At 59.8% G+C, this 45,410-nt stretch carries 44 protein-coding genes and 2 pseudogenes; 28 read left to right on the top strand and 18 right to left on the bottom strand.

Annotation, left to right across the window (positions count from 1 at the left end; genetic code table 11):
- The 4 genes from NKH89_RS33445 to NKH89_RS33430 all read left to right on the top strand — a co-directional run.
- A partial coding sequence (locus NKH89_RS33445) for a sugar phosphate isomerase/epimerase family protein (protein WP_352911538.1) occupies positions 1-725 on the top strand: 725 nt, incomplete at its 5' end.
- An 11-nt stretch (positions 726-736) separates the two neighbouring features.
- Positions 737-1,045, top strand: a complete 309-nt coding sequence (locus NKH89_RS33440; RefSeq protein WP_352790324.1) for a MocE family 2Fe-2S type ferredoxin — start codon at positions 737-739, stop codon at positions 1,043-1,045.
- Positions 1,046-1,051: 6 nt separating this feature from the next.
- Complete coding sequence (locus NKH89_RS33435; protein ID WP_352790327.1) at positions 1,052-1,831, top strand: TIM barrel protein; 780 nt, start codon at positions 1,052-1,054, stop codon at positions 1,829-1,831.
- 139 nt (positions 1,832-1,970) lie between these two features.
- A complete protein-coding gene (locus NKH89_RS33430; protein WP_352790330.1) occupies positions 1,971-2,795 on the top strand; it encodes a 3-methyl-2-oxobutanoate hydroxymethyltransferase in 825 nt (274 codons plus the stop codon).
- An 896-nt stretch (positions 2,796-3,691) separates the two neighbouring features.
- Here the strand turns inward: NKH89_RS33430 and NKH89_RS33425 are convergent.
- Positions 3,692-3,922: a helix-turn-helix domain-containing protein gene (locus NKH89_RS33425; protein ID WP_095521422.1), complete on the bottom strand. Its 231-nt coding sequence runs from the start codon at positions 3,920-3,922 to the stop codon at positions 3,692-3,694.
- A 554-nt stretch (positions 3,923-4,476) separates the two neighbouring features.
- On the opposite strand from NKH89_RS33425, the gene NKH89_RS33420 reads away from it, so the two are divergent.
- Positions 4,477-4,923 (top strand): helix-turn-helix domain-containing protein, encoded by a 447-nt coding sequence (locus NKH89_RS33420; RefSeq protein WP_352496483.1) that lies wholly within the window; start codon positions 4,477-4,479, stop codon positions 4,921-4,923.
- Entirely contained in the window at positions 4,889-5,494 is a 606-nt protein-coding gene (locus NKH89_RS33415) for a PIN domain-containing protein (protein WP_352516125.1), read from the top strand. The genes NKH89_RS33420 and NKH89_RS33415 overlap by 35 nt, the downstream gene beginning before the upstream one ends.
- A gap of 24 nt (positions 5,495-5,518) precedes the next feature.
- On the opposite strand, the gene NKH89_RS33410 is transcribed toward NKH89_RS33415, so the two are convergent.
- Positions 5,519-6,331 (bottom strand): thermonuclease family protein, encoded by an 813-nt coding sequence (locus NKH89_RS33410; RefSeq protein ID WP_352590882.1) that lies wholly within the window; start codon positions 6,329-6,331, stop codon positions 5,519-5,521.
- Positions 6,332-6,478: 147 nt separating this feature from the next.
- Here NKH89_RS33410 and NKH89_RS33405 point away from each other — a divergent pair, with 147 nt between their 5' ends.
- The 3 genes from NKH89_RS33405 (at position 6,479) to NKH89_RS33395 (ending at position 8,857) form a co-directional block, all read left to right on the top strand.
- Entirely contained in the window at positions 6,479-6,724 is a 246-nt protein-coding gene (locus tag NKH89_RS33405; protein ID WP_352496485.1) for a KTSC domain-containing protein, read from the top strand.
- A 61-nt stretch (positions 6,725-6,785) separates the two neighbouring features.
- On the top strand, positions 6,786-7,679 hold the full coding sequence (locus tag NKH89_RS33400; RefSeq protein ID WP_352790333.1) for an ATP-dependent DNA ligase: 894 nt from the start codon (positions 6,786-6,788) through the stop codon (positions 7,677-7,679).
- A gap of 539 nt (positions 7,680-8,218) precedes the next feature.
- Positions 8,219-8,857, top strand: coding sequence for a glutathione S-transferase family protein (locus NKH89_RS33395; RefSeq protein WP_352911531.1), 639 nt, complete (start codon positions 8,219-8,221; stop codon positions 8,855-8,857).
- A 156-nt stretch (positions 8,858-9,013) separates the two neighbouring features.
- On the opposite strand, the gene NKH89_RS33390 is transcribed toward NKH89_RS33395, so the two are convergent.
- The gene (locus NKH89_RS33390) at positions 9,014-9,256 is read right to left on the bottom strand and encodes a hypothetical protein (protein WP_352590887.1); all 243 of its coding nucleotides are present in this window, start codon (positions 9,254-9,256) and stop codon (positions 9,014-9,016) included.
- A gap of 9 nt (positions 9,257-9,265) precedes the next feature.
- On the bottom strand, positions 9,266-9,448 hold the full coding sequence (locus tag NKH89_RS33385; RefSeq protein WP_352496489.1) for a hypothetical protein: 183 nt from the start codon (positions 9,446-9,448) through the stop codon (positions 9,266-9,268).
- Positions 9,449-9,529: 81 nt separating this feature from the next.
- On the opposite strand from NKH89_RS33385, the gene NKH89_RS33380 reads away from it, so the two are divergent.
- Entirely contained in the window at positions 9,530-9,823 is a 294-nt protein-coding gene (locus NKH89_RS33380) for a hypothetical protein (protein WP_352496490.1), read from the top strand.
- Between the two features lie 64 nt (positions 9,824-9,887).
- Here the strand turns inward: NKH89_RS33380 and NKH89_RS33375 are convergent, their stop codons facing one another.
- Entirely contained in the window at positions 9,888-10,034 is a 147-nt protein-coding gene (locus NKH89_RS33375; protein WP_352496491.1) for a hypothetical protein, read from the bottom strand.
- Positions 10,035-10,089: 55 nt separating this feature from the next.
- Here NKH89_RS33375 and NKH89_RS33370 point away from each other — a divergent pair, with 55 nt between their 5' ends.
- Entirely contained in the window at positions 10,090-10,959 is an 870-nt protein-coding gene (locus tag NKH89_RS33370; RefSeq protein WP_352790336.1) for a S1 family serine peptidase, read from the top strand.
- Positions 10,960-11,470: 511 nt separating this feature from the next.
- Here NKH89_RS33370 and NKH89_RS33365 read toward each other — a convergent pair.
- Complete coding sequence (locus NKH89_RS33365) at positions 11,471-12,550, bottom strand: FAD-binding oxidoreductase (protein WP_352790339.1); 1,080 nt, start codon at positions 12,548-12,550, stop codon at positions 11,471-11,473.
- Between the two features lie 88 nt (positions 12,551-12,638).
- Positions 12,639-13,496, bottom strand: a complete 858-nt coding sequence (locus NKH89_RS33360; RefSeq protein ID WP_352496494.1) for a LysR family transcriptional regulator — start codon at positions 13,494-13,496, stop codon at positions 12,639-12,641.
- 134 nt (positions 13,497-13,630) lie between these two features.
- Here NKH89_RS33360 and NKH89_RS33355 point away from each other — a divergent pair, with 134 nt between their 5' ends.
- From NKH89_RS33355 to NKH89_RS33330, 6 genes are all read left to right on the top strand, one after another.
- Complete coding sequence (locus tag NKH89_RS33355; RefSeq protein WP_352496495.1) at positions 13,631-14,713, top strand: amidohydrolase family protein; 1,083 nt, start codon at positions 13,631-13,633, stop codon at positions 14,711-14,713.
- Between the two features lie 11 nt (positions 14,714-14,724).
- Positions 14,725-15,078 carry a Rieske (2Fe-2S) protein gene (locus NKH89_RS33350; RefSeq protein WP_292653661.1) on the top strand — a complete coding sequence of 118 codons (354 nt, stop codon included), beginning with the start codon at positions 14,725-14,727 and terminating at the stop codon, positions 15,076-15,078.
- A gap of 99 nt (positions 15,079-15,177) precedes the next feature.
- On the top strand, positions 15,178-16,785 hold the full coding sequence (locus tag NKH89_RS33345) for an ABC transporter substrate-binding protein (protein ID WP_352590893.1): 1,608 nt from the start codon (positions 15,178-15,180) through the stop codon (positions 16,783-16,785).
- A 100-nt stretch (positions 16,786-16,885) separates the two neighbouring features.
- A complete protein-coding gene (locus tag NKH89_RS33340) occupies positions 16,886-17,932 on the top strand; it encodes an ABC transporter permease (protein ID WP_352790341.1) in 1,047 nt (348 codons plus the stop codon).
- A gap of 14 nt (positions 17,933-17,946) precedes the next feature.
- Positions 17,947-18,813 (top strand): ABC transporter permease, encoded by an 867-nt coding sequence (locus tag NKH89_RS33335; RefSeq protein ID WP_502896978.1) that lies wholly within the window; start codon positions 17,947-17,949, stop codon positions 18,811-18,813.
- Positions 18,803-20,434: an ABC transporter ATP-binding protein gene (locus NKH89_RS33330; protein WP_352496498.1), complete on the top strand. Its 1,632-nt coding sequence runs from the start codon at positions 18,803-18,805 to the stop codon at positions 20,432-20,434. Before NKH89_RS33335 ends, NKH89_RS33330 begins: the two co-directional genes overlap by 11 nt.
- Before the next feature lie 342 nt (positions 20,435-20,776).
- Here NKH89_RS33330 and NKH89_RS33325 read toward each other — a convergent pair whose 3' ends face one another.
- The gene (locus NKH89_RS33325) at positions 20,777-21,649 is read right to left on the bottom strand and encodes a ferritin-like domain-containing protein (RefSeq protein WP_352496499.1); all 873 of its coding nucleotides are present in this window, start codon (positions 21,647-21,649) and stop codon (positions 20,777-20,779) included.
- Between the two features lie 520 nt (positions 21,650-22,169).
- Here NKH89_RS33325 and NKH89_RS33320 point away from each other — a divergent pair.
- From NKH89_RS33320 to NKH89_RS33295, 6 genes and pseudogenes are all read left to right on the top strand, one after another.
- Complete coding sequence (locus NKH89_RS33320) at positions 22,170-22,382, top strand: cold-shock protein (protein ID WP_031194806.1); 213 nt, start codon at positions 22,170-22,172, stop codon at positions 22,380-22,382.
- Positions 22,383-22,861: 479 nt separating this feature from the next.
- Positions 22,862-23,113, top strand: coding sequence for a BrnA antitoxin family protein (locus NKH89_RS33315; protein WP_352590899.1), 252 nt, complete (start codon positions 22,862-22,864; stop codon positions 23,111-23,113).
- A gap of 168 nt (positions 23,114-23,281) precedes the next feature.
- Positions 23,282-24,421, top strand: a complete 1,140-nt coding sequence (locus NKH89_RS33310; RefSeq protein WP_352911521.1) for a metallophosphoesterase family protein — start codon at positions 23,282-23,284, stop codon at positions 24,419-24,421.
- The gene (locus NKH89_RS33305) at positions 24,418-26,505 is read left to right on the top strand and encodes an AAA family ATPase (protein WP_352911518.1); all 2,088 of its coding nucleotides are present in this window, start codon (positions 24,418-24,420) and stop codon (positions 26,503-26,505) included. The genes NKH89_RS33310 and NKH89_RS33305 overlap by 4 nt, the downstream gene beginning before the upstream one ends.
- Positions 26,506-26,507: 2 nt before the next feature.
- Positions 26,508-26,788 (top strand): annotated as a pseudogene (locus NKH89_RS33300) (MarR family winged helix-turn-helix transcriptional regulator); the annotation flags it as partial.
- A gap of 275 nt (positions 26,789-27,063) precedes the next feature.
- The gene (locus NKH89_RS33295; protein ID WP_352484281.1) at positions 27,064-28,179 is read left to right on the top strand and encodes a Fic family protein; all 1,116 of its coding nucleotides are present in this window, start codon (positions 27,064-27,066) and stop codon (positions 28,177-28,179) included.
- A gap of 277 nt (positions 28,180-28,456) precedes the next feature.
- On the opposite strand, the pseudogene NKH89_RS33290 reads toward NKH89_RS33295, so the two are convergent.
- A pseudogene (locus NKH89_RS33290) lies at positions 28,457-29,445 on the bottom strand (Tim44 domain-containing protein).
- A 352-nt stretch (positions 29,446-29,797) separates the two neighbouring features.
- On the opposite strand from NKH89_RS33290, the gene NKH89_RS33285 reads away from it, so the two are divergent.
- From NKH89_RS33285 to NKH89_RS33265, 5 genes are all read left to right on the top strand, one after another.
- Entirely contained in the window at positions 29,798-30,517 is a 720-nt protein-coding gene (locus NKH89_RS33285; protein WP_352484283.1) for a FadR/GntR family transcriptional regulator, read from the top strand.
- Positions 30,518-30,532: 15 nt separating this feature from the next.
- The gene (locus NKH89_RS33280; protein ID WP_352911515.1) at positions 30,533-31,738 is read left to right on the top strand and encodes a mandelate racemase/muconate lactonizing enzyme family protein; all 1,206 of its coding nucleotides are present in this window, start codon (positions 30,533-30,535) and stop codon (positions 31,736-31,738) included.
- A 39-nt stretch (positions 31,739-31,777) separates the two neighbouring features.
- Complete coding sequence (locus tag NKH89_RS33275; RefSeq protein ID WP_352848460.1) at positions 31,778-32,761, top strand: sugar ABC transporter substrate-binding protein; 984 nt, start codon at positions 31,778-31,780, stop codon at positions 32,759-32,761.
- Between the two features lie 204 nt (positions 32,762-32,965).
- Positions 32,966-33,946: an ABC transporter permease gene (locus tag NKH89_RS33270; RefSeq protein WP_031194994.1), complete on the top strand. Its 981-nt coding sequence runs from the start codon at positions 32,966-32,968 to the stop codon at positions 33,944-33,946.
- Positions 33,947-33,948: 2 nt separating this feature from the next.
- On the top strand, positions 33,949-34,680 hold the full coding sequence (locus NKH89_RS33265) for an ATP-binding cassette domain-containing protein (protein ID WP_352911512.1): 732 nt from the start codon (positions 33,949-33,951) through the stop codon (positions 34,678-34,680).
- 52 nt (positions 34,681-34,732) lie between these two features.
- On the opposite strand, the gene NKH89_RS33260 is transcribed toward NKH89_RS33265, so the two are convergent.
- From NKH89_RS33260 to NKH89_RS33220, 9 genes are all read right to left on the bottom strand, one after another.
- Positions 34,733-35,731: a sugar-binding transcriptional regulator gene (locus NKH89_RS33260; RefSeq protein WP_352911509.1), complete on the bottom strand. Its 999-nt coding sequence runs from the start codon at positions 35,729-35,731 to the stop codon at positions 34,733-34,735.
- A gap of 96 nt (positions 35,732-35,827) precedes the next feature.
- Positions 35,828-36,883 (bottom strand): hypothetical protein, encoded by a 1,056-nt coding sequence (locus tag NKH89_RS33255; RefSeq protein WP_352911506.1) that lies wholly within the window; start codon positions 36,881-36,883, stop codon positions 35,828-35,830.
- Positions 36,884-37,966, bottom strand: a complete 1,083-nt coding sequence (locus NKH89_RS33250) for an ABC transporter ATP-binding protein (protein WP_352911503.1) — start codon at positions 37,964-37,966, stop codon at positions 36,884-36,886.
- Positions 37,967-38,046: 80 nt separating this feature from the next.
- Complete coding sequence (locus NKH89_RS33245) at positions 38,047-39,372, bottom strand: iron-containing alcohol dehydrogenase (protein WP_352484289.1); 1,326 nt, start codon at positions 39,370-39,372, stop codon at positions 38,047-38,049.
- Positions 39,365-40,894, bottom strand: coding sequence for a xylulokinase (locus NKH89_RS33240; RefSeq protein WP_352548607.1), 1,530 nt, complete (start codon positions 40,892-40,894; stop codon positions 39,365-39,367). Before NKH89_RS33240 ends, NKH89_RS33245 begins: the two co-directional genes overlap by 8 nt.
- A 65-nt stretch (positions 40,895-40,959) precedes the next feature.
- Complete coding sequence (locus tag NKH89_RS33235) at positions 40,960-42,489, bottom strand: ABC transporter substrate-binding protein (protein ID WP_352548605.1); 1,530 nt, start codon at positions 42,487-42,489, stop codon at positions 40,960-40,962.
- 47 nt (positions 42,490-42,536) lie between these two features.
- Positions 42,537-43,436, bottom strand: coding sequence for a carbohydrate ABC transporter permease (locus NKH89_RS33230; RefSeq protein WP_352548604.1), 900 nt, complete (start codon positions 43,434-43,436; stop codon positions 42,537-42,539).
- The gene (locus NKH89_RS33225; protein WP_352590931.1) at positions 43,436-44,347 is read right to left on the bottom strand and encodes a carbohydrate ABC transporter permease; all 912 of its coding nucleotides are present in this window, start codon (positions 44,345-44,347) and stop codon (positions 43,436-43,438) included. The genes NKH89_RS33230 and NKH89_RS33225 overlap by 1 nt, the downstream gene beginning before the upstream one ends.
- 785 nt (positions 44,348-45,132) lie before the next feature.
- Positions 45,133-45,410: ABC transporter permease family protein (locus tag NKH89_RS33220; protein ID WP_502896977.1), on the bottom strand; the 278-nt coding region annotated here is incomplete at its 5' end.

Here is a 45,410-nt window from a genome sequence, read left to right as displayed (position 1 = left end):
TGCACCCGACCGATCCGGCCCAAGGCCAAGGATTGAAAGACACGATCCGCGTCGCCGGAGAGATGGGCATTCGCACCGTCTGCACCATGAGCGGTCTGCCGGCAGGCAGCGCTGGCGACAGCATGCCGAACTGGGTCGTCTCGTCCTGGCCGCCGGAAACGCAGACCATCCTTAGATATCAGTGGGAAGATAAGCTGATACCCTTCTGGACCGAGATCGCGGCGCTGGCGAAGGAAAACGGCGTCGATCGCATCGCGCTCGAGCTCCATGGCAATCAGTGCGTATACAACGTGCCCTCGCTCCTGAAACTGCGGGAAGCGGTCGGACCTGTCCTAGGCGCCAATCTGGACCCCTCGCACCTGTTTTGGATGGGCGCTGACCCCCTTGCTGCCGCCGACGCGCTAGGCGAGGCCATCTATCACGTTCACGCCAAGGATACGATGCTCAACCGGCCCGTTCAGGCAACGACCTCGCTGCTTGAGAATGGCAGCCTGATGAACATTCCGGCACGGTCCTGGAGCTACATCACGCTCGGGTTCGGCCATGGCGAGGAGCGGTGGCGACAGTTCTGCTATCGACTCAGGATGGCGGGCTATGACGGCTGGCTTTCCATCGAGCACGAAGACGTACTTCTGAATTCGCTGGAGGGGCTCGAAAAGTCCGTCGCGCTGCTCCAGGGCCTGATGCCGTCCGCTCCCGCAGACTTCAAACCGCAAGATATCTGAGGAGAGACTAAATGCCCTGGGTTGACGCTTGTGCCGCTGACGAAATCGAAGCCGAGGAAGCCAAGCGCTTCGAGGAAGGCGGCCGTACCTTCGCCATCTTCCGCAACGACGCGGATGAATACTATTGTACAGACGGGCTTTGCACGCATGAGAAGATCCACCTCGCGGACGGTCTCGTCATGGGTAATACGGTGGAGTGCCCCAAGCACGCTTCCGTTTTCGACTTCACGACTGGCGAAGTAGAGACGCCCCCTGCCTGCGAGAACCTCAAAACTTACAAGACGAAGGTCGAGAACGGCCGCGTCATGGTCGAGGTTTGAGCCGTTATGAGCCAACCCTTCCAGTTGGCCGCCTGCGCCGAGATGCTTTGGCTTGATCGTCCGATGACTTGGCGCGTCGCACGTCTGCATGAGATGGGTTTCGGCGTCGGATTGTGGAATTGGCCGGACCATGACCTCGCAGCGCTCGAGAAGTCGGGGGCGACCTTCACTATTATGAACGGCTACCTCGAAGGAAGGCTCGCCGACGACGAGGGCGCCGACATGCTCTTGAAGTCCGCCCTAGAGACCGCAAGAGTCGGAAAGCGCCTCGGGATTGCCAGGCTCAACCTGCACGGCACCGGTCTCGGCGAAGGCGGCATTCCTATTGTGAAGTCTGAGGTCGAGACCGGCCCCATGTGGCTGAAGGCGCGGGATACGTTGAACCGCATCTGTGACATGGCCGAGGCCGAAGATGTCGTCTTCACGTTTGAAAACCTGAACCTGCTTGACCACCCGGGCTGCCCCTTCGGCTCGACGGCAGCGGTGCTGGCGTTGGTGTCATCTATCAATAGACCCCAACTGCGGATCAACCTCGACCTTTATCACACTCAGATCGGCGAGGGCGATATCGTGCGCTGGTGTCAGAAATGCCTGCCCTTCATCGGCGAGGTGCAGGTGGCCGATAATCCGGGTCGTTGCGAGCCGGGGACAGGCGAGATGAACTGGCCCAACATCGCGAGAGCTCTGTTCGACATGGGGTATCGCGGGCCGGTGGGTCTGGAAGCCTTTGCCCAAAACGATCCTGAGGCAGCGCTGGTCGCTTTCCGGCGAGCTTTTACGGTGTGAGCCATGCGGGGATGCTCATCGGCGCGACGCGGGGCGGGCGCCATGATCAAGGGCGGCAAGCTGTCCGACCATGCTTTCCGATCCGAGCGCCGCTCGCAGATTCCTTTCAAGTTCACCTGACCTGCAGTGGAGGCTGATTATGGGCATGTATCACAACCGTCCTCATGTCGAGGATATCCGAAAGATGAAGAGGAACGGACAGAAGATATCCATGCTCTTCGTCAGCACGCCCGACGAGGCAGCCGCCGCTGCCGCGGCAGGCATTCACATGCTCTCCATCGAGGGCCGATACTTTGACCAGGAAATGCGACAGGCAGCCGGCGACTGTTTCGTTCAGGTCGGTCTGCCTTACGGCGGCTGGGGCAGCTTTGCTGGCCGTCCGCTCGCTACGGCAGAGGACTATCTGCGTGCGGCTTTCCACTTTGCTGGCATTGGCGGCGACGCCTTCTACTGCTCCGCGTCCTACGACATCCAGAAGGCGCTCTGCGACAACCACCTCCCTGTCGTCGGGCATATCGGCCTGATCCCTTCGTACATCACCTGGACCGGTTGGCGCGCAGTCGGAAAGAGCGCGGAAGAAGCGATACGCCTCTGGCGGCACACCCAGAAACTCGAGGAGATCGGTGTCTTCGGGGCGGAACTGGAAGTCGTGCCCGACCGGGTGGCGAAATTCCTGACCGAAAACTCGTCACTGGTCATGCTTGGCATGGGCGCCGGCGAGCATGCAGATGCGCAATACCTCTTCACAGAGGATGTCTGCGGCTATGGCAAGAACCATAAGCCTCGGCACGGAAAGGTTTACCGGAACCTCGGCCCTGAGCTGCAGAAGATCCAAGACGAGCGCGTGGCGGCGTTCAGGGAATACAAAGCCGACGTCGATTCCGGGCGGTACCCCGGTTACGAGCACACAGTTCCGATTGGGGACGCTGACTTCGATAGCTTCATGCGAGCAGCCAAAGGGTGACAACCATGCGTGCGGGGCTATCCGATTGCTCAGGAGCGGGTGTCAGGCAAGTCGAAGTCCGCAACACGAAGGCGCCAACGCTTGCTGAACTCAAAATGCTGATTGCCAAGAGGGAGCTGATCCTTCCGGCGAAGTTGGAAACTCTCGCTCGCGTGATGTTTGCAGAGCCAGACTGCGTTGCCTTCGAAAATTCCGCCTCGATCGCTCGCCGGTGCAACGTGTCAACGACAACCTTATCTCGCCTCGCTCCGCGCCTTGGCTTCAGGTCTTTTAAAGAAATGCAGAACTGCTTCCGAAATCACATCCTTGATCGAAAGGCCCAGCGCAAGCCGAGCTGATAACTCGGCTACATCGATCACTCAGAAGTCAGACCCGCGCCTTGAGCAAGCCCGCGGCCCAAAGTTCAGCTTTCTAGCCCGGCGTACCCAGAAGCTGACTTTCCGCTTAGGCCCAATTTCAGTGATCCCGATTAGAGGCCAGTGGGGCCGTTCTTGAGAGCAATATATCGTTTCGGCGAGCGGCGATTGCCGATATCTCCGTCGCTCAGCAGGTTCGTCAAAGGGTGCAGTGGCGCGAAATCGACGCTGCATTGTGGGGCAGGGAAGGCGCATGTCTTGCCCCAATCAATGCCGTTGCGCGATAATTGGCATTCTGCTCACTACCCGTCACACCGCGATAGAGTCGGTGGCAGGGGAAACTCGTAAGCCACTGACTTTGGAGAGAATTTGGATCGAGGCGTAGAACATTGTGATCCAGCATGCCGTGGGGTGTCGAGCGGGATTGTTATGAGCCACCCGCGCCACTCCATATCTATCTGATAGTTAACGTGAAAATTGGGATAGCGAAGTTAGTGAGGGCGGTTTCTGGGGTGCGTAGGGAGCTCTATTCGACGAGGTTCACGATTGCTCATGTTCCTTCCCGTTGAGTCGATTTGTCGCGCGGCACTTAACAGTTTGCTGATTTGCCCATTGGTTTAGGTCGGCCACGGGATAGACGATGGACTTTCCAATCTTCACGAACGCTGGCCCGACGCGCATTGCTCGCCAGTTGGCCAATGTCCCGGTCGAGATAGCGCCGCGAAAACGTTCGCTCACTTCCTCCGGTGTCAGATAAAGTGGTTCCGTCATCTTCTACCTCAAACCAAGTCTCGGTTGGGATGATCGGGTCCGCGAATGATGAACGGAGACGACCTCCTACGCTCGGGGTCGACAAGGCAATCTTCATTGAGAACATCAGTCGATACCGGGGCGTCACGCATCTCTACGGCGACTTCGCGCAAGACTAAAAGGGGGTTCTGACCACGGTAGGACCATCTCGGGCTGCCGGCTAGAAAAAGGCCGGAAGGAAGCGCGATCATTAGTCTGATGCTCCGGGCAGGATCAACCAGCAGGGCCCTCCGAAGGCAGAGGTCACAGGTTCGAATCCTGTCGGGTGCGCCAAGGTTTTCAATCACTTACGTCCTTTTCACGGGCTGACCTCTGGGCCGTCCCACACTGCCTTCCCACATAAACGGCTTTTGGCAAGTTGGAAACGTCAGGGGCGTGGCTCCGGCGAGCGAAGATCGGCACCTGCGGGGAACGGGAACCAAAGAGGTGACGGTTCGTTCACTTGTTTCGGTTATTTCGGACATTGCGATTGTTGATTCGCGGTGCTATATCCGTTGAACACAGGGAAGACGACCATGACAACGCTGCTCGAACGACCGATATTGCCTTCGGCCGACGACGCCGAATTGGCTGCGCAGGCCAGCCGCCACCTTTCTAGAGCCAAACACGAGGGCGCTGAATTGCGCGTTCAAGTGGATGGAGGAGAGATGCTGCGCCTTCCTAAGGCAGTGAATGATCTTCTCTATCATTTGCTGACCGAAATGGCGCAGGGTAACGCCGTTACCCTGTTCCCAATCCATGCCGAACTGACGACACAGGAAGCCGCTGACTATCTGAACGTGTCACGTCCTTATCTTGTTCGACTTCTCGAGGAGGGCAAGGTGAAGTTCCACATGGTAGGAACTCATCGTCGAGTTAAGTTCCGTGATTTAGATGCGTTCCGCAAGTCAACTGAGGAAGAGCGTCAGCGTGTAATGGACGAACTAGCTGCCCAAGCGCAAGACTTGGGGATGGGCTATTAGGAAGTCCAGTTACACCGTCATTCTTGACGCCTGCGCACTGTACCCAGCCCCGCTGCGAGACTTCCTCATGGAGCTCGCAGCGGGAGGGCTGTTCCGTGCGAAATGGACCGAGCGCATTCATGACGAATGGATTCGTAACGTCCTTAATGACCGCAAGGACCTTAAGCCAGAGCAGTTGTTGCGGACGAAGCAGCTGATGAATCAGGCTGTACCTGACTGCTCGGTCGAAGGCTACGAGGATCTGATCGAAGGCCTGAAGCTCCCAGACGGTGATGACAGACATGTTCTTGCAGCCGCCATCCACACGGCTTGCGACGCCATCATCACTTTCAATCTAAAAGACTTTCCGCGAGACTACCTAGCGAAGTTCCAGCTAGAGCTCCTGCATCCGGACGAATTTCTGTTCCATCAGTTCGGGCTGAACACAGCTGCGGTCGTTGTGGCGGCGCAACGCTGTCGCGCGCGCTTGAAAAACCCTCCTAGGACGGCAGAGGAATACCTCGACACCCTCGAACGGCAAGGGCTCACCAAAACCGTGGCCGAACTCCGACACTACGCCGCCGTCATTTAGTCGCAGCCGTTCGCACTCGGCACATTAACACAGCGTCTCGCATGCCACGCCGTCGCTATCGCGGTCCAACTTTCCACCCCAGGAGCAGTTGCTAAGATACCATTGGGCCTCGTCGCACGAACTGATCTGCTTGCACGTTCGCCGCGGCTCGCATGAGTAACCGTTCTGCGCGACCAACTTGCGGCTGACGAGGCCAAGCGGCTGGCTGGGCGTCGCCCTATCGGCGTGCGCCGCCCGCCACTCCCAGGGCGCCTGAAACGTTCCGACCCACAGACCGACCTTCGCCGCCTTTGCCTTTGCTTGCTGCTCCGCGTACGCGCCGTGGCTGTAGCGCGGCCAATCCAGCGCCTGGCCGTTCTCGACCATCCATGAGGCGACACTGGAGCCGTCCGCCCGCCAGCAATCGCCGACAAAGCGGCCGTAGCGGTCCCAAGTGACGAAACTGCATTGCACCGGCCTCGAGGCGGCCAGGAACGTGTCCAGCGCGTTAGCGGCCCGTCGCCCGCAGGAATACTCAGAACCGTTCGCGTCGTTGCAGTACTGCCGGCTCTCGGGCGCATCGATGCCGTTGAAGCGGATGCGCTGGCCGTGGATCTCGATCGTATCGCCATCGATGACAGACGCGACACCGGCGATCGGCGCCGGCTTTGATCCGATCCAGTTTGATACGTTGAGCTCGGGCACAGGATCGCTATGCTGCATGACGAACTGCGTCACGTAGGCTGCCATCGCCGCCAAGGCCACGAACACGAGCCGCTTCGGAACGCCAGCCAGTTGGCGCACGCGCCCCGGCTTACGCCACTGGTCGGTTCGACCATTATAGCGAGACTTGCCCAACCCCTGTCTCCTCTTGAGGGGCAGAGTGCTTCTAATTGACGGCCAAGTCTAGAGCCGACGGCGGTCGGGTTCTTGGCCGGCGCACCGCACTGACCCAGGAACGCCACCGCTTCTCTGATCGTTGACTGCTTTTATTGAGCCGCGGTCATGCCATCTACCTCGATCCGCAAAACGGAATATGATCCCGGCAGCAAAACCCTCTCGGTGTGGTTCGTAGCCAGCGGAAAAGGGTACGTATTCGAGGACGTCCCACCGGAAACTTACGCCGCGTTCCGAGCTGCATTCGCCAAGGGCCGCTACTTCAACGACCATATCCGCAATCACTTCCGTTACCGAGATCGGTATGGCATCCGATCTGCCCGCGTCTCCTCCCTCCAGAGACGCGGGCTTTGAGGTTCGCGGAACCGAAACGTTCAAAGTTTATTGAATCGGGTTGGTGTGGCGTGGAGTTTGTATGAACGGGGCGAGGCTGGCGTTTATCCGTCCGATGGAGCCCAAGCTGGTCGCAAAGCCACCCGAGGGTGAACACTGGATTCACGAGATCAAGCTCGATGGCTACCGAACCCAGATCATCTTAAACAGCCCTGACGATATTCGCGCCTTCAGCAGCAGCGGAGCGGATTGGACGAGGAAATACACCGGCATCATCGAGGCGGCGCGGGATCTCGACGTCAAGAGCGCGATCTTTGAGGGCGAGGCGGTCGTCACGGGCGTGAATGGCCTGCCCGATTTCGACGCACTACAGAAAGCCGTACACAGCGATCGCTACGCCACGATCCTCGGCGCCTTCGACATCATGCATCTTGACGGCCACGATCTGCGCGACGTTGGCTGCAAGGCGCGCCGGGAAATTTTATTTGGCATCATCAAGCCGAACAGCCGCATCCAGTTCAGCGAGGCTCTACCCGGTGATGCCAAGTCGATTTTCTACCTCGCTGACCAGGCTGGCCTTGAAGGGATCGTCTCCAAGCGCGCCGACAGCCCGTATCGGAGTGGCCCGACGTTGAATTGGCTGAAGACCAAGAGCTGGACGGTCGAGGAATTCGAACTGCTCGGCGTCGAGCGCGAGCCGGGCAAGGCGGCGTTCGCCTTGCTCGCGCATCCCGACACCGGAAAGTATGTCGGTTCAGCCTTCATCTCGTTGGGGCGCGACATGAAGGAGCGGCTGTGGAAGCGGGTCAAGGAACATGCCGGCCCACCTCCGGGCGGCATCAAGAAGCGACCGGCGACGCTGTGGGTTGAGCCAGGCGTGAAGCTACGGATCAAGCATCTTCGTGGCGAGCACAGGTATATACGCCACGCTTCGCTGCTTGGCTTCGGCGACGATCCGGAGCGTCCGGGGAGATAAGGGCTCGCCTGCCAAATCCAGCAATGGCCGGCGGGCCCCCATCAGCGCAATGAAGGGACTTTTCTTGCTCCGATTTCTCCTTTCGGAGATGACGCTACCAACTATGAATGGGATGCGGCAGTTCCCGACGCCGCCCGTGCACCGGACCATTGAGCAGTCAGGTCAGACTTGGGTCCCGATGATCGGAGCGACGGTGCTGGGGCGCACCTCAATTGGGGCAGCGGGTCAGTCGCTCGACCGTCTCAATAATCGCCTTTGCCAGCGCCTCGCCCTCATGCACCGGCAGCGGTCCATAGAGCGTTGACCGCCTGCTCGCTCGGCAGCACGCCGGCGGGGCAGGTTAGCTCGATCGCTATGCGAACGAGCTGCAGGCCGGTTCTTTCGCGTGCTTGGCTTTTGCCCGCGAATGCGGGACTGTCCTGATCGTCGGCTTGTTCCAATCGAACCACCTGCTAGTTACTCCGATCTCATCCCGCTTCTTGGAAAACGGGTTCGCACCCGACGTGATGGGGGGTAAGATGCGGTTTTCGGAGGAATTGATGCATTACACACTCCATGCTGCGCCAGGCTCTTGCTCTTTTGCACCTCACATCGTCATGGAGGAGATTGGAAGGCCCTATTCGCTGGCGTTGATGTCGCCAGGCCATCCCGAAGCCAAGACCGACGAATTTCACCGCTTAAACCCGAAAGGGCGAATCCCTGTTCTCATTGCCGACAATTTCACTCTCACTGAAGCGCCGGCAATCTTATTTCACCTGGGCCTGACGAATCCAGACGCGCGGCTCCTGGGAGCGGATGCAGAAAACATCATCCGTTCCATCGAATGGTTTAACTGGCTATCGAGTGCGGTTCACGCGGTCGCCGTCCGAATGATCTGGCGCGCCGACTTTTTCTTACCGGATCAATCGATGTACGAGCCCTTGATTCATAAAGGAAAGGAGCACTTGGCTTCTGCGTTTGCCCTTATAGAATCCAAGTTGACGGACCGAGATTGGGCCGTAGGAGAGTCCTATTCAATTGTTGATCCGTATTTGCTCGTATTCTACAGGTGGGGAAATCGTATGGCCGTTGACATGCGAAATACCTACCCAGCTTGGACCTCTCATGCACGTCGGTTGGAGGAGCGAGCGGCTGTGCAACGAGCCTTAACGCAAGAGGGAATATCCCTCTGGGAGTAGCTGTCGCGTTGCCGAATCCAAAAATTCACAAGACCATCGATCCTACGCGGTCGTGCTTAAATGTCTGGTAGCGTTGTTTAGCGGGAAACCAACGCTACGGCCTCATAAATGTAGTTCTCGTCCATCGTCAGGATACTGGCGCTGCGGTGGCGATCGTCAAGGCCGGCCAGCACGCATCATCGCGCGCGCGATGGCGAGCTGCGCCTCGACTTTGGCGTTTTCCTTCTGCGTCATGTTGTCGGCCGCGATCAGCCGCCGAAGCGACCGCATGATTTCGCCGCGCGTCCAACCTGCTTCGAGCATGCAATCAATGATCGCCTGAAAGCCTGGCTCCATCGCCTCCTGGCAATCGATCTCGCGGTCGGCATATTCGCCCTGTCGTCTCGGCGGCGTGATCATGCTCGCTCCCTAGAGATACGCTTCGCCGTCCGCACCATGTTCAAAACAGAACCAGTGCGACGGCTGTTTGGGCTTGGCGAAGCACCATCCTGCATCCTTGCCACAGTCGGGACGCTCGCACCTATGGTGCTGAATGCCAGGCCGCGTGACGGGCTCTATTGCGCCGGGAAGGCGGATCAGGTCGTCGCTCATCGGTAGTTTCTCGGCTTAGGTTGGTTCGAAAGATTCCATCGCCGGTCTTGACGATCAAGGAAATGTTCCTTTTCTGTTCTCATGGCGCACGATCCGATCGACACGCTGGGCAAGGCGACCCGACACAATATGCTCGTCAAGGCCGAATGCAGCTGCGGCAATGTCCGCTACTGCCGCTCGGCCGATCTCATGATGGTCTATGGCGGCGGCGCCGATCCGCTGAAGCTCAAATTCGACTGCAGCCGCTGCAAGCCAACAGTGAAGATCACCTTGCTCGAGATTCACCCCGAGCATCTGCCGAAGCGCCTGATGATCCACAAGCCGATGAAGATTGACGGCAAGATCGTCTGGCATACGGAACGGTTTAGGGCATGACTAGCGATGCTGACCTGAATGGGTTGGCCGGCGCCGCTGGGATTGGGGCCTGACAGGCGACCGGCTAGACAAAGATAAGCGACGTCCCGCCATTAGCGGACGCGCTGGCCGCGATGCGCGCCTGAATACGCGCCCAATCCGCATCAAGGACTGTCTGCGGATCACGACCTGAAACTTCCAGGTTCTCCACCCAGCCACGATAGAGCTTCATTTGGTTTGCTGCTGTTACCTGCGCAGGCACAAAGGCAAGTAGCGCGCCGGGAGTGATGCCGAACTGGGGCCTCTTTGCCGAGAAGTCTCCAGTGTTTGCAATTCCAACCGCGCCAGTGGCTATCTTGGAACCAAGCGCCGACTTGACGCGTAAGCCACGCCCGGCAGCATTTCGCCAGAACGCCAGTTGGCACATCTGGCCAAAAATTGTGCTGTCGGCAGTGACACCCAGCGAGTCGATAGTGCCCGCACCGCATGTGCGGATCGCTGGGGTCGACGTCGACCGCGCTGACGACCACGCGACGGTTCTTCTTAAGAAGCCAGTCAAAGGTGGTGTGCCCATTGCCTTAGCTATGGCGCCGATGCCAAAAGACCAACCGATCATTACGATTTCCGGCTATCAGGATATTGCGAGGAAGGAGATAGACAACCGAGACGCCGTGGTCCAAGCCTGTGCCGTCCGCGACGTTGAATTTTCGCAAGGTGATTGGAATAGGCCGACGGTTTACCATTCCGATTGCGACTTGCACCCAGGCATGTCGGGAGGAGCAGTTATCGTCAAGTCCGAAAGTGGCTTGAACGCCGTGGCTTTGATGATCGAAAGCGGATTGGAGAAATTGAACGGACTTGACTACGATCTTCGGACTGGAAGTTACGGGTCCATGACCGGCCTGGATAACACGTTCCTTTCCGACATCATGGATTTGCGCAAGGCCACTCCGAAGAAAAAGGGAGTGGTCTGGAGCCACTCTCCAGCAAACCGGCCTCCATCGGCGGGGGCCCAATGTGTGACCCGCAGCAAGTTGATCACGCATACCGCGACGGGCAGCTTTCTGTCGTTGCATTTTCACCGATTGCGCAACGTCCATCCAATGCACACTGTCAGGCAGCTACAGACTGGCTCGGAGGCTGTTCGATCGATTTGATGACAGTTTTACCCTGGCGGTCGGGGAAACCAACACGCGCAAGTTCTACGGCGTGAACTCGGAGATGGAGGAGTACGATCAGTTTCGGTGCGAGGCAGTGGGCACTACTCCACCCGCCGAGCAAAGCAAGGGTGTGCATGCGGAGCAAACCGAGGCTCAGCCGGCCGAGCCAAGCAAGGTTACGCCGAAAAAGGTCAAGACCGTGACTATCAGGACCGGCGAATGTGCAAACAAACAGAATTGCGTTTCCAATAACTCCACGCCCGGAACGTCGAACAGCAAGTAATGTGTTCGAAGCGAATTAGAGTGTGCTATGGGATTTCATGCTCTTGGTTGCAAAGACAGCCAATTGGGCACTCGTTCCCTAGCGATTGTGCACGAGACGATCTCGCTGGTGAAAGTGATAGGCGGAAAAACAGGTTCCGAAACGCTAACCACTTGCGGTCGCATTAGTATGGCTTGGTCGTGGAACGCAAAGGCTGACCCGATTTCGTCCCGCGATGCGGTACAGTTAGAGATCAAGCAAAACGTCGCCATGTGGGCGGCTGCAGCACGCTAGGATGTAGCCTGCCGATTGATCCTCCAAGGTCAGCCCGCCTAGGTCATCCATGACGACTTCGCCGGACAGCTTGGCGATCCGGCACGTACCGCAAATTCCCTGCTGGCAGGCGGTGGGGATGTGGACGCCACATTGGCGCGCCGCTTCCAGCAGGGTCTCTCCGGGCGCACAGTGATGCGCAATGCCGGAGCGGGCGAAGCGGACCGAAGACGAAATCTTTGAAGCCAGTTCCGAACGCGAACCGTTGCCGCCTCCGAAGCTCTCCTCATGAAACTGTGAAGGGGCGAGGCCGATTGCCTCCAGGCACCGGCGTGCCGCCTTCATGTAGGATTCCGGCCCACAGGCGAAAACGGTCCGGCTGTGAAGATCGGGAACCAGATTCAGGAGCATTTGACTGCTAATGCGTCCAGTTGGACCCGTCCAGGCTGGGTCTTCCTGACGGCAAATGCAAGTCACTTGAACATTGGGAAAGCGAGCGGCAAGTGCGTCCAGTTCGAGCCGAAAGATGATGTCGTCCGGCGTTTTCGCACTGTGAATGAAGTGGATATCCTGGGCGGCTGCGCGGTCGGTAAGTGCCCGCAACATAGACATGACGGGAGTTATCCCGCTGCCACCTGAAAGGAAGAGGGACTTTCCATGCGGCAGATCGTCGAGATTGAACGAGCCGAGCGGCCCTTCGATCTCGATCGCATCGCCCGGCATCAAATTGTCATGGAGCCAATTCGAAACGAGCCCGCCCGGCGTCCGTTTCACGGTAATCTGAAGGTCGAGCGGTCGCGTCGGTGGTGACGAAACAGAGTAGGAGCGCGTCACCGCGGCACCGTCGATCCTCAGGTGCACCAGAACATACTGGCCAGCGCTGAAGCAGAAGATTCGATCTGAAGCGGGTGTGAGAACGAATGTTTTCACATCGTGCGTTTCGTCGATCACGCGCCGGCAGTGCACAAGCTGCGGTGTGGTCTGTGCCCACTGCCGGTGACGCTTTGTTGGGACGAAGCCGGAGGCTGCAAAGGCCGCGTATGCATTCATCATTCAACTCAGGTTTGGAGTCGAGCCAAGATGCCATTTCAAACCCCGCTGAACAGCCGCGCAATCCTGCCTTTATGATCGGTAATTTCGATTAAACTTCCAGTGACATCACAGCGACCTGGAGGGCTCGGATGCCTTTGCGAATGATGGGTTCGTGTTTGCGGCGCGCGAGTATCGCGGTGTGGACTGGCTGGTGCAGCGTCGGCGCTCCCTCGACCAGGAACGATCGGAGTTCAGCAGTGAACCTGCGCGCATCGTCGCTACGCATATAGCAGGTGCCACCCGTTCGTCGGAGCATGATCTCCGCCAGAGTTTCCGATCCCGTCGAAAGCCGACAGATCGCCAGCTCGGCCAGCAGCTCTGCGTGCGTCTTTTCCAGCACGGCGGTATAGCCCGGGCGAATGTACGTTTCAGGGTCCACGTCGGACAGCGTTCTGGCAGCCGTCGAAACCATCACATATTCCTCGACCATCAGATGTTCGTAGGCGATCTCAGGCAGGTAGCGAGGCGCATAAAGCACGGCGATATCCAGATTTCCCATGCTAAGATCGCTGACCATCTGGTTTGAATAATCCGACTCGACATGGATCGAGGACTTTGGAAGGGCCTGGCATAGTGTCTCGACCCATCCGGGCAGGACCGAGCGGGTCATGCCCACCTGTGCGGCGATGCGCAAGGTGCCCTCGAAACGGTTGAACGCCCGCACGTCGTGGCGAGCTTGCGACCAGGTTGACAGCAGGGATCTGGCGTACGCTTCGAACCGCCGTCCCGCGGCTGTCGGCTCAGCGCCGGCGCGCCCGCGCTGAAAGAGCTCGGACCCGATCGCGCTCTCGAGGTTCTTGATGCGGGTGCTGATCGTCGACTGGGTCAACCCCAAGCGATCGGCGGTACGATTGAAATTTCGCGACTCGATGATGTCGAGAAAGGTTTCGATGTGATCTAGCTGCACGGGACCTCCCGATCGAAAAAGTCGATCATATTGCGCAGGATCATAAGCTTGATCAAACAATACTCAAGGCGGAAGCTGCCCTCGGTGAAATCGGCCGGCAGATCGACCAGGCTGAAGCTACGGAGCTGAGCAACGTGTTCATAGTCGACTGCGATTGTCACAATTACTGGTCAAGCGCGACCGTACTGGAGTCCTACCTTTCCGGCCTATGGAAGGACATGTTCGTTGAAGGCGAGAAGACAGGCCCCGTTGGCGCCTTCCCGCATGGCCATCGTCCCTGGTTTCATCCGCAGGACTTCTCCCGCAAGGACGTCCGTCCGAAAACAGAAGCCGACAACTATCTCATCATGAAGGAAAAACACCTCGACAAGTACAAGGTCGATGTGGCGATCCTGACCGGCGATGAGCCGATCGAGGCTTCCACCCTCGCCAATCCTTATTATGCCAGCGCCCTCGTCAGCGCCTACAATGACTACCAGATCGACCAATGGCTGCCGAAGGACGATCGCTTCATGGGCTCGATCATCATCGCGCCACAGGATCCGAAGCTCGCGGCCGCCGAGATACGCCGTCTGGGCAATCATCCGCGCATGGTTCAGGTTCTCGCTTCGCAAGGCTCCGTCAAGCCTTATGGCGATCCGTTTTACCATCCAATCTACGAGGCTTGCGCCGAGGTGGGGCTGCCCTTTGCCATACATCTGGGCGGCCATGGCGGCGTGAATTCGACCGCGATTGCTCCGGCCCCGACGACATTCTTCTGGGAGACCCATGCCATCCTGCACATGTCGGCGATTTCGCATGTCGCAAGCATGATTGCGCATGGCGTCTTCGAAAAATGGCCGGACCTCTACTTCGTGGTCATCGAATGCGGCGTCGCCTGGGTGCCGTCGGTGCTGTGGCGCCTGGACGCCGATTACAAAGCCCTACGCAAAGAGACGCCATGGCTGAAAATGCTGCCTTCCGAATACTGCCGGCGCAACATCCGCTTTTCCACGCAGCCACTGGAGCAGCCCGCAAATATTCAGCATCTCTGGTCCACTCTCGAGGCAATGGACGGAGAAAATACGCTGATGTTTGCCTCAGACTATCCGCATTGGGATTACGACGATGCCAACACGCTGCAAATCCCTCCTGCCTGGAAGAGCAAGATCATGGGGCTGAATGCGCTGGAGGTTTACAAACGCATCCCCCGCGCGCAAGCGGCGAATGCCGCCTGAGGAAGCAGACGATGCCCGAGAAGACATACATCTGCCGCGTCGACGAGATCGAAACCGGATCTCCCTTCATCGCCAAGATCCGCAGCCTTTCGGTCGGCGTTTTTCGCATCGGAGACTCATTCCACGCGCTGCTGAATGTTTGTCCGCACCGCGGCGCTCCGCTTTGCGAGGGGCCGCAATGCGGAACAACTGCACCGGTCGAAGAGGCGCAATTCATCTATCACCGCGAAAACGAGATCGTGCGCTGCGCCTGGCATGGCTGGGAATTCGACATCAAATCAGGCGCGGCCCTGGTCGATCCGTCCGTTCGCGCGCGCACATTTCCAGTAACCGTCGAAGCGGGCAGCATCTATGTGACGGCCTGATTGAGGTACGGATTCGAAGAGTAGAAGAAAGGTGATCGAAACTAACTTCACAGGTGCTTGACGAACAATAACGCGGAAAATCCGTAATGGGAGAGTCAAATGTCAGAATCTGAATACAAGCTTGGTATCGCTCAAAGCCTGATTGGTCACGGCAAGATTTCCCGCCGTGACTTCATTCATCTTGGGCTGGCCGCTGGGCTGACGGTCACCGCTGCGGACAAGCTCTTTGTCAGCACGGCCCGGGCCGAACCGCTGCAGGGCGGCTTCGCCAAGCTCGGCATGGCACATGGCGCAACGACGGATTCGATCGATCCGGCCGGCTACCCGGACACATTCACACAAACGGCATTCTCCGGCTCGATGTCCAACAGCCTCACCGAGGTCGACGCGAAAGGTAACGTCCAACCGGATCTTGCCGAGAGCTTTGAATCATCCGACGGCGCCAAAACCTGGGTCTTCAAGCTGCGCAAGGGCGCAACCTTCCACAATGGCAAGAATGTGACGGCGGACGATGTCGTGACTTCGCTGCGCTATCATATGGGCGACGAAACCAAATCGGCGGCGAAGCCGCTGCTTGAGCCCGTGGCCAGCATCAAGGCGGATGGCCCGGAGACGGTTGTCTTCACGCTGAAGAGCGGCAACGCCGATTTCCCCTACATCATGAGTGACTACCATCTGGTCATCATGCCGGCCAAGGACGGCAAGGCGGATTGGGGATCGGGCGTTCGCACCGGTGCTTTCGTGCTCGAGAATTTCCAGCCCGGCGTCTCGGCCAAACTCAAGCGCAATCCGAACTATTTCAAGAACGGCAAGCCCTATCTCGACGAGGTGGAGTTCATCGCCATCACCGATCTCGCCGCTCGCATGGCCGCGTTATCGACAGGGGAGGTGGACTATATTGGCCGCGCCGACCTCAAGACCCTCGGCATGTTGAAACGCAATCCCAAGGTGGAGATCGTCGAGGTCACCGGCTATGGCCACTATACCTTGCCGATGAATGTCACGGTTGCGCCGTTCGACAATCCAGACGTCCGAATGGCTTTGAAATGGGCGATTAACCGTCAGGAGATCGTCGACAAGATCTTTCTCGGCCACGCCACGGTGGCCAACGACAACCCGATCGCCCCGGCGATCAAATTCGCCACGAATCCGCAGCCGCAGCACAGTTTCGATCCGGAAAAATCCAAGCATTACCTGAAAAAGGCCGGAATGGAAAAGCTGAAGATGGACCTCTCGGTCGCCGATGCCGCCTTTGCCGGCGCTGTGGACGCGGCTGCCCTCATCCGCGAGACGGCAGCCCAGTGCGGCATCGACGTAAACGTCGTGCGTGAGGCCGAGGACGCCTATTGGGACAATGTCTGGCTCAAGAAACCCTGGTGCGCTTCCTATTGGAGCGGTCGCGCGACGGCCGACTGGATGTTCACGCAAGCCTTCGCCGCAGACTCCAGCTGGAACGAGTCGTTCTGGAAAAATCCCCGCTTCAACGAGTTGCTTGTCCAGGCGCGCGCCGAGACGGACGAGGCCAAGCGGGCGGCAATGTATGCCGAGATGCAGCAACTGACCCATGATGATGGCGGCAGCATCGTGCTGGTCTTCAATAATTTCGTCAGCGCCAAATCCAATAAGCTCGCACATGGCGAGGTGGCGCCGAACTGGGAGAATGATGGATTGAAGATGGCCGAACGCTGGTGGATCGCCACTGCGTGAGAGTGCGGGCCGGACCCGCGATGGCTATTAGGCTCCGGCTTGCAACCGCGTGCCCTGACTGGTGTGGCAGGGCGGCGGCAGCAACGAGAAACGCGTACCCATGAACCCCGTCGCAAGAACGGTTCTGCAGCGCCTTGGCCTCGGCCTGGTCACGCTGTTCATCGTGTCCATCATCATCTTCTCTGCGATTGCAATGCTGCCGGGCGACTTCGCCAAGGCGATGCTCGGGCAATCGGCGACACCCGAAACGGTCGTCGCCTTCCAGCGAGAAATCGGCATCGACCGTCCGCCTGTCGAGCGCTACTTCGTCTGGGTCGGGCAGATGCTCCACGGTGATTTCGGCTCTTCATTCGCGAGCCGCACCGGATACCGGCGCACCGTCGCCGAGATTATCGCCCCGCGCCTCTACAATACGATGTTCCTTGCATCGATCACCGCGCTGATAGCAGTTCCGCTGGCCCTGGGATTGGGCATCCTCGCTGCGCTCTACCGCAATGGCTGGTTCGACCGGCTGGTGAACGCAGTGACGCTGACGACCATTTCGTTCCCCGAGTTTTTCGTCGCCTATATGCTTGCCTACCTCGTCATCTCGCGCGACACGTTCATCGGATCCGAGTTCGCACAATCCCTGCCGCACTGGCTCGCGGTCTCGCTGAACTGGATACTCAATGCAGTTCCTAAGTTCCCGACATTGTCGAACGTGAACGATCAGACGCCGTTTTGGGAACATGTCTGGAGAGTAGCCTTGCCGGCGATCACTCTTACGCTCGTCATCGTGGCGCACATGATGCGAATGACACGAGCGGCGATCATCAACATGCTGGCAAGCCCATATATCGACATGGCGCGTCTCAAGGGAATGTCGCCCATGGCCATCGTACTCAGGCATGCCTTGCCCAACGCATGGGCTCCGATCGTCACGGTGGTGGCGTTCAATCTTGCTTATCTCGTCGTCGGAGTGGTCGTGGTCGAAGTGGTATTCGTCTATCCCGGCATCGGTCAGCTGATGGTTGACGCGGTCAAATCAAGGGATGTTCCGGTGGTCCAGGCCTGCGCCCTGATTTTCGCCGCGACCTACATCCTGCTCAATCTGACCGCCGATATTATTTCCATCGCCACCAATCCAAGACTCTTGCATCCACGATGACCAGCTACGAACCCATGGCTCAGGTTCACAGGCTGAGGCGCTCGCGCGCCACCCGTGCGAAAACGGCGCTGAAGAAGGCACCCTTCAGTGCATGGTTCGGCATCCTCGTGATCCTCGGTTATGTCATCGTTGCGGTGTTCGCGCATTGGATAGCCCCATACGGCGAAACGCAGGTCTTCAGCGAAGCCTTTGCACCGTGGAGCCAGCAGTTCAAATTGGGAACCGACCAGCTCGGCCGGGACATGCTCACGCGCCTGATTTACGGTGCGCGCAACACCATCGGTATCGCCGTCGCGACCACATTGCTGTCCTTCGCGGTCGGCGTCTCGCTCGGCCTTCTTGCCGCATTGTATAGGGGATGGCTCGACCAGATACTGTCGCGTGCGGTGGACGTGTTGATGTCGATCCCAAGCCTGATCTTCGCCCTGGTGCTGCTCTCGATCTTCGGCTCGTCGATCACCAGCCTGATAATCATCATTGCGCTGCTCGATTCCACCCGCGTCTTTCGGCTCGCACGCGCCGTCGGGCTTAACGTGGCAGTGATGGAATATGTCGAGGTGGCGCGATTGCGCGGCGAAGGCCCGAAATGGATCATCGCCAAGGAAATCCTTCCCAATGTCATGCCGCCGCTGGTCGCGGAGTTCGGTTTGCGATTTTGCTTCGTATTCCTCACGATCGCGGCACTGTCCTTCCTGGGCGTCGGTATTCAGCCGCCGACCGCTGATTGGGGGTCGATGGTGCGCGAGAATGCGACCCTGATCACCTACGGTGATGTCACGCCGCTGCTGCCGGCCGGCGCGATTGCCCTCCTTACAGTCTCCGTGAATTTCGTCGTCGACTGGTTCCTGCACGCAACCAGCGGGTTGCGCGATGAAAGGTAGCGGTCCGGGCTCGCGCGAAAAAGGCAAGGATCTGCTGCAGATCCGCAACCTACATGTCGAGGGTTTCTCGGACGAGCGGTGGCATCCCATTGTCCGCGGGGTCGATCTGGCGCTGAAGCGGGGGGAGGTTCTTGGCCTGATCGGCGAGTCAGGCGCCGGCAAATCCACCATTGGCCTCGCCGCGATGGGTTACGCCAAGCCAGGCTGCCGTATTACACAGGGCTCGATCCTGTTCGACGGAATCAATCTTCTGGCACTCAGCGAAACAGGGCGGCGTCGCCTCAGAGGCTCCCGCATTGCCTATGTCGCGCAAAGCGCAGCGGCCTCTTTCAATCCGGCCCACCGACTCCTTGACCAGACTGTCGAAACAGTCGTGGCCCATGGGATTGCCAGCCGCGAGAAAGCGAACCGGAGTGCCGTCGATCTCTATCGCCGTCTTCAGCTTCCAGATCCGGAGACGATCGGCTTTCGCTATCCTCATCAGGTTTCCGGCGGACAGTTGCAACGGGCAATGACCGCGATGGCGATGGCTTGCCGTCCGGACCTCATCATCTTTGACGAGCCAACGACGGCGCTCGATGTGACGACGCAGGTCGAAGTTCTCGCCTCCATTCGCAACATCGTGGAGGAATTCAACACCGCTGCAATCTATGTGACGCATGATCTGGCGGTGGTGGCGCAAATGGCGGACCGGATCATGGTTTTGCGCCATGGACTTACCGTGGAGGAGGCAGAAACGCGCCAGATGCTCGCCTCGCCCAGCCAGGAATATACCAAGACGCTCTGGGCCGTGCGCAAGCTCGCCAAGCCCGAAGTTCCGGCCGATGACTATCTGCTTACGATAGACAACGTCACGGCGGCCTACGGCCGGGCGGTTAAGGTGCTCCAGGATGTCTCCATCAACGTTCCACGTGGAAGAACAGTGGCTGTGGTCGGCGAATCCGGTTCCGGGAAATCGACGCTCGCTCGCGTTGTTACCGGCCTGCTGCCGCCGCTTTCGGGATCGATTTCCTTTGCTGGCCAGGCCCTTTCCAAGACCCTGAAGGCGCGCCCAAAAGAGATCTTGCGCCGCATACAGATGATTTATCAAATGCCCGACAACGCCCTAAATCCGCGGCAGACGGTCGAAGAAGTCATAGCTCGTCCGCTTGAATTCTACCTCGGCCTCAAGGGTGCACAGCGGGATAGGCGGATCGGCGAACTCATGCACATGGTCGAGATGAGCGAAACTTACCTGGATCGTCTGCCGGCCGAACTGTCGGGGGGTCAGAAGCAGCGCGTTTGCATCGCCCGAGCGTTGGCTGCCGATCCGGAACTCATCATCTGCGACGAAATCACGTCCGCGCTCGACCAGATTGTGCAGGAGGAAATCCTGAAGCTCTTAATGCGGCTTCAGCGCGAGCTCGGCATGAGCTACATTTTCATCACCCATGACATTGCCACCGTGCGAGCGATCGCCGACGAGATTGTGGTCATGCACCAGGGGAAAGTCGTTGAGCAGGGATTAAAGAGCGAAGTTCTCACGCCGCCGCATGCCCCCTATACCGAACGGCTTTTGTCCTCCGTGCCGGAAATGGATCCGGATTGGCTCACAAGGCTGCTCGCCAGCCGGAGGATGTGATCGTCGGGCAGAGCGTCGCGTGTCTTCCATATCGCCACCATTTTACAGCTTGGCGGTCGGCCGTACGGAACAATGCGGGAAAATTGGCGGTTCTCGCCGCACCAACTGCAGAGCCTGCTTCTCGGCAAAGCGGTCGGTTCGTTCCGTCCATCGGAACGAACCGAGCGCACTTTCCTGACGTTCTTGTGAACGCCGCAATGATCGCGGTTCGGAATTCAATCAATCTTGGGTGGGGACTCCTGCAGCGGATTTGAATCGTGATCGTCGCGCAGCCGTACCAGCAGTGCCGACCGCAGGTCCGCTGCGTCTCTTCCGGCGATCCGATCGCCGGTCGCGAGCGGGTCAGGTGCTCTTCAGGGTCCCGTTCATCCCTTCCGGATAGAAGCCACCCTTGCTGACGCCGTCCTTGTCGGTGAGATAGACGATCCGCAGCACTTCTTTCGGCGTCCTGGTGAACGCGATCGCGTCGGGCGTCGAGGGAACGAAATTGGCCTTGCCATTCACCTGGATGCCCTGGTCCTTGTCTTCCGGCCCGTCGATCTTGTCTCGTGCATCGGAGACGGCGTTGGCGGCCTTCCAGGCTTTCTCTCCCTTCCGGTATAGAGTGGAGCGCGCCATTCCCATGTGGTAGGCCTCGACCGCCAATATGCCCGCCGCGGCGGCGAGGAAGTCCTTGTTCTTCAGAAGCGTCGCAGCACCGGCATAGGCGGTGACGCCGACATCCTCGAACAGCATGCCGCCGAGAACAAAGTTCGTTTCGTTGCCAAAGGGGTCGAAGTCCCGCCCGAGGCCCGCTGCCTCCGCAACCGCTTTGAACCCAGCATCGAAATCGATGGCCGGCCTGTCGACTGCGTTCTTTGCAAGCGTCTTGCGGTAGAACCGGACATGCGCGAGTTCGTTTTCAGCAACCTCCTGCATGAATTCGCCGATGGCGGGTGTCTCGAAGGACACTTTCTTTCCGCCGACCACATCGCCGGGTTTGGAACCGGCATCGGCGGCGTCGATGCCCTTTCCGGTGGTGCCGCGAAGGTAGTATTCGGCCTCCATGTATTCCAAGTTGAGCGCAAAGCGGAAAATGTCCTCGTCCTGCAGTTCCTCCTTGGCATAGGCGCGAGAAACCGGCGCCAGGCCCGTCGTGGCGGCGAGGCTGGCTCCCAGCCCAAACTGCAATGCGCGGCGACGGGAAAGGTGGAGTGAAGGGATGGCACGTATCATGGCTTCCTCCCAAAAGCCCGCCGGCGTCACCTGTTTGGCACCTTATCGCGGGCAACGCGCCCAACTCCGCCATAGGCGAAATGTTCCTGTAAAGGTCGGACTTTGCAGGGGTTGCTCCCGGATCAATGGCTTTTTGGGCAGCGTAACGTCGGAGTTGGCATCGACTATTTGTGACCAAGCCTCGAGTCCAGACATTGAGGTGACACATTATGAGCCGGATAGGCTACGCCCGCGTCAGCACGGTCGACCAAGAACTCGAAACGCAAGTCGGCAAGCTAAGGGCCGGAGGGAAACGAGCGGGCCGTGATAACCCAGGACAGCAAGGATGGCTGGAGGGGCTTCACGCCGGAAAGGAAAATTCCTGTCGACTTGTGAGACGAGTGGGCCATCCGAGAGAAGTTGGTATTCTGGTCGATCCATCCGGCCTTGCGATTTCTCGCTTTTGCTGCGTCTATCTATGAACCGGTCTGGCCTCTTCGTCGGATCAAACACGCTGGGAAGTCACAAGGAGTATATGCACATGGCAACTGGAACCGTGAAGTGGTTCAACAGCACTAAAGGGTTTGGGTTTATCCAACCCGACGATGGCGGTCAGGACGTTTTTGTTCACATCTCCGCCGTCGAGCGCGCTGGTTTGTCGAACCTCGTTGAGGGCCAAAAGATCAACTACGACATCGAGCAGGACCGACGTACCGGCAAGTCTTCTGCTGGCAATCTCCGCAAAGCGGGTTGATTTCTCTGGCGCGCCGTGGCGAAAGCCGCAGGAGCGCGGCAAGTCGCGAATGTACTGACCGCCGTGTAAAAAAAGCGCGCGAAGCTTGGTGTGATGGAGAGACCTGGGCAGCAGATTGCTGCGACGCTTCAGAAACGATCGTGTGAACCAGGTTGTCAGGTAACGGAAGGCGGGAAGTCCCCCGCGTTTTTCGCGTTTGCGTCCTCCAGCGTAGGATGGTTGGCGACGTGGTGTTGCCCCGTGGAGCACTTTGGCTTGTTGTATCCTACAGCAATGTCATTGAAGATAGCCTGAGTTTGGCCCCACATGGACATCGCGTCGGATTTTTCCTCCCCCTTTGTAGGTTTAAGCTGCCTTCATACTTGGCCAGGCTCAACAGTCCGGCCTTTTTCTTTTTGTGTGGGCTGCGGTACATTGGTTATGATGCGCATTCGCTATGAGGCGCTCGACAAGCATTATGACCAGTCAGGATCATCCAAATGGCAAATCCTCCACGCCGACCCACAAATCCGATGTCAGCCGCTGAAGCCGCCTTCAAGCCGATCAAAAAGCCGGCGGCGCCGGTTCGCGAACCGTCGGCTGCTCCAAATATCAGAGAGCTTGTTTCGATCAGGATCGATAGGGCGGTGCTGGACCACTTCCAGGAAGATGGACCAGGCTGGCAGGATCGGATCAACGACACCTTGCGGCGCGCTATCTCCAAAGAACCGACCAATGCCGATGACAAATGATCAGACGACTACTGATCGGCACGGCGCTGATAGCGGCGACGCAGATGGAGTTGAACGGAAGTATAAGCGTAAGCGATTGCGCACCATTTGGACAACCGACAACGCGCATCCTGGAATTTTTTCATCGAGCCGCGGCCGAACCCCTCTATGCTCCGGGCGGAGACCCGAATGGCATTTCGATTCGTACACACGGCCGACATTCACCTCGACTCGCCGCTACGTTCGCTGGTGCTGCGAAACCCTGATCTTGCCGAACTCGTGGGGGACGCCAGTCGCCAGGCATTTGTCTCGATAATAGACCTCTGCCTTGCGGAACGTGTCGATGCGCTCGTCATTGCCTTATCGCGCATATCGAAACAGCTCGTTTTTCCTGACACGGTCACGATCTTCGGCGGCCGCCCCCAGTCGGTGCTGCAAACGGCCGGCGGGCTTGACGTCGCATTCCATGGATTGAGCTTCGCGAACCCAAAGGCGCCGGAAAGCCTGCTGCCCAAGTATCCGGCGGCCCGGGAAGGGGCGGTCAATGTGGGCATCATGCACACCAGCCTCGCTGGATCGCCCGGTCACGATGTCTATGCCCCTTGCAGCATCGCTGACCTGCACGGCCATGGTTTTGACTATTGGGCGCTTGGGCACATCCACGTGCGCCAAGTCCATCCTGGAGCAAGCACCGTTGTGATGACGGGAATGCCGCAGGGCAGGGACATCAACGAGGCCGGAGAGAAATCCGCCACTCTGGTCACGATACGAGAAGACCGGTCCGTCGAGATCGAGGAAAAACTGACCAGTATCGCGCAGTTCGAGCGGGCGAGCGTCGATCTGACCGGGACGGTCGAATGGTCTGAGGTCGTCGGCCGTGTCCGTTCCGCGCTCGAAGGTATCCGGGGTTCCGTCAGATCCCGCCACGTTGTGGTCCGTCTCGGACTGGCCGGGGCGTCGCCGTTGTCATGGGCGCTGATCCGCGACAGGGACCTGCTGCTGGCCGAAGCCGAGCAGGCGGCGGAGCAGACGGGCGACACATGGGTCGAAAAACTTGAGCTTGATCTCGCTCCACAGAGCGCGGAAACAGCCCATGACGTCGCCGATCCGATTTTCGAACTCGCGCAATCCATGCATGCCAATGTCAAGTCTGAGGCCTTCCGCGCCGAGGCGAGGGCGCTTGTCCAAAAGATGATTGCCGATCTGCCGCCGGACGGGCGCGACTTCGCCGGACGGGACGAAGCTGGGCTGGAACTGTTCATCGACAAGGTGCTTGCCAGCGGTGCCGACCTGGTCACGGCCCGCCTCAAAGCAGGTGGAGCGCAATGAGGCTCCGGCGCCTTGATCTTATTCGTTATGGAAAGTTCACCGACGGGACGATCGAATTCGGCCCAAGGCCGGAGTCCGGTCCCGACTTCCACATTGTGTTCGGGCTGAACGAGGCCGGCAAGTCGACCGCACTTTCCGGTTATCTGGACCTGCTGTTCGGTATCGAGGAACGCAGCCGCTACAATTTCCTGCACGAGTACAGCGCGATGCGTATAGGCGGGGTGCTCGAACTCGCCGGCACTGAGCACACATTCACGCGCACGAAGCAGCGCACCAACTCGCTGCTGAACGCAATGGAGCAACCGGTGAGCGAGGTGGCGATAGCAGCCCATCTCGCAGGTCTGTCGCGGGACGCATACGAGACCATGTTCTCGCTGGACGACGAGACGCTGGAAGCAGGCGGAAAATCAATCCTGGAGTCGCGTGGCGACCTGGGCAAGCTCCTGTTCACGGCCAGCGCCGGTCTTGGGCATGCGAGCGACATGTTGAGCGCGCTAGAGACCGAAGCGGACGGGCTCTATCGCAAGCAGGCTCACGGAACCGAACTTGCGCTGCTCAAGAAGCGCCTTGCGGAACTCAAGTCGCGCAGGGACGCGATCGACACCTTGGCCTCGACTTTTGAGAGCCTTGAGGCCGAACGTCTTGACGCGGCGGAAAAATACGACCGCAGTATTGCTGAACGATCATTGCTGTCGGCTCGGCTTGACACCATTGCCAGGTACCTTCGCGCTATGCCGATCCTCGCCGACATTCGACGCAAGGCGGCCCAGCTTGCCGAGCTGCCTGACATCGCTTCACCATTGCGGACCTGGACAGGCACCGTCACCGGATTGATCGATGACGACGCCAGCCTGAGAACGCGGCTGTCAGGGAACATCGACGACGCCGAGCGAGTGACGACGAAAATCGTGTCGGTCGATGTGGACGAGGCGATCCTGGCAATGTCCGAGCGGGTTCGGGCGCTCGCGGATCGCAAAGTGCGCCATGTCTCCGCAGGCCTTGACCTGCCAAGCCGCAGGACCGAGCTGCAGATACTCGACAGCGCCGTGGCGAATTGCCTTGCCGCCCTTGGAAGATCGTCCGAGGCAGATCCGGCTGCGCTGCTTTTGCCTGCTGCCACAGTCGGCGCTGTTCGCGCCATGCTCGAAGAGCGATCGGGAATCACCACCGGCGTACGTGTTGCCCGCAACGAATGCGCGGCGGCGCTCGATGCACTTCAGGCGGCACGCGAGCGGGTTGGGCAAGAGAGGGGGGTGCCCGAACCTGCCAGGGCAAGGCTGGCCTCGGCCTTGTCGAAAGCGCGAGCCAGCGGGCACCTAAAAGACCTCAGGATGGCCCGCGAGGCGGAGGACGCGAGCACGGTTCGATGGGAGGCGGCAATCGCTCGACTGCATCCCTGGTCCGGAGACGCCGGGGCACTGGCCAGGGTGCCCGTCCCGAGTGTCACGCAAGTTGGTGCATGGAAGGTGCGGGCAGCTGGGTTGGGAAAGGGCAGGGCTGTCCTTTGCGAACGTCTCGCCGAATACCAGGAGAGTCACGACCTGCTCTCGGCTCGCCTGGATGCGCTTCGTGCCTCGATCGATGTGCCCGACGATGAAGCCGCCGCCGCCATCCGCCGCGCCCGAGACAAGGCGTGGGCCAGGCATCGGGGCGAACTTACTGGCCAAACTGCTGACGATTTCGAGGCGCTATTGGCGCGTGACGACAGTGTTGCAGCGGTTCGGCTGGCCAACGCGCGAGAGCTCGCGGAGATCCGGACAACGCTCCGCAGCCTCACCGAAACAACAGCCGCCATCACACGTATCCGCGACCAGCTTGCACAGATCGACCTGGACGATCAGGCTGTACTCTCCGAACTTCGCGAGGTGGCCAGCGAGCTACTGGCAGAGTGCCTGGAATTCTCGCCCGAGCGTCTGATCGAAACGATCGAGGATCATACCTCTGCCCGCATTGATGCGCTCGCGGCCTGGGAGGAGGTCGAGCTGGCACGCAAGAAGGCCCGCCGCGCGCTCGACGAGGGAGAGCAGATCCAGCAGGAGTTGATCGGCGGTGCTACTTCCGGCAAAGGCAGCATGCCCCCTTAGAGATCACAACCAGACCCGAGGACCTCCCGGCGGCTTCCGGCGGGATTCGGCGGCCTGATCAGCAGCTCTGCTTTGCGCTCTATTCGGCAAGCGGGCTGATGACCCGGCTTTACCGGCCGCTGCTCGATCCGCTGGGCTGACCTACCCGCAATATCTGGCGATGCTCGCGCTATGGGAGCGAGCGCCAAGCACGGTGGGCGAGCTTGGCGAAGTGCTTGGGCTTGATTCGGCGACGCTGACGCCGTTGCTCAAGCGGCTGGAAGCATGCGGCCTGGTCACACGGCCGTTGTCATCCCGTCGCACCACGTCGCGTGTCGCTGCACGTGCGGGGTATGAAGAACTTAAGCCGCTCATTGAGCTGGGAGAAAAAACCGAAACGTTCGAGCAACGATTGAGCGCGGCCCGCAATGCGGCGGCCCTACAAGCATGATTAAATTGATCTGGATGGTTAGCCGTTGGATCGCGCCGGGGCAAAGCCGCGACTTCTGAGGCATAGAGAAGATTGCTATAGCTCACAATTGTTGCTATCGTGAGTTATAGCAAGGTGCCCTATCACTCATGGTATGGAATTGGGAGCAAGCGGACTGGCCGCATTTTACCTACGATAAGAAGGCGTTGGAACCGCTGGAAAGCGAGTTCCTGTTGCGATCGGGCGAGTTCCTAGGCGTCTTTCGTCATGTCGGTTCCGACGATCGCGACCAGATCCGCATCGATCTTATCAGCGAAGAGGCCTTGAAGACATCCGCGATTGAGGGGGAGTACCTCGACCGCGAGAGCCTGCAATCATCCCTGCGCCAGCAACTTGGTCTGGGCGGCGAGACCAGGCGCATTCCGCCTGCCGAGCGGGGCATCGCTGAAATGATGGCCGATGTCTACTTGCATTTTGCCGATACGCTGACGCATCGCACTCTTTACGCTTGGCATACGATGGTGATGTCGGGTGAGCGTCGTATCGAGACCATCGGCAACTACCGCCAGCATGCCGATGCCATGCAGATCGTTTCCAATCGGCTGGATAAGCCCAAAGTTCATTTCGAAACGCCGCCCTCCGCGCGGGTGAAACCCGAAATGGATGCCTTCACTACTTGGTTCAACGATACCTCACCCAAAGGCAAGACACCGCTCCCAGCGTTGACGCGTGCCGCTATCGCGCACCTTTATTTCGAGAGCATTCACCCGTTCGAGGATGGCAACGGTCGCATAGGCCGTGCCCTCTGCGAAAAGGCGCTGGCGCAAAATCTGGGTGAGCCCAGCCTCATCGCGTTGGCCTATACGATAGAGCGCCGCCGCAAGGCCTACTACGACCATCTGGAGGCCAGCAACACGAGCAACGCGGTAACAGATTGGCTGCTCTACTTCGCCAACACGATCCTCGAAGCGCAGCGCGTAACGCTCGCTCGTGTCGAATTCTCCGTCGTCAAGGCCAAGTTTCACGAACGCTACCGGGATCACTTCAACGAGCGCCAGGAAAAGGTCATCGCCCGGATGTTCCGCGCGGGCATCGACGGGTTCAAAGGGGGGCTCAGCGCCGAGAATTATATCGCCATCACGCAGGCATCGCGCGCGACGGCAACAAGAGATTTGCAGGACCTCGTTGCCAACGGTGCACTGATAAGAACCGGCGAACGGCGACACACACGTTACGCGTTGAACATTCTTGATGGCCGCACGTAAACCAGAAGAGGCAGGCTGTCAAAGAGCCTGCCTGCCTGAGCATCGAGGGGTGGCGGGCTGCAACCCGGCAGGAGGTTCGTCGATTGGGTTACACGAGACCGGAAACGCAAAAAGTCGCGCGGTGCGATGCTGATTGTCCGGTCCCGGTTGAAGCCGGTGGTATAATGTTACCTCAACGCGCGTTGGGGGAAAGAAGCGCGCGGAAGGGGCGCGCTGGCCTTCGAGTGGTAGCGAGAAACCTGAACAAAACTCTTGGCAGACATCAAGGCCGGGCACATCAGCTCGGCTGCTGTATTGCGGCAAGCTTCCAGTCACCGCCGTTCTGCCGCGTAAAGGTCCACAGTTCGGTTGTCTCTGTCGGCTGATCGGCCTGGCCCTCGACAATCTTGTCACTGATGCGATCGCGGGTCACGTCGCGAGACTCGTAGCGCAAAGCAGCGGTCGCGTAGTCGCGGTCATCCTCCCGCCAGCTTTCCGCAATATCGGCCTCCAACAGGCTGACATCCGACACGTCATTCCGGACGCCCTTTTTGGCATTATCGGCAAGTTCCTCGGACAGATAGGAAACCATCTCGGGCGTCACCAACCGGCGCAAGGCAGCATGGTCCTCGCGCCCGAATGCTTCTTGAACTTCCGTCAGCCGTTGCTGGAACGTGTCGAGGTCGGTTTTAGTGAGCGTGATCTCATCGGAAGGGCTGGCCTGGCTCGTTCCGCCAAATCCCGACCCGATGCCTGGAATGGGGAATGCTTGGACGTTGCTCGGCTCGGGCCGGGCTGCTGCGCTTCGCCCAAAGCTCCCAGCACCTCGCGAGGCACCGGCCATAGCGGGCTCTGGGTTTTGCGCCGATTGCGAGCGGAAAAGCGAATGGCCAGCATGACCACGCCGCCGATCAGCAGCACTTGAAGGAGAAGGCCGAACATGCCGGCCAAGCCGCCGAACCCATGGCCCAAAAGAACGCCGATCAAGCCGCCGAGCAGCAGCCCCCGCATCATCGATCCACCGAGGCCGTTGAAGAAGCCTGGGCGCTGGAATGCCTGCGGCTGGCGGGCCGCATTGTTCGTTGCCGCATTGGGCGTCATCGAGCGCTCGACCGGTGCGGAAGGCTGTGGCGCCGTCCTGGTCGGCGGGACCGGCTGGAAAGTGCGCATGCCGCGACTGCCGAAGCTGCCGCCACGGCGCGCATCGGCGTGATCCACAGCGACCATGGAAAATGCCAGGAACAATCCCGCAAACAAAATTGCAAACCGTCCTGAACGCGAAATCAGCATAGGCAAGTCCTCAAGTGACACTCTTTCCGCTCATATGGGGTGCGTCGATCGAAATATCAGTGAATCATCCGCCAAGAAAATTCGAACGACATGGTCGGCGGCACGCCGCTGTTCACGACGAGAATGTCGAGCGCACCAAGCAGACAATCGCCTGCTCGACCGCGCGGGCTCCTGCACCCGGCCGACCCGGCGACGGTCGCGTCAAGAGCATCTTTCGTGCAAGCCTCTTGCCATCGGTCTCTTGGCGACGACGCCGGCCCGCCTGATCTTGACATACATCTTTCTTGCATACTATCAACACCTCAGGCAAACCTGCCATACAGGTTGGTCCCCCTGAACTGGAGATTGCGTGAGCACGGCGGTATCCGCAAAACATTCCGACGCAGCGAGCCTGGTCAGCAATACGATCGGCGAGATCACGCGCCATATTCGCGCGCATGAACTCGGGCCCGGCGACCGGCTGCCCAGCGAGGCCGCGCTTTCGAGACAATTGAGCGTCTCGCGCACCGTGGTTCGCGAGGCCTTCAGCTCGCTCGCCGCCATGCGGCTTATCGACCTGAGGGCAGGCAGACGGGCTACCGTCGCCGAGCTGGATTATGGCGCCATGTCGCTGGTGATCGAGCATGGCGTCCACACCGAGCAGATCACGGTGCAGCAAATCTACGACGTGCGCCGCACGATTGAGACCCGCACCGCCATGCTGGCGGCCTTGCGCAGAACAGCCGACGAAGTGGAAAGGATCAGGACGCATGCGCTCGCCATGCGCGAGAATTTCCAGCGGCCGGAACAGGTCATGGAGCACGATCTCGCCTTTCACCTCGAAATCGCCAAGGCTGCAAAGAATCCGGTTTTCAGCCTCATCGTCGGCGCGTTCGAGCGCGTATCGCGCCAGACCTGGCCGATCGGCTGGCGGAGCCGCCCTTCGGATGCCGAGCAGTTGGAGATGATCCAAATCCATATCGATCTCGCCGAAGCAATCGAGACCGGTGATCCTCAGTCCGCTCGCGACCTGATGGCGAGGCATTTTGACGAGAGCGTCAAGGCCCTGCTGGCGGCTGGCATCGCCTGAGGAGCGGGGTGCGCGATGAAGATCACGAAACTGGAAACGCTGCGGATCAAGGAGCGGCCGAACCTTCTCTGGGTCCTGGTTCACACGGACGAAGGCCTCGTTGGGCTGGGCGAGACCTTCTTCATGGCCGAAACCGTCGAGACCTATCTGCACGAATATGTCGCGCCGTGCGTGATCGGGCGCAACCCCTTGCAGATCGACCTGCTTGCCGCCGATCTCGTCGGCTATCTCGGTTTCCGATCGACGGGCGCGGAAGTCAGGGGCAACTCCGCTTTCGATATCGCACTGTGGGATCTGTTCGGAAAGGCGACGGGTCAGCCGATCGCACAACTCCTCGGCGGTTTCACCCGGCACGAGATCAGGACCTACAACACCTGTGCCGGTACCGAATACATCAAGAAGACCACCGGCCAGACGACGGCCAATTACGGGCTCGATAAGCCCGGCGACGCCTATGATGATCTGAACGGCTTCCTTCACCGCGCCGACGAACTGGCGCATTCGTTGTTGGAGGAAGGCATCACGGCCATGAAGATCTGGCCCTTCGACATGGCCGCCGAGAAAACGTGCGGCTTGTATATTTCGCAGCCTGATTTGAATTCCGCGCTGGCGCCATTCGAGAAAATCCGCAATGCGGTCGGCGACAAGATGGACATCATGGTTGAATTCCATTCAATGTGGCAGCTGCTGCCGGCCATGCAGATCGCCCGCGAGCTTGCCCCCTACAAGACCTTCTGGCACGAAGATCCGATCAGGATGGACAGCCTGTCCAGCCTGAAACGCTATGCCGAGGCTTCGCTGGCGCCGATATCGGCTTCGGAGACGCTCGGTTCCCGGTGGGCCTTCCGTGACCTTCTCGAGACCGGGGCGGCCGGCGTCATTATGCTCGATATCAGCTGGTGCGGCGGGCTCTCGGAGGCGCGCAAGATCGCTGCCATGGCTGAAGCATGGCACCTGCCGGTCGCGCCACACGACTGCACCGGTCCAGTTGTGCTCGGCGCATCGACCCACCTGGCGCTCAATGCGCCGAACGCGCTCGTCCAGGAGAGTGTCAGGGCCTTCTACAAGACCTGGTACCGCGACCTTGTGACCGCTTTGCCGCAGGTGAAGAACGGCATGATCACCGTGCCTTCCGGACCGGGCCTCGGCATGGAACTGAACCCGGAGATCGATCGCGCCTTCACGGCGCTTCGACGGGTGACCGACGCATCGACTCTCTGAAAATGAACCTGAAGCAGCTTTCAACGGAGGAGGAGAACCATGAAGAAGCTACTTATCTCGGCAGCCTTGGGAGCAGTACTGGCTGGAGGCTCGGCAATCGGCTCACGCGCGCAGGAGCCGATGAAAATCGTTTTCACACATCATTCGTCGGCGTCAAACCCGTTCTGGCAAGCTGTGAAGAAGGGGTTTGACGACGCCTGCGCCAAGATCCAGGCCAATTGCCAGATGGTCTTCACGCAGACCGAAGGCTCGATCGAGCAACAATCGGCCAACATGCAGGCGGCGCTCGCGGCAAACCCGGACGCGCTGATCACCTCGATCGTCGACAACAATGCCTTCGACCAGATCATCGCCGACGCCCGCGCTGCCGGCGTCACGGTCATCGCATCCAATGTCGACGACACCGAGGGAGCAGCCGGCAATGCCCGCCAGGCTTTCATCGGCCAGGGCTTCATTCCCGCCGGCTACGAACTCGGCAAGAAGATGTCCGAGTTCTTCCCCAAGGAAGGCAAGATCAGGGCCCTCGTCGGCGTCTCCGCGCCCGGTCAGAACTGGTCGGAACAGCGCGCTGCCGGCGTCATGAAGTTCCTTGAGGAATACAAGGCCGCGAATGGCGGACGCGAAGTGGTCATTGAACGGCTCGACACCGGCACAGATGGCGCCGTCGTCGCCGATCGTGTTGGCGCCTATTTGTCTGCCCACCCGGACACCACGGTGTATTTCGACACCGGCCTTTGGCATGCCTACGTCGCCCAGGTACTGATCGATCGCGGCATCGAGCCGGGCAAGGTGCTGATGGGCGGCTTTGATATCGTCTCGGAAGTCCTGCAACAGATGGAAGCGGGTTATATCCAGGTCCAGGTCGACCAGCAGCCCTACATGCAGGGCTTCATGCCGGTGATGGAAGCCTATCTCGCCAAGAACGTCGGTCTGCTGCCGGCAGACATCGACACCGGCAAGGGCATCATCGTCAAGGAAGACGTGCCAAAGCTCAAGGGACTGGCCGCAAAGGGCGTGCGGTAGGCACGAAGCCGGCGTCCTCTCCTCGTTCTTACGGGGAGAGGTCGGCTGGACAAGGGGGAGGGCCAGGCAACACGGTCTTGGGCGTTGGCTCCGTCCCCATCCTCCAGCGGCATCTTCCCCGTCAAGGGCGGTAGAAGACAGACTGCCGCCATCCCCTTTGCCGATGCGATAACCAGCGGAAACGATCCCGAGCCGGAGCGAATGATGAAGCGTTTGATGAAGATTTATCTGGAGAAGCCGGAGCTTGCGGCGGTCGTGTTCCTGCTCCTGCTCCTCATCGTCTTTCAGATTCGCTCGAACGGCGTATTTTTGAACACACAGAACCTTCGCGGAATGCTTGGGCTGCTGCCCGAAATGGGGCTGGTCGCGATCGGCGTGACCCTGCTGATGATATGCGGTGAGTTTGATCTTTCGGTGGGCTCGGTCTTTGCGCTGACCCCGATGACCATGGCGGTGATGCTCGCGGCAGGCGTTCCGTTCGCGCCGGCCTTTGCCGCCGGCCTCGCGATCGCTGCCCTCATCGGCTTCTTCAACGGGTTCATAACGATTCGTTTCGCGATACCAAGCTTCATCACCACGCTTGGTATGCTGTTCATCGCGCGTTCGCTGACGGTGGTAATCTCCGGCGGCTTCCCTCCTGTCATACCAGCTAACGCTCTGCCCAAATGGCTGTTTACGGTCTATGTGGGACCGGGCGACCTCTTTCGCATGTCGTTCTTCTGGTTTCTCGCCGTGGCAATCCTGGTGACCGTGCTCCTGTCGCACACGAATTTCGGCAACTGGGTGCGCGCCACCGGCGGCTTTCTGCCCGCCGCGCAATCGATGGGCATCCCGACGGCCCGGGTGAAGGTCGCCTGCTTCATGATCTGTTCGGTGCTCGCCGGCTTTGCCGGTACCATTCAGGTGATGCGGCTCGGCGCCCCGCTGCCGTCGATCGGCGAGGGGCTGGAGCTGCAGGCCGTGTCGGCTGCCGTCATCGGTGGCGCCTCGTTGGCTGGTGGCATCGGCACCATCTTCGGCGGCATCATCGGGGCTGCCCTTATCCGCGTCATCGACAACGGACTGGTGCTGAGCCAGGTTGACGCCAACTGGTTCAAGATGGCGATCGGCTTTCTGACTATCTTCGCGGTCGTCATGAACGCATGGCTTCGAAAGCGGGGCAGGGCAATGAAGGTGGAGACCTGATCATGGCGGCGCCCATCATCGCGATCAAGGGACTCCAGAAATGGTATTCCGGCGTCCACGCCTTGAAAAACGTTACGCTGGATATCTATCCCGACGAGGCACTGGGCCTCGTCGGCGACAATGGCGCCGGCAAATCGACGCTGATCAACATCCTCTCAGGCACCCAAAAGCCCGATGGCGGCGAGATCAGGATCGAAGGTGAACCGGTCCGCTTCTCTAACCCGCGCGACGCCATGGAACGCGGCATCGAGACGATCTACCAGTACAATTCCATGGTCCCGACCATGACCATCGCCCGCAACGTTTTCATCGGACGCGAGCCGGTGAAGGGTTCGGTTTTCGGTATCGGCATCCTGGACCAGAAGCGCATGCGTGACGAAAGCGTCAAGGCGATCGCCGACGTCGACCTGCATCTGCGGTCGCCCGACGCGCTGGTCGGCGAACTGTCGGGCGGCCAGCGCCAAGGCGTGGCGATCGCCCGGGCCATGCACTTCAAGTCGAAAGTCATGATTCTCGACGAGCCAACCAACCATCTCTCGGTGAAGGAAACGCGAAAGGTGATCGGCTTCGTTCGCGCCCTCAAGGCCCAGAACATCACCAGCGTCTTCATCAGCCACAACATGCATCATGTTTTCGAATGCTGTGACCGGGTCGTGGCGATGGCGCGCGGCGAGATCGTTCTCGACAAGCGGATCGGCGAGACTTCGATCGAGGAAATCCACGAGGTTCTGTGACGCGAAGAAGCGATCACTCGCGGGCCGCTCTGCTGGTAGAGGTCAGTCTGCGCTACGGCTTTTCCGCAAGGATCGCCTCAGCAGTCTTCTCGTCGGTGATCAGCACATCGACGACTCCCAGACGCAACACGGCGCGCAGCACCGGAACCTTGTCGAGGCCGCCGGAGGGCAGGATCACAGTGTCGACGTCGCGCAGATGTTCGGGCGCGAGGCCGATAACGCGACTGTTTAGCGGGTGATCGACGAGTTGTCCGTCGGCGCCGATCCAGTGGCCACAAATATCGCCGACGGCTCCCGCTTCGCGGAGCGATCTGAGATCATCGTCGCCTACCAGTCCGATCCGAAAGATGGTGGCGTCCTTGTGCACCGCGCCCACCGAAACGAAAGCGGCGTCAACGTCGCGGGCATGAGTGAAGGCGTCTTCCAGAATAGACTGGCGCATAAGCAGATCGCGTGTGGCCTCGGTATCCGTGAACACCGGTGCCGCGATGTAGAAGCATTCCGCATCGAAAAGCGCCGCGAGCCGCGAGGCGATTTCATAGATGTTGATCGCCGATCCACGCGTGAGCCCGCCGAGCAGGGAAACGACCGACATCCCTCTGACGGGGCGTACGGTCACTGACCGCAGACTAAGCTGGAGCGTTCGCCCCCATCCCACGCCCACCGATATCCCGTGACGGATTCTAAGAGAGAGGGCTTCGCCGGCGGCGGCCGCGATGACCTGTGGCACCAGGGTAGGATCGGGCGGTGTCGGGACCACGATAGGATCCGAGACACCATAGGCGTCCCGCAGCCGGTGCTCCAACTCGATGCAGTTCGCCACCTTGGAATTGATGCGTATCTGAACGATCCCCCGCTGACGGGCATGCGCCAGCATCCGGTTGACGCGAAGGCGTGTCAGGCCAAGAGACTTGGCGATTTGCGCCTGGGTGAGGTCACCGACATAAGCAAGCCAGGCGGCGCGCACGAGCAGCCCTTCCTCGCGATCGGACGTTACGGAACTCGTTACGGCTTGGCGGCCGTCGCGTTTCTTTCGTGCTGGTTTCTCCATCAGATCATCCTGTCCACTCCGCGGCAGCGGGTCCAGAGCGGCTCGGCGGAGCCATGTGCTCATCGATATGAGGCATCAATCGAGTTCCCCGCTCCGCTAGCCTCGGTGATAGCGGTCGAAGGACAAAACCAGCGGAGCATCATGGCAAATCGCGTCGATGATGGCGCTCGTCAGCGGCAGGCGATCATGGGGAAGTACACCCCGGGCCATCATATTCTTCAAAGTCTGACCAAGGTCCAGCGCCAGTTGCGCCCCCTCGACCGTGTCTGAACTCATATGTTCGCGCTTCGCCACGGAATAAGGCAGGCCGCGGCCAAGCAGGCGTCCCATGCGACCGTTACGGCCCGCCTGGCAGGTCACATAAAGATCGCCGGAGCCGGCCAGCCCCAGCACTGTTTCGATTTTTCCACCCAGAGCTTCGACCAGAATCGCCATCTCGGCGAGGGACTGCGAGAAAAGCGACGAGGCAAGGTTGTGCATGAGCGTACCGTTGGGCGCCTTGCCGTCTCGCTCAAGCAGCCCGACGGGAGCCCCAACGGCGAGTGTATAGAAGTTCTTGAAAGCGGCGCAGATCTCGACGCCAATGAGATCGGATGATGGTCGCGCATGATAGAAAGGCGCGCGCAGGATGCGTGACGCCGCGGCCAGCTGGTCGGGATCGTGCCCAGCCACGATCACGGAGGTATCGCGCTGTGCGGCCAGTTCGCCGGCAATGCAAGGTCCGCCGACGGCCATCACCGAGATCGACAAGCCAGTACGTTGCTCAATCTCGCGGGCAAGCAGATGTGGCAGGATTTCGATACCGTCGTCACTCGCGGCAAGTCCTTTCGTAATCATCAGTATCGTCACGGGCGACTTGATGCTTTCGGCAATGCGGTCGATCGCCCAAGGAACGCCGGCCGAGGAGACGCCGAGTACAAGGAGATCGGCTCCATCGTTCATCGCCGCCCCGAATTCAGTCCAGGAACAGGCGGTTACCGCGCCAGGCAGAGTGATGTTGAGGCGAGGGTGATGACCTGTGTCGGCCACAGAGCCGACGATCTCCTCGTCGAGATGGGTGCCGACAAGAGTGATGCGGTTACCCGCGTGAGCGGCCGGAAGCGTCATCGCAGAGCCCATGACGCCGGCGCCGAGGATAATGATCTTCGCCATTCAGCTTCTTTCCTTGTCCAGCCGCTCGCCGCTGCCTTGGTCGAACAGGTGGATTCGCTCAGGCGCCGGCTCCAGGTGGATCACAGCTCCAGGAGAGAGCTCCATGCGGTCATGCAGCACCGAGCAGATCGCAATGTTGCCCATGGCGGCAAAGATATGGATTTCGGGGCCAGTCGGCTCGACAACCGTAATTCTCGCCGGGATGCCGCGCCCGTCTGCCACAGGTCGAAGATGTTCGGGCCGAATGCCATAGATCACCTTTTGGCCGGGCCGGACCGCAGCCTCTGGCGGAAGCGGGAGGGATAGCTCGTCGGTCCGCACCACCCAGGCGTCGCGCTCGGAAGCCACCTCGCCATGGAACATGTTCATTGCGGGCGAGCCGATGAACGAGGCGACGAAGAGGTTTGCCGGGCGATCGTAGACATCGAGCGGGCGCCCGATCTGCTCGATATGGCCGTCGCGCATGATGACGATGATATCGGCCATTGTCATGGCCTCGATCTGGTCATGCGTGACATACACGGTGGTGGTCCTCAGGCGCTGGTGGAGCTCCTTGATTTCCGTGCGCATTTGCACGCGCAGCTTGGCGTCGAGGTTGGACAGCGGCTCGTCGAACAGGAAGACAGTTGGGTCTCGCACGATAGCGCGACCCATGGCGACGCGTTGCCGCTGGCCGCCCGAAAGCTGGCGGGGATACCGTTCCAGATAAGGGGTCAGATTGAGGATCGATGCCGCCCATCCGACCTTCTGTTTGATTTGTTCGTTGGGGCGTTTCTTCAACTGCATGGAAAACGCCATGTTGTCGAAGACGGTCATATGCGCGTAAAGCGCGTAATTCTGGAAGACCATCGCGATATTGCGGTCTTTGGGATGAAGTGTGTTGACGACCCTGTCTCCTATCGTGATCTCACCGGACGTGATGGGCTCGAGCCCGGCTATCATGCGCAACAGTGTGGACTTGCCGCACCCGGACGGCCCCAACAGAACGACGAACTGGCCATCCTCGATCGAGAGATCGAGTCCATCGATAATCGAGAGGGCGCCATAGTCTTTCTTTATGTTGCTGATGGTGACAGACGCCATAAATTGTTATCCTTCGATTGCCCTTGCCGGTTGGGTTCAACTTTCGCCATGCGAGTCATTGGCGACGGTCGGATGCGGTCTCACCATTCGCTCTCCAGAAACTCCTCCAGCAGCCCTGCATCGGCGGCCAGATTGACAAAGGACCATCGGCCACGGATTTCCCGCGAATAGCGAATGGCGTCGTGCCAAAGCGCGCGCGGCAGGCCTAGTTCTGTGCCGGTGACCGGCCCCCCGGCAGCCTTGAGTGCTGCCTCCATGCGGGCAACCGGCATCGCCATCGGCCGAACCTCCTGGCGCAGTGCCGGCCAGATTTCCGCAAGCCTGCGGTTGAAGATTTCCGTCTGGCGGGCGTCGAGTGCCGTCTTCTTCATCTCGGCAATGCAAAGTGGTCCAAGTTGTGCCCCATAGCGGGCCAGCATCGCCGCCTCGTCGATGGCGGTCGGCTTCACCTGCGGTGGCTCTTTCATGTCCAGCAGCCGCGCTTGCAGACGCGCCATGACCATCGAGGCAACCCCCACCTGCTGACCGTGCGTGGTGCCGGGATGATGGTCTTGCGCGAACATGTCGACCCAATGGGAAATCTGGTGCTCTCCCATGGATCCAGGATGGGAAACGCCGGCAAAGCACACACCCATCGAGCACAGCGTCAAGACGCGCTGGAGATGCCCGACAGCGGTGACGTCATGCCTGGCAAGGCCAGGCGCATGGGCCAGCATCGGTCCCTCATCGCCCGCCTGCAGCAGGTAGGGCACGGCAGAATAGTAGGTGTCGAACAGCCGATGCGAAGCCCACCAATCGATCTGGGCGGTGGGACGACACAGGCTGTCACCGAGCCCAGCGGCGCTGAGCCAGGCGGGCGCTGCGGCCGAAACGCCAAGGTCCAGGAAGATGCCCCGCGGCGCGTGCGAGGGCAGCGAGATCTTGAGCCCTGAAGCCAAGGTCACCGACGCTGTCGAAGCGCCATAGCCATTCATCGAGGCGGCCGTGCCGAAGACGGCATAGGGCCGCTCGTCGAGGAAGGTTGCATGCTTGCAGCTGTCGTTGAGGACGCCAGACCCGACGGCCACGACCCCGTCGGCGTGACGCGTCTTCTCCCTGACCATCTGGATCGTTGCCTCATCGCAGTCGAGGCCGTCAGGCAGCACGATTTCACTGATGTCGGCGATGGCGCGCAGCGCCTTCGCGACGCGCCGGCCCATCACATCGACGGTGTTGACATCGGACACAACAGCGATGCGACGGCCGAGCGCCAGGGGCGCAACGAGATCCGCCTCGCGGCCCTCCGTCGTCTCCAGCAATTCGATCGTCTGGAACGGCAGGACGGCAGCCTCGCCTGTCTCAGGATCTTTCCAGCGTTCCGCGACAACGTCCTCGATCAACGCGTTCCAGTTGGTCGTTTCAGCCATGATTGGTCTCCATGAAGGCCGCGAGTCGCTGGTTCCAGGCTGAAAGCGTTGGCCAAAGATCGGCATGGATCGCAAGAAGTTGGGTGTAGAGCTCGGCCCGTTTCGCGTCCGGTTCGAAGGTTTTGGCCGGCTCGCTGGCCATTGCGGTCGACGCTTCGGCGATGGTGGAAAACCAGCCCACGCCCTTTGCCGCCGCCATCGCCGCGCCAAGCGAGGAGGCTTCCACCGTCGTCGAACGCTTTATGGGACGATCGAGTGCATCCGCCAGAATTTGCATCCACAGGTCGGACTTCGCTCCTCCACCGATGGCTATGAACTGGTCGATGGTCTGGGCGGCAGCCGCAGCGGCCCGCTGACTTGTCGCGGCCTGATGCAGCGCTATGCCTTCCAGCACGGCGCGATAGATGTCGCCGCGGCGGCTGGAGCCGGAAAGCCCAGCAATGACACCACGGGCGGCACTATCCCAGTGCGGATCCATGACGCCCTGCCAGTAGGGCAGGAGCATTATGCCGCCCGCGCCGATCGGGCTGGCAGCGGCTTCGGCTTCGAGCGCCTCCAGGACGTCGCTTGAGCCATGCAGATCGACGCCAAGCATTTCCCGCGCCATCCAGTCGACGAGAAAAGTGCCGGCGCGAAGGCACGTCTCGTAGATATAGCCGTCATCGGCGACCGCCGTCTCGGTGCGGAAGGCCTGGTCGTGGGCGTAGTCCGTGCCGAAGCTGCCGGAGACGACCGCCGTGCCGAGGTTGATGTAAGCGCATCGCGGCTGCAACACACCAGCGCCCGTTCCGGCGCATTGACCGTCGCCGCCGCCGGCGACGATCGGCGTGCCCTCGCGCAGGCCCGTCAGAATGGCCGCTTCCGAAGTCAGTTGGCCCAGAACGGTGCCGGGCCTCGCCAGGTCCGGCATCATGCGCCGGGCGATGCCCGCTGCGGCGAGTATTTCGTTCGACCAGTCCATAGCTCGCATATCGAGTATACCCATCGGGTCGGCGGATGCGGTGGACGTCACCCACCGGCCGCTCAAGCGAAACACCAGATAGCCGTGGACTTCGGCCATTCGCTCCACGCGGGCAAAAATCTCGGGTTGTTCCTCGCGAAACCAGATCATGCGGTAAAGGCAAGGAATGACGTCCAGCGGCTTGCCGGATATTGCGTGGACACGTGCTGCGCCGAAGCTCTCGCCGAAGCGGCGTGCTTTCCCACGGGCGCGCTCATCGAGCCAGAGGGTCGCGGGCCCGACCGCCTGGCCCTCCTCGTCGAAAAGGCCGAAGCTCTCGCGTTGGTTGGCAATCGCAAGGGCGGCAATGCGTGCGGGCGAAACTGTTGCCGCGACAGAACGAAGCGCCGTGACCGTCGAGGCCCACCATTCGGCCGGATCCTGCTCGAAATAGCCCGAACGCGGGTTCGACATTGCAAGCGGCGCACGACCTTCAGCCACGGCCAGACCATTGCGGTCCCAGGCGATCGCCTTGGTTGCCGAGGTCGAGGAATCGATGCCGATGACGAGATCCGGAACCATTGCCGCCACATTGCCAAAGGGCGAGGGCGGTCGAAGCCGCCTTCGCCCAAATCACCGACTACCCGCTAAAGACCGGCATCCTTGACTTTGCCGTCGACAATGCCGGCAATGGCATCCAGGCATGCCTTGGCGTCGCCGCCATAGTCTTGGCCCGTAAGCAATTTGCCGAGTTCAACCGGGATGTCGTTGTTCGACAGATCCGCCCAGATCGGCATGTCCGGCTCCGATCCCATCTGGTTGTCGATAGTGTATTTGATCGCCTCGAAATGGCGTGTCGTTCCGGGCCCGACAACAGCCTTCGCCTTGACCCGAGGATCTGTAAAAGAGGAATTGCGCATCGGCGAGGCGCCGCCGCCGAGCGTCGATACCCGCGCCATCACATCCTTCGAGCAGACCCACTGCATGAACAGCCATGCTGCTTCCTTGTTCTTGGAATATTGCGACAGCGAGATCGTCGAGCCACCTTGGTGGCCGACGGCCGGGATTTCGTTGAAGCCGCAATCGGCGGCGGCGCGGCGGCCAGGAACCTCCTTGGGCGCGGGCAGGGCCTCGAACAGGCCTTTGACCTTGGAATCGTTGGCGTCGAAGCCGGGGAAATCCTCGCCCCAGGTGATTGCCATGGCGGCCTGACCCTGTGTCAACGCCTGTCCCTGACCGTCCCAGGTCCAAGTCGTCGCCGAGGGCGGCGAGTTTTTGACCAGCTCCTGATAGAATTGCAGTCCGGCCACGCCGCGCTCGTCATTGCCGACAAACTTCTTGTCCTTGTTGAAGATCGAACCGCCATGGCCCCACAATGCGAAGGTCCAGTCGCATTCCAGCGAATAGTGGCCGGACTTCGCCTGGCACGCTGTGCCGAAGATGCCGTTGCTTTTTTCTGCCTCTGTGAGCGCCTGCACGGCCTTGAGGTAGGCGTCGAGATCTGTCGGCAGCGCAATATTGTGTTTGTCGAAAAGATCCTTGCGGTACATCAGGATGAAGATCGGAATATCGAATGGAATTCCGCACTGTTTGCCGTTGTACATGGCGATGCCGTCGACCAGCGGCTTGGAGAAATCGTCCCAGTCGAAGTTGGGCATCGCCAGTTCTTTGTTCTGGTCATAATACTCGCGCGGATCGACGACATCCTGTGCAAATGTCGCCATCCAGGACTGGTCGAGATAGTAGACGTCGTAGGTGCCAAGCTGGCCCTGCACGTCTTGCGTGGCCTTGGCGAGAACCTGCTCCAGCGGCACGATCTCGACTTCCACCTCAATGCCGGTTGCCTTGGTGAATTCACCCGCGACAAGCTGGTTGGCCACGATCGTTGGCGGCGTCGCTTCCGAAGTGTAGCGGATTTTGGTGCCGGCATATGGTTTGCCGACATCGGCCAGCCACTTCAGCATATCGGCGTCCTGGGCACGGGCTTCTTCAACCCCGAGCCCCAGCATCCCCCGATTGGTGCGGCCGCCACCTAGCATGGCCGATCCGAAGGCGGAAAAGCCGACACCAGCGAGCGCCATCTTCCTCATGAAGTCGCGTTTGGTTATTCGGCGCGCCGTAAAGTCATTGCAGGTATCGGTGACGAATGTCTTCTTGTCGTGTTCACTGAAGCTCATGATCGTTCCTCCGTTGCGGTTTTGTCGTCGTTGTTCTCGTCTGCGCCTCACTCCTTCAGAGATCCGAGGGTGAGGCCGCGGACCAGATGCCGTTGAACCAGCAGGATAAAGATGAAGCTGGGTATGATCGCGGACGTGCCGAGCGCTGTGATGTAGCCCCACTCGGTCGCGGTCGAGGTGACAAAGGTCGAGATCTTCACCGGCACAGTGCGGATCGACGTTGTCAGGAACAGTGAGAGCAGGAACTCGGTCCACGAAAAGATGAAACACAGCACGGCCGTCGCAGCGATGCCGCCCTTGACCATGGGAAGGACCACGCGTCGGAACGTCTGCCAGCGCGTCGCGCCGTCAATCAGCGCCGCTTCATCAACCTCGCGCGGAACATCGTCGAAGAACGACTTCAAAAGCAAAACCGCCAGCGGCAGGTTGATCAAACTGTGAACAAGGATGAGCCCCGTATAGGTATCGCGCAAGCCGAGATCCCGGAACATGAAAACGATCGGAATGACGATCGCGATTGGCGGCATGAAGCGCTGCGAGAGAATCCAGAACAGGAAGGACTGCTGTCCACTGAACTGCATTCGTGACAGGCAATAGGCGGCCAGAGTGGCCAGCAGCAGCGTCAGCGCCGTCGATCCAACGGCTATGATGGCGCTGTCGAGCAACGACTGGCGGGAATCGTAGGAGCTGGCGCCACCCTTGATCACCCCGGCCGCCTCGCCGCCCTGTTCCATGCCGATGTCGACGCGCGAAACGCCAAGCAACGTCACACGGTAATTGTCCGGCGTCGGCGTGAAATCGACGTAGACCGGTCCGCTGCGGTCGAAGATCGCCGAATAGGGTTTGATGGACGACAGCGCCCACCACGCGATCGGGAACATGAAGATCGCCACCACAAGGACGGCGAGCACGTCACGGGCGATGGTTTGGGCGCGCGACGACTCCATCAGAACCTCACCTTGAACAGCCTGACGAACAGGTTCGACACGACGATCAAGACGACGAGCACGATCAGCGACAGGGTCGCGGCGTAGGGAAAGTCTCCGGTGAAATAGATACGGCCAGCGTAGAATGAAAGCGTCTCGGTGGCCGTGCCAGGCCCGCCGGCGGTGATGATGTAGACGTAGTCGTAGATGCGAAAGAGATCGACGCCGCGGATCAGCACCGCGACCGCTATCACCTTGCGCAGCATCGGCAATGTGAGCCGCAAGAACGTCTGGATGCCGCTGGCGCCGTCGATCGCCGCGGCTTCGAAAGGTTCCTTCGGCAGCGCCCTGAGCCCTGCCAGGATGATGAGCACCATGAACGGCGTCCATTGCCATATGTCTGCCAGCAGGATCGCCGCCAATGCGGTTCCGGGCTGCGTCAGGATCGGCTGCGCCGGCGAGATCAGGTCGACGGCATAGAGGTAGAACGACAGGACGCCGAAAGAGCCGTCCTGCATCAGCAGGAACATCATTCCGGTCACCGCAGGCGGCACCACCAGCGGCAGTGTCATCAGCGCCCGCAGCACCCCGTAACCTTTGCGATCGGTGTCAAGCAGAAGCGCGATGAGGATGCCGAGCGCAAGCTGAACTGCAAGCGCGACGAAGGTGTAGATCAGCGTGGTTTCCAGCGAATACCACATACGCGCATCCGAGAAGGCGCGCGTCCACTGGTGCAGCCCGGCAAAGTCGAGCTGCCGGGAAACGACATTGCGTTTGTGAAACGACAGCCAGACCGAATAGGCGAGGGGATAGATGCCGAAAACGAGAAGCATCACCGTGATCGGCGCGAGCCAGGGGAAAGGATGCTCGGCCGTCATGAACCGGGGTAGCGCCCACCTGGAGGTCGGCCGCGTGAGGGCTGCGCTGCTCACGCGCAAGTCTCCGCTCGGTGACCGAGATGCATCGGCCTTCTCCCTATCGGCCAGATTGTGCCAACTTGAACTTTTGTAAGTTTGTTGTGCCTTTTGTTAAGAACGTGTCGGACGACCGCCAATTTGTCAAGTGTCGGTTCCATCAGCGCTCAAGGGATTTGCTCGTGGTCCCCGAGGATGCGGTCATGGCCGGGCATGGAGTTGTTTTTGAAGGGAACGCGGCAGTAAATGCCGTGTAGCAGCATCGAAAGCGCTCAGGGCCGCCGCCAACTTTGGCAGCCCAAGGAAAGCTACAAAACGTATCGAGGAGATCGGGAGGACAGCCCGGGGCTTTTGGAAGTCCCTCCAGGCCCATCATTGTCGTTATTTATCAATGGTTTAGCGCTATATTTTGGCTCAGCTAGCCAAGTCATAGCTGGCGAACCTTCGAGTAACGCATTGATATTGTTGATTTATGGTGGGCTTCCGAGGACCGCCGGTCGATTTGCTGCGCAAATGGGAGACATAAACGGAATCGAACGCGCGTTTCAGTTGAGGAGAAGCTGATCTTCCTACGGGTTGCCGCTATCGTCGGTACATGCGCAACGTTGCGTCGGGGCGATCAGTGGCTCCAGTCGCATGAAGCCAGCCAGCAGCGCAAACAATGCGGTCAATCAAATCGCACCAAAATCATCTGTACATACATCGGCTACTCGGGTTTCTCCTCAAGCTTTTCATTTCCGAAAGAATTGTCTCCCAGGTGCGGCTCGATATCCGAAGCTTGGCGATTCTATCCCGCATCCTTATCACGTCCGCACCCTCAGCGCCTGCTCCAGCCTGTCGGCAATCTGGGTGACGATATAGGCAATCACCATGTAGATCACGACGGCAATCACGAAGGCTTCTAGGTAGTAGTAGTTCAGCGCGGCGGTCAATTGGGACTGGGCGAAGATATCGACAACCTCGATGGCGAACCCGAGGGAAAGCGCCTTCATGATGACCATCATCGAGGTTGTCAGGTCGGGAATTGCGGTGAGGGCCACCTGGGGAAATAGGATCCGTCGGAACAGTTGGCCGCTTGTAT

This window comes from Mesorhizobium sp. M0923, assembly GCF_040319365.1.
Lineage (GTDB): Bacteria > Pseudomonadota > Alphaproteobacteria > Rhizobiales > Rhizobiaceae > Mesorhizobium.
The sequence above is the reverse complement of the archived record's forward strand: the minus strand, read 5'-3'. Positions and strand labels throughout refer to the sequence as shown.

Coding starts and splice junctions, on each gene's coding strand:
- NKH89_RS33350 (WP_292653661.1), top strand. CDS start 14,725: ATGCCCGAGAAGACATACATCTGCCGCGTCGACGAGATCGAAACCGGA.
- NKH89_RS33395 (WP_352911531.1), top strand. CDS start 8,219: ATGCATTACACACTCCATGCTGCGCCAGGCTCTTGCTCTTTTGCACCT.
- NKH89_RS33235 (WP_352548605.1), bottom strand. CDS start 42,489: ATGAGCTTCAGTGAACACGACAAGAAGACATTCGTCACCGATACCTGC.
- NKH89_RS33435 (WP_352790327.1), top strand. CDS start 1,052: ATGAGCCAACCCTTCCAGTTGGCCGCCTGCGCCGAGATGCTTTGGCTT.
- NKH89_RS33345 (WP_352590893.1), top strand. CDS start 15,178: ATGTCAGAATCTGAATACAAGCTTGGTATCGCTCAAAGCCTGATTGGT.
- NKH89_RS33400 (WP_352790333.1), top strand. CDS start 6,786: ATGAACGGGGCGAGGCTGGCGTTTATCCGTCCGATGGAGCCCAAGCTG.
- NKH89_RS33260 (WP_352911509.1), bottom strand. CDS start 35,731: ATGGAGAAACCAGCACGAAAGAAACGCGACGGCCGCCAAGCCGTAACG.
- NKH89_RS33375 (WP_352496491.1), bottom strand. CDS start 10,034: ATGAAGCTCTATCGTGGCTGGGTGGAGAACCTGGAAGTTTCAGGTCGT.
- NKH89_RS33265 (WP_352911512.1), top strand. CDS start 33,949: ATGGCGGCGCCCATCATCGCGATCAAGGGACTCCAGAAATGGTATTCC.
- NKH89_RS33380 (WP_352496490.1), top strand. CDS start 9,530: ATGGCGCACGATCCGATCGACACGCTGGGCAAGGCGACCCGACACAAT.
- NKH89_RS33255 (WP_352911506.1), bottom strand. CDS start 36,883: ATGGCGAAGATCATTATCCTCGGCGCCGGCGTCATGGGCTCTGCGATG.
- NKH89_RS33315 (WP_352590899.1), top strand. CDS start 22,862: ATGGCAAATCCTCCACGCCGACCCACAAATCCGATGTCAGCCGCTGAA.
- NKH89_RS33245 (WP_352484289.1), bottom strand. CDS start 39,372: ATGGCTGAAACGACCAACTGGAACGCGTTGATCGAGGACGTTGTCGCG.
- NKH89_RS33270 (WP_031194994.1), top strand. CDS start 32,966: ATGAAGCGTTTGATGAAGATTTATCTGGAGAAGCCGGAGCTTGCGGCG.
- NKH89_RS33390 (WP_352590887.1), bottom strand. CDS start 9,256: ATGATCACGCCGCCGAGACGACAGGGCGAATATGCCGACCGCGAGATC.
- NKH89_RS33280 (WP_352911515.1), top strand. CDS start 30,533: ATGAAGATCACGAAACTGGAAACGCTGCGGATCAAGGAGCGGCCGAAC.
- NKH89_RS33405 (WP_352496485.1), top strand. CDS start 6,479: ATGCCATCTACCTCGATCCGCAAAACGGAATATGATCCCGGCAGCAAA.
- NKH89_RS33430 (WP_352790330.1), top strand. CDS start 1,971: ATGGGCATGTATCACAACCGTCCTCATGTCGAGGATATCCGAAAGATG.
- NKH89_RS33335 (WP_502896978.1), top strand. CDS start 17,947: ATGGCTCAGGTTCACAGGCTGAGGCGCTCGCGCGCCACCCGTGCGAAA.
- NKH89_RS33365 (WP_352790339.1), bottom strand. CDS start 12,550: ATGATGAATGCATACGCGGCCTTTGCAGCCTCCGGCTTCGTCCCAACA.
- NKH89_RS33295 (WP_352484281.1), top strand. CDS start 27,064: ATGGTATGGAATTGGGAGCAAGCGGACTGGCCGCATTTTACCTACGAT.
- NKH89_RS33330 (WP_352496498.1), top strand. CDS start 18,803: ATGAAAGGTAGCGGTCCGGGCTCGCGCGAAAAAGGCAAGGATCTGCTG.
- NKH89_RS33310 (WP_352911521.1), top strand. CDS start 23,282: ATGGCATTTCGATTCGTACACACGGCCGACATTCACCTCGACTCGCCG.
- NKH89_RS33250 (WP_352911503.1), bottom strand. CDS start 37,966: ATGGCGTCTGTCACCATCAGCAACATAAAGAAAGACTATGGCGCCCTC.
- NKH89_RS33240 (WP_352548607.1), bottom strand. CDS start 40,894: ATGGTTCCGGATCTCGTCATCGGCATCGATTCCTCGACCTCGGCAACC.
- NKH89_RS33420 (WP_352496483.1), top strand. CDS start 4,477: ATGACAACGCTGCTCGAACGACCGATATTGCCTTCGGCCGACGACGCC.
- NKH89_RS33305 (WP_352911518.1), top strand. CDS start 24,418: ATGAGGCTCCGGCGCCTTGATCTTATTCGTTATGGAAAGTTCACCGAC.
- NKH89_RS33425 (WP_095521422.1), bottom strand. CDS start 3,922: ATGACGGAACCACTTTATCTGACACCGGAGGAAGTGAGCGAACGTTTT.
- NKH89_RS33325 (WP_352496499.1), bottom strand. CDS start 21,649: ATGATACGTGCCATCCCTTCACTCCACCTTTCCCGTCGCCGCGCATTG.
- NKH89_RS33370 (WP_352790336.1), top strand. CDS start 10,090: ATGCCGAACTGGGGCCTCTTTGCCGAGAAGTCTCCAGTGTTTGCAATT.
- NKH89_RS33320 (WP_031194806.1), top strand. CDS start 22,170: ATGGCAACTGGAACCGTGAAGTGGTTCAACAGCACTAAAGGGTTTGGG.
- NKH89_RS33340 (WP_352790341.1), top strand. CDS start 16,886: ATGAACCCCGTCGCAAGAACGGTTCTGCAGCGCCTTGGCCTCGGCCTG.
- NKH89_RS33275 (WP_352848460.1), top strand. CDS start 31,778: ATGAAGAAGCTACTTATCTCGGCAGCCTTGGGAGCAGTACTGGCTGGA.
- NKH89_RS33385 (WP_352496489.1), bottom strand. CDS start 9,448: ATGAGCGACGACCTGATCCGCCTTCCCGGCGCAATAGAGCCCGTCACG.
- NKH89_RS33440 (WP_352790324.1), top strand. CDS start 737: ATGCCCTGGGTTGACGCTTGTGCCGCTGACGAAATCGAAGCCGAGGAA.
- NKH89_RS33230 (WP_352548604.1), bottom strand. CDS start 43,436: ATGGAGTCGTCGCGCGCCCAAACCATCGCCCGTGACGTGCTCGCCGTC.